At 72.1% G+C, this 56,088-nt stretch carries 54 protein-coding genes (2 of these 54 only partly in view); 38 read left to right on the top strand and 16 right to left on the bottom strand.

Annotation, left to right across the window (positions count from 1 at the left end; all coding sequences use genetic code 11):
* Positions 1–383, bottom strand: the 5' end (the start) of a protein-coding gene (locus ACWDZ7_RS09425) for a diacylglycerol kinase family protein (RefSeq protein WP_451796087.1). 1,057 nt of this gene lie to the left of the window's left edge; the window shows 383 of its 1,440 coding nt (coding positions 1–383); it begins with the start codon at positions 381–383; the stop codon falls past the left edge of the window.
* Between the two features lie 207 nt (positions 384–590).
* On the opposite strand from ACWDZ7_RS09425, the gene ACWDZ7_RS09420 reads away from it, so the two are divergent.
* From ACWDZ7_RS09420 to ACWDZ7_RS09375, 10 genes are all read left to right on the top strand, one after another.
* Positions 591–2,009, top strand: a complete 1,419-nt coding sequence (locus ACWDZ7_RS09420; RefSeq protein WP_451796086.1) for an amidohydrolase family protein — start codon at positions 591–593, stop codon at positions 2,007–2,009.
* A 98-nt stretch (positions 2,010–2,107) separates the two neighbouring features.
* The gene (locus ACWDZ7_RS09415) at positions 2,108–3,577 is read left to right on the top strand and encodes a nucleobase:cation symporter-2 family protein (protein ID WP_451796085.1); all 1,470 of its coding nucleotides are present in this window, start codon (positions 2,108–2,110) and stop codon (positions 3,575–3,577) included.
* Positions 3,578–3,591: 14 nt separating this feature from the next.
* Positions 3,592–4,311: a GntR family transcriptional regulator gene (locus tag ACWDZ7_RS09410; RefSeq protein ID WP_451796084.1), complete on the top strand. Its 720-nt coding sequence runs from the start codon at positions 3,592–3,594 to the stop codon at positions 4,309–4,311.
* A gap of 45 nt (positions 4,312–4,356) precedes the next feature.
* Positions 4,357–6,588 (top strand): molybdopterin cofactor-binding domain-containing protein, encoded by a 2,232-nt coding sequence (locus ACWDZ7_RS09405; RefSeq protein ID WP_451796083.1) that lies wholly within the window; start codon positions 4,357–4,359, stop codon positions 6,586–6,588.
* Between the two features lie 76 nt (positions 6,589–6,664).
* A complete protein-coding gene (locus tag ACWDZ7_RS09400) occupies positions 6,665–7,594 on the top strand; it encodes an amidohydrolase family protein (RefSeq protein WP_451513658.1) in 930 nt (309 codons plus the stop codon).
* A gap of 111 nt (positions 7,595–7,705) precedes the next feature.
* Positions 7,706–8,449, top strand: coding sequence for an aspartate racemase/maleate isomerase family protein (locus ACWDZ7_RS09395; protein ID WP_451796082.1), 744 nt, complete (start codon positions 7,706–7,708; stop codon positions 8,447–8,449).
* Positions 8,436–9,833 carry a UbiD family decarboxylase gene (locus tag ACWDZ7_RS09390; RefSeq protein ID WP_451796081.1) on the top strand — a complete coding sequence of 466 codons (1,398 nt, stop codon included), beginning with the start codon at positions 8,436–8,438 and terminating at the stop codon, positions 9,831–9,833. The genes ACWDZ7_RS09395 and ACWDZ7_RS09390 overlap by 14 nt, the downstream gene beginning before the upstream one ends.
* A 360-nt stretch (positions 9,834–10,193) precedes the next feature.
* Positions 10,194–10,859: a PadR family transcriptional regulator gene (locus ACWDZ7_RS09385; RefSeq protein ID WP_451796080.1), complete on the top strand. Its 666-nt coding sequence runs from the start codon at positions 10,194–10,196 to the stop codon at positions 10,857–10,859.
* A gap of 77 nt (positions 10,860–10,936) precedes the next feature.
* Positions 10,937–11,062, top strand: a complete 126-nt coding sequence (locus ACWDZ7_RS09380; RefSeq protein WP_451796079.1) for a hypothetical protein — start codon at positions 10,937–10,939, stop codon at positions 11,060–11,062.
* Between the two features lie 76 nt (positions 11,063–11,138).
* A complete protein-coding gene (locus tag ACWDZ7_RS09375) occupies positions 11,139–11,822 on the top strand; it encodes a glycerophosphodiester phosphodiesterase (RefSeq protein WP_451796235.1) in 684 nt (227 codons plus the stop codon).
* Here ACWDZ7_RS09375 and ACWDZ7_RS09370 read toward each other — a convergent pair.
* Positions 11,812–12,396: a GNAT family N-acetyltransferase gene (locus ACWDZ7_RS09370; protein ID WP_451796078.1), complete on the bottom strand. Its 585-nt coding sequence runs from the start codon at positions 12,394–12,396 to the stop codon at positions 11,812–11,814. The genes ACWDZ7_RS09375 and ACWDZ7_RS09370 overlap by 11 nt on opposite strands.
* 71 nt (positions 12,397–12,467) lie before the next feature.
* Here ACWDZ7_RS09370 and ACWDZ7_RS09365 point away from each other — a divergent pair, with 71 nt between their 5' ends.
* On the top strand, positions 12,468–12,860 hold the full coding sequence (locus ACWDZ7_RS09365) for a VOC family protein (protein ID WP_451796077.1): 393 nt from the start codon (positions 12,468–12,470) through the stop codon (positions 12,858–12,860).
* A gap of 145 nt (positions 12,861–13,005) precedes the next feature.
* The gene (locus tag ACWDZ7_RS09360) at positions 13,006–14,358 is read left to right on the top strand and encodes an NAD(P)/FAD-dependent oxidoreductase (RefSeq protein WP_451796076.1); all 1,353 of its coding nucleotides are present in this window, start codon (positions 13,006–13,008) and stop codon (positions 14,356–14,358) included.
* A gap of 82 nt (positions 14,359–14,440) precedes the next feature.
* On the opposite strand, the gene ACWDZ7_RS09355 is transcribed toward ACWDZ7_RS09360, so the two are convergent.
* Both ACWDZ7_RS09355 and ACWDZ7_RS09350 read right to left on the bottom strand, forming a co-directional pair.
* The gene (locus tag ACWDZ7_RS09355) at positions 14,441–14,980 is read right to left on the bottom strand and encodes a MarR family winged helix-turn-helix transcriptional regulator (protein ID WP_451796075.1); all 540 of its coding nucleotides are present in this window, start codon (positions 14,978–14,980) and stop codon (positions 14,441–14,443) included.
* Positions 14,977–16,707 (bottom strand): FUSC family protein, encoded by a 1,731-nt coding sequence (locus tag ACWDZ7_RS09350; protein WP_451796074.1) that lies wholly within the window; start codon positions 16,705–16,707, stop codon positions 14,977–14,979. The genes ACWDZ7_RS09355 and ACWDZ7_RS09350 overlap by 4 nt, the downstream gene beginning before the upstream one ends.
* A gap of 169 nt (positions 16,708–16,876) precedes the next feature.
* Here ACWDZ7_RS09350 and ACWDZ7_RS09345 point away from each other — a divergent pair, with 169 nt between their 5' ends.
* Positions 16,877–17,482 (top strand): DUF5134 domain-containing protein, encoded by a 606-nt coding sequence (locus tag ACWDZ7_RS09345; RefSeq protein WP_451796073.1) that lies wholly within the window; start codon positions 16,877–16,879, stop codon positions 17,480–17,482.
* A 51-nt stretch (positions 17,483–17,533) separates the two neighbouring features.
* Here ACWDZ7_RS09345 and ACWDZ7_RS09340 read toward each other — a convergent pair whose 3' ends face one another.
* A complete protein-coding gene (locus ACWDZ7_RS09340; RefSeq protein ID WP_451796072.1) occupies positions 17,534–18,175 on the bottom strand; it encodes an HAD family hydrolase in 642 nt (213 codons plus the stop codon).
* A gap of 174 nt (positions 18,176–18,349) precedes the next feature.
* On the opposite strand from ACWDZ7_RS09340, the gene ACWDZ7_RS09335 reads away from it, so the two are divergent.
* The 4 genes from ACWDZ7_RS09335 to ACWDZ7_RS09320 all read left to right on the top strand — a co-directional run bounded on the left by ACWDZ7_RS09335 (position 18,350) and on the right by ACWDZ7_RS09320 (position 21,621).
* Positions 18,350–19,285: a M56 family metallopeptidase gene (locus ACWDZ7_RS09335; protein WP_451796071.1), complete on the top strand. Its 936-nt coding sequence runs from the start codon at positions 18,350–18,352 to the stop codon at positions 19,283–19,285.
* 70 nt (positions 19,286–19,355) lie between these two features.
* Positions 19,356–20,042: a phosphatase PAP2 family protein gene (locus ACWDZ7_RS09330; RefSeq protein ID WP_451796070.1), complete on the top strand. Its 687-nt coding sequence runs from the start codon at positions 19,356–19,358 to the stop codon at positions 20,040–20,042.
* 33 nt (positions 20,043–20,075) lie between these two features.
* Positions 20,076–20,771, top strand: coding sequence for an HAD family hydrolase (locus ACWDZ7_RS09325; protein ID WP_451796069.1), 696 nt, complete (start codon positions 20,076–20,078; stop codon positions 20,769–20,771).
* Positions 20,772–20,952: 181 nt separating this feature from the next.
* Entirely contained in the window at positions 20,953–21,621 is a 669-nt protein-coding gene (locus ACWDZ7_RS09320; RefSeq protein ID WP_451796068.1) for a TetR/AcrR family transcriptional regulator, read from the top strand.
* Here ACWDZ7_RS09320 and ACWDZ7_RS09315 read toward each other — a convergent pair.
* Positions 21,609–23,120, bottom strand: coding sequence for an LVIVD repeat-containing protein (locus ACWDZ7_RS09315; protein WP_451796067.1), 1,512 nt, complete (start codon positions 23,118–23,120; stop codon positions 21,609–21,611). The genes ACWDZ7_RS09320 and ACWDZ7_RS09315 overlap by 13 nt on opposite strands.
* A 175-nt stretch (positions 23,121–23,295) precedes the next feature.
* Between ACWDZ7_RS09315 and ACWDZ7_RS09310 the strand changes: the two genes are divergently transcribed.
* Both ACWDZ7_RS09310 and ACWDZ7_RS09305 read left to right on the top strand, forming a co-directional pair.
* On the top strand, positions 23,296–23,982 hold the full coding sequence (locus tag ACWDZ7_RS09310) for a DUF305 domain-containing protein (RefSeq protein ID WP_451796066.1): 687 nt from the start codon (positions 23,296–23,298) through the stop codon (positions 23,980–23,982).
* A gap of 123 nt (positions 23,983–24,105) precedes the next feature.
* Entirely contained in the window at positions 24,106–25,467 is a 1,362-nt protein-coding gene (locus tag ACWDZ7_RS09305) for an FAD-dependent oxidoreductase (protein ID WP_451796065.1), read from the top strand.
* Positions 25,468–25,558: 91 nt separating this feature from the next.
* Here the strand turns inward: ACWDZ7_RS09305 and ACWDZ7_RS09300 are convergent, their stop codons facing one another.
* Positions 25,559–25,918, bottom strand: coding sequence for an ArsR/SmtB family transcription factor (locus tag ACWDZ7_RS09300; RefSeq protein ID WP_451796064.1), 360 nt, complete (start codon positions 25,916–25,918; stop codon positions 25,559–25,561).
* Positions 25,919–26,064: 146 nt separating this feature from the next.
* Between ACWDZ7_RS09300 and ACWDZ7_RS09295 the strand changes: the two genes are divergently transcribed.
* Positions 26,065–27,144, top strand: a complete 1,080-nt coding sequence (locus ACWDZ7_RS09295; RefSeq protein ID WP_451796063.1) for an NADH:flavin oxidoreductase/NADH oxidase — start codon at positions 26,065–26,067, stop codon at positions 27,142–27,144.
* A gap of 70 nt (positions 27,145–27,214) precedes the next feature.
* Here the strand turns inward: ACWDZ7_RS09295 and ACWDZ7_RS09290 are convergent, their stop codons facing one another.
* The gene (locus tag ACWDZ7_RS09290) at positions 27,215–27,598 is read right to left on the bottom strand and encodes a VOC family protein (RefSeq protein ID WP_451796062.1); all 384 of its coding nucleotides are present in this window, start codon (positions 27,596–27,598) and stop codon (positions 27,215–27,217) included.
* A 90-nt stretch (positions 27,599–27,688) separates the two neighbouring features.
* Between ACWDZ7_RS09290 and ACWDZ7_RS09285 the strand changes: the two genes are divergently transcribed.
* A complete protein-coding gene (locus tag ACWDZ7_RS09285) occupies positions 27,689–27,916 on the top strand; it encodes a WhiB family transcriptional regulator (protein ID WP_451796061.1) in 228 nt (75 codons plus the stop codon).
* A 44-nt stretch (positions 27,917–27,960) separates the two neighbouring features.
* On the opposite strand, the gene ACWDZ7_RS09280 is transcribed toward ACWDZ7_RS09285, so the two are convergent.
* From ACWDZ7_RS09280 to ACWDZ7_RS09265, 4 genes are all read right to left on the bottom strand, one after another.
* Positions 27,961–28,284 carry a DUF6479 family protein gene (locus ACWDZ7_RS09280; protein ID WP_451796060.1) on the bottom strand — a complete coding sequence of 108 codons (324 nt, stop codon included), beginning with the start codon at positions 28,282–28,284 and terminating at the stop codon, positions 27,961–27,963.
* A 98-nt stretch (positions 28,285–28,382) separates the two neighbouring features.
* Positions 28,383–29,204 (bottom strand): transporter substrate-binding domain-containing protein, encoded by an 822-nt coding sequence (locus ACWDZ7_RS09275; protein ID WP_451796059.1) that lies wholly within the window; start codon positions 29,202–29,204, stop codon positions 28,383–28,385.
* Between the two features lie 97 nt (positions 29,205–29,301).
* The gene (locus ACWDZ7_RS09270; protein WP_451796058.1) at positions 29,302–30,888 is read right to left on the bottom strand and encodes a M81 family metallopeptidase; all 1,587 of its coding nucleotides are present in this window, start codon (positions 30,886–30,888) and stop codon (positions 29,302–29,304) included.
* Positions 30,885–32,075, bottom strand: coding sequence for an ROK family protein (locus tag ACWDZ7_RS09265; RefSeq protein WP_451796057.1), 1,191 nt, complete (start codon positions 32,073–32,075; stop codon positions 30,885–30,887). The genes ACWDZ7_RS09270 and ACWDZ7_RS09265 overlap by 4 nt, the downstream gene beginning before the upstream one ends.
* 207 nt (positions 32,076–32,282) lie before the next feature.
* On the opposite strand from ACWDZ7_RS09265, the gene ACWDZ7_RS09260 reads away from it, so the two are divergent.
* The 9 genes from ACWDZ7_RS09260 to ACWDZ7_RS09220 all read left to right on the top strand — a co-directional run bounded on the left by ACWDZ7_RS09260 (position 32,283) and on the right by ACWDZ7_RS09220 (position 42,954).
* Positions 32,283–34,124 carry a peptide ABC transporter substrate-binding protein gene (locus ACWDZ7_RS09260; RefSeq protein ID WP_451796056.1) on the top strand — a complete coding sequence of 614 codons (1,842 nt, stop codon included), beginning with the start codon at positions 32,283–32,285 and terminating at the stop codon, positions 34,122–34,124.
* Entirely contained in the window at positions 34,121–35,071 is a 951-nt protein-coding gene (locus ACWDZ7_RS09255; protein ID WP_451796055.1) for an ABC transporter permease, read from the top strand. Before ACWDZ7_RS09260 ends, ACWDZ7_RS09255 begins: the two co-directional genes overlap by 4 nt.
* Positions 35,068–35,973 (top strand): ABC transporter permease, encoded by a 906-nt coding sequence (locus tag ACWDZ7_RS09250; RefSeq protein WP_451796054.1) that lies wholly within the window; start codon positions 35,068–35,070, stop codon positions 35,971–35,973. The genes ACWDZ7_RS09255 and ACWDZ7_RS09250 overlap by 4 nt, the downstream gene beginning before the upstream one ends.
* 16 nt (positions 35,974–35,989) lie before the next feature.
* Complete coding sequence (locus ACWDZ7_RS09245; RefSeq protein ID WP_451796053.1) at positions 35,990–38,041, top strand: ABC transporter ATP-binding protein; 2,052 nt, start codon at positions 35,990–35,992, stop codon at positions 38,039–38,041.
* Positions 38,038–38,946, top strand: coding sequence for a homocysteine S-methyltransferase (gene mmuM, locus ACWDZ7_RS09240; RefSeq protein ID WP_451796052.1), 909 nt, complete (start codon positions 38,038–38,040; stop codon positions 38,944–38,946). The genes ACWDZ7_RS09245 and mmuM overlap by 4 nt, the downstream gene beginning before the upstream one ends.
* 104 nt (positions 38,947–39,050) lie before the next feature.
* Positions 39,051–40,136, top strand: coding sequence for a WD40/YVTN/BNR-like repeat-containing protein (locus ACWDZ7_RS09235; RefSeq protein ID WP_451796051.1), 1,086 nt, complete (start codon positions 39,051–39,053; stop codon positions 40,134–40,136).
* A 33-nt stretch (positions 40,137–40,169) separates the two neighbouring features.
* A complete protein-coding gene (locus tag ACWDZ7_RS09230; protein WP_451796050.1) occupies positions 40,170–40,847 on the top strand; it encodes a uracil-DNA glycosylase in 678 nt (225 codons plus the stop codon).
* A complete protein-coding gene (locus ACWDZ7_RS09225) occupies positions 40,844–41,914 on the top strand; it encodes an N-acetylglucosamine kinase (protein ID WP_451796049.1) in 1,071 nt (356 codons plus the stop codon). Before ACWDZ7_RS09230 ends, ACWDZ7_RS09225 begins: the two co-directional genes overlap by 4 nt.
* Before the next feature lie 95 nt (positions 41,915–42,009).
* Positions 42,010–42,954, top strand: coding sequence for a sirohydrochlorin chelatase (locus ACWDZ7_RS09220; RefSeq protein WP_451796048.1), 945 nt, complete (start codon positions 42,010–42,012; stop codon positions 42,952–42,954).
* Between the two features lie 79 nt (positions 42,955–43,033).
* Here the strand turns inward: ACWDZ7_RS09220 and ACWDZ7_RS09215 are convergent, their stop codons facing one another.
* A complete protein-coding gene (locus ACWDZ7_RS09215) occupies positions 43,034–44,071 on the bottom strand; it encodes a lactonase family protein (RefSeq protein WP_451796047.1) in 1,038 nt (345 codons plus the stop codon).
* Between the two features lie 528 nt (positions 44,072–44,599).
* Here ACWDZ7_RS09215 and ACWDZ7_RS09210 point away from each other — a divergent pair.
* Entirely contained in the window at positions 44,600–45,145 is a 546-nt protein-coding gene (locus ACWDZ7_RS09210; protein WP_451796046.1) for a hypothetical protein, read from the top strand.
* A gap of 33 nt (positions 45,146–45,178) precedes the next feature.
* Here the strand turns inward: ACWDZ7_RS09210 and ACWDZ7_RS09205 are convergent, their stop codons facing one another.
* Positions 45,179–45,796, bottom strand: coding sequence for a carboxylesterase family protein (locus tag ACWDZ7_RS09205; protein WP_451796045.1), 618 nt, complete (start codon positions 45,794–45,796; stop codon positions 45,179–45,181).
* 7 nt (positions 45,797–45,803) lie between these two features.
* Entirely contained in the window at positions 45,804–47,303 is a 1,500-nt protein-coding gene (locus ACWDZ7_RS09200) for an FUSC family protein (RefSeq protein ID WP_451796044.1), read from the bottom strand.
* A 266-nt stretch (positions 47,304–47,569) separates the two neighbouring features.
* Between ACWDZ7_RS09200 and ACWDZ7_RS09195 the strand changes: the two genes are divergently transcribed.
* Both ACWDZ7_RS09195 and ACWDZ7_RS09190 read left to right on the top strand, forming a co-directional pair.
* Entirely contained in the window at positions 47,570–48,193 is a 624-nt protein-coding gene (locus tag ACWDZ7_RS09195) for a TetR/AcrR family transcriptional regulator (protein WP_451796043.1), read from the top strand.
* Positions 48,190–49,098 (top strand): alpha/beta fold hydrolase, encoded by a 909-nt coding sequence (locus tag ACWDZ7_RS09190; RefSeq protein ID WP_451796042.1) that lies wholly within the window; start codon positions 48,190–48,192, stop codon positions 49,096–49,098. Before ACWDZ7_RS09195 ends, ACWDZ7_RS09190 begins: the two co-directional genes overlap by 4 nt.
* Here the strand turns inward: ACWDZ7_RS09190 and ACWDZ7_RS09185 are convergent.
* Positions 49,051–50,022 (bottom strand): YVTN family beta-propeller repeat protein, encoded by a 972-nt coding sequence (locus ACWDZ7_RS09185; protein ID WP_451796041.1) that lies wholly within the window; start codon positions 50,020–50,022, stop codon positions 49,051–49,053. The genes ACWDZ7_RS09190 and ACWDZ7_RS09185 overlap by 48 nt on opposite strands.
* Before the next feature lie 412 nt (positions 50,023–50,434).
* Here ACWDZ7_RS09185 and shc point away from each other — a divergent pair, with 412 nt between their 5' ends.
* The 5 genes in view from shc to ACWDZ7_RS09160 are tightly spaced (at most 53 nt apart) and all read left to right on the top strand, a layout consistent with a single transcriptional unit that may run on beyond the window.
* Positions 50,435–52,396, top strand: coding sequence for a squalene--hopene cyclase (shc, locus tag ACWDZ7_RS09180; protein ID WP_451796040.1), 1,962 nt, complete (start codon positions 50,435–50,437; stop codon positions 52,394–52,396).
* Positions 52,386–53,453: a polyprenyl synthetase family protein gene (locus ACWDZ7_RS09175; protein ID WP_451796039.1), complete on the top strand. Its 1,068-nt coding sequence runs from the start codon at positions 52,386–52,388 to the stop codon at positions 53,451–53,453. The genes shc and ACWDZ7_RS09175 overlap by 11 nt, the downstream gene beginning before the upstream one ends.
* 53 nt (positions 53,454–53,506) lie before the next feature.
* Positions 53,507–54,394 carry a UbiA family prenyltransferase gene (locus ACWDZ7_RS09170; protein WP_451796038.1) on the top strand — a complete coding sequence of 296 codons (888 nt, stop codon included), beginning with the start codon at positions 53,507–53,509 and terminating at the stop codon, positions 54,392–54,394.
* 30 nt (positions 54,395–54,424) lie between these two features.
* Complete coding sequence (locus ACWDZ7_RS09165; protein ID WP_451796234.1) at positions 54,425–55,054, top strand: ATP-binding cassette domain-containing protein; 630 nt, start codon at positions 54,425–54,427, stop codon at positions 55,052–55,054.
* Positions 55,051–56,088: the 5' portion of a hypothetical protein gene (locus tag ACWDZ7_RS09160; RefSeq protein WP_451796037.1), read on the top strand. 123 nt of this gene lie beyond the right edge of the window; 1,038 of the gene's 1,161 nt are visible here — the first part of the coding sequence; it begins with the start codon at positions 55,051–55,053; its stop codon lies beyond the right edge, outside the window. The genes ACWDZ7_RS09165 and ACWDZ7_RS09160 overlap by 4 nt, the downstream gene beginning before the upstream one ends.

Here is a 56,088-nt window from a genome sequence, read left to right as displayed (position 1 = left end):
CCGCCGCGGACGCGGGAGTACGCCACCGAAGCCGCCACCGGCGCCAGGGCCGCGCCCCAGCCCGGCGACTCCAGGGCCGCGCCCGCCGCGAAGGCGGCCGCCGAGGCGGCGTGGCCCGAGGGGTAGGGGCCGGTGAGCGGCTCGCGGGGCAGGCGGCGCAGCAAGGGCGCCACGTCCCGCGCCGGGCGCGACTGGCCCACCGCGTGTCTGCCCAGGGCGTTGACGGTGACCGAGGCCAGTGCCAGGGAGGTGACGCCGCGCACGGCCGCGCGCCGTCCCCGCACACCGCCGAACGCCCATATCCCGGCGGCGATCCCGCAGAACAGCAGTCGGTGGTCGGCGCCGGTCAGACGTTGGGCCCGGTGCCTCAGGAGATCTTTCATTCCCCCCGTATACCCCGGTTGCCGCCCGCGAGGCCAGAACGGGCCAGCCAGGCGGTCAGGCCCGGCAGGGTGGTACTCCACCCCGCCTCGCGCCCCCCGCCCCCAGTCATACGTCAAGTCGGTTCCATACGCCGGGGGTTGACACGCCCGATGGCCGGAATACGTTACATGCAATATGGAACATGCCATCGAGCAACCGGGGGTTCCGTGCCGCGGACCAGTGACCGACGACCTCAACCGTGCGATCTCCTGCTGTCGAACGCCCATGTCGTCACCGTCGACGACCGCCGCTCCGTCCACGAACCGGGGTCGGTCGCCGTCGTCGGCGGCCGCGTGGCCGCCGTGGGACCGGCGGCGGAGGTCGACGCGGCCTGGCGGGCGGCCAGGACCGTGGACTGCCGGGGCCGCGCCGTGCTGCCCGGGTTCACCGACGGGCACACCCACCTGTTCCAGTCGCTCGCCCGGGGCCTCGGCGAGGGCCTGCCGATCTGGCCGTGGCTGTGCGAGTTCATGTGGCCGTACTCGATCGCCGTGACCCCCGACGACGCCCGCGTCGCGGCGACGCTCGGCGCGGTGGAGGCGCTGCGCTCCGGCATCACGACCGTCGTCGACAACCACTACGCGCCCACGGACCCCGAGACCGTCCTGGCCGTCGCCGACGCCGTCGAGGCGGCCGGGCTGCGCGGCGTGATCGCCCGCGGCATGCTCGGCGACCGGACGGCCGTGGCGGCGGCCCGCGGCCTGCCCGAGGAACTGTTCCGCTACTCCACCGCCGAGGAACTGGAGCTGACCCGCGCCTGCCTGACGGGGCGTCCGCCGGGGGCGAGGGTGGGCGTGTGGCCCGCCCCGCTGAACCTCAGTTATGTGGACCAGAAGCTGGTCACCGGCTCGGTCGCGCTCGCCGAGGAGTTCGGCACCCGCTGGCACACGCACTGCTGCGAGGGCGCGAAGGACCCGGCGAGCTATCTGGACGCGTACGGCGTGCGTCCCGTCGAGTGGCTCGAACGCGCGGGGCTGCTGGACGGCCGGGCGACGCTCGCCCACGCCGTGTGGCTGGACGACGACGAGATCGCGTGGCTCGGCGACCGCCGGGCGGGGGTCGCCCACAATCCGGCGTCCAACGCCTATCTCGCCTCCGGAGTCATGCGGCTGCGGGCGCTGCGCGAGGCCGGTGCGGTGGTGTCGCTGGGCACGGACGGGCCCGGCGCGGGGCACCGCCAGGACATGTTCGAGGTGATGAAGCAGACCCTGTTCGGTCAGCGCCAGCACACCCTGGACCCGGCGGTGCTGCGGGCCGAGGACGCCCTGGAGCTGGCCACGCGCGAGGGCGGCCGGTACGCCGCCGCCGGCGCGGGCGCCATCCACGTAGGCGCGCCCGCGGATCTCGTCGTGGTCGGCCTCGACCGGCCGCACCTGCGTCCGCTGCACCGCGCCGTGGCGACGCTCGTCTACTCGGCGCGCGGCTCGGACGTCGACATGACGATCGTGGACGGGCGGGTGGTCTTCGAGGACGGGCGCTGTCCGCTGGTCGACGAGGAAGCGCTGCTCGCCGAGGTCCAGGAGCGGGCCGAACGCCTGGTGGAGCGGGCCTCGCTCGCCACGCTGCGCGTCCCTTGGCGGCACTGAGCCCGCCCCGTCCCGTCACCACCGCGGCCTTCGGCCGCCTGACCGCGGCCTCGCACGTGCGCACAAGTCACGCCCCGTAGGGCGGAGGGAGAACGCACATGCCCCACCGGAAAGCGCACCACGACGACGTTCGCACATCCGTGGAGAAGGATCCCGTCGAGGCGGTGCCGTCCGTGTGGCGGCTCGCGGTGTACGGATTGCAGCACGTCCTCGCCTTCTACGCCGGAGCGGTCGTCATGCCGCTGCTCGTGGCCGAGGGCATCGGCCTGTCCGGCGACGACATCGGGCTCCTGGTCAACGCCTCACTCCTGACGTGCGGCATCGCGACCCTGCTCCAGTCCGTGGGGCTGCCGGGTGTCGGCATCCGGCTGCCGGTCGTCCAGGGCACCTCCACGACCGCCGTGCCCTCGCTCGTCTCCATCGGCCTGGCGGCGGGCGGCGCGAAGGCGGGGCTGCCGACGGTGTTCGGGGCGGTGATCGCCGCCGGGCTCGCGCTGTTCGTCATCGCGCCCGTCTTCAGCAGGCTGGTGCGGTTCTTCCCGCCGCTGGTCACGGGCACCATCGTGACGATCGTGGGCATCACCCTGCTCGCGGTGGCCGCCCGTCAGGTGGGCGGCGGCGATCCGGCGGCGCGCTCCTTCGGCTCGCCCTCCCATCTGGGTCTGGCCGCCGTCACACTGGTCGCCATCGTGCTCCTGAACAAGCTGTCGCGGGGGTTCCTCGCCACCGTCGCGGTCCTCGCCGGGCTGGCGATCGGGACGGGGGTCGCCGCGCTCGCGGGGCGTACGGACTTCTCCGGGATCGGGGACTCCGCCTGGCTGGGCGTGGCGGCGCCCCTGCACTACGGCGCGCCGCGCCTCGACGCCGTGGCCGTGCTCTCCGTCTTCCTCGTCATGGTCATCATCGCGGTGGAGTCCATCGGGCAGTTCTTCGCCGTCGGGCGGATCGTGGGCCGGGAGGTGTCGGGCCGCCACGTCACCCGCGCCCTGCGGGCGGACGGCCTGGCGACGGCCGCGGCGGGCGCCCTCAACTCCTTTCCCAGCACGGTGTATTCGCAGAACATCGGCCTGATCCAGCTGACCCGGGTGAAGTCGCGCTGGATCGTCGCCGCGAGCGGCGTGATCATGATGGTGCTCGGTCTGGTGCCGAAGGTGGGCGCCGTGGTGGCGTCGATGCCGACGTCCGTGCTCGGCGGGGCGACGATCGTGCTGTTCTCGACCATCGCCGTGGTCGGCGTGCAGATCCTCGGCCAGGCGGATCTGACCGACCAGCGCAACACCATCCTCGTCGCGGCCAGTGTCGGCGTCGGTTTCCTGCCGACCGCGTTCCCGCAGTTCGCCGAGCAGATGCCGGGGCGGCACCTGCACGCGCTCTTCGAGAGCGGCATCATCCTCGGCACCCTCACGGCGGTGCTGCTCAACCTCTTCTTCCACCATCTGAGGCTGCCGGGACAGCGGAAGCCGGGGCACCAAAGGAGGGACGCACGCTCCATTGACCGGTCGGAACATTACATGCAACATGAAGAACAGGCGGCCGGGTCCGAAATACCCGCCAAGGAAGCGCCATGACAGGGGAGTTGGGGATGTCCACGCAGAGGGCGGTGAATCCGGTGGCGGCGGGGAGCCTGCTGGCGGAGCGCGCGTACGAGGAGCTGAAGGGCGCCGTGCTTGCGGGGCGGCTGCGCCCCGGTGACGCCCTGTCGGTGCCCGCGCTCGCCGTGCAGATGGGCATCAGCCGTAGCCCCGTACGCGAGGCGGTGCAGCGGCTCATCCACGACGGCCTCGCCACGCATGCCGTACACCGGGGAGCGGTCGTCTCCACCGTCGACCTCGAGGACGTACGACAGCTGTACGTCGTACGCGAGGTGATGGAGGGCCTGGCGGCGCGCCTCGCCACGGAGCGCCTGGACGCCGCCACGGTCGCCGAGCTGCGCCGCCTGCTGGAGCGCCACGAGGCCGTCGTGGCCGCGGAGCCCGACGAGCGGGCGCACATCGAGATGGACATGGCCTACCACCGGCTGATCCGCGAGGCGGCGGGCAACGACCATCTGACCGCCGCCCTCGACACGATCCAGGGCAAGGCGCATCTGGCGCTGCACTCGCTGTGGCGCAGCCCCGAGGCCCCCCGGCTCGCGGTGGACGAGCACCGGCGCATCTTCGAGGCGATGGCGGCGGGCGACCCGGACGCCGCGGAGAAGGCGGCCCGCGACCACATCAGGCGGCTGCGGACCCGGCTCTCCCAGGCCGTCACGGTCGAGCGGGTGCCGGACGCGGACCACCGGGCGGTGCGCCCCATCGCGTAGCCGTACGAGCCTGCGAGCCCTACCCCAGAAGGGATGTGACGGATCGTGAGCAGCGCGACCGGCGTACGCCGTGGCGTCGGCGAGAGCGTGAGGCGTCCCGACGGCAGGCTGAAGGTCCGCGGCGACTTCGCCTACGCGTCCGACCTGTGCTGGGACGGCATGGTGTGGGGCGCGACCCTGCGCAGTCCGCACCCCAGCGCCCGCATCCGGCGCCTGGACGCCACCCGTGCGAGGCGGCTGCCGGGCGTGGTGGCGGTGCTCACCCACGAGGACGTGCCGGGGCGGCGGCTGTACGGGATGAAGGTCGCCGACCAGCCTGTGCTCGCCGCCGGCCGGGTGCGCCACCAGGGCGAGCCGGTCGCCCTGGTGGCCGCCGACCACCCCGAGACGGCCCGCCGCGCGCTGCGCCTGATCGAGGTGGAGTACGAGGAGCTGCCCGCCCTCACCGACGCCGAGCAGGCGCTCGCGGGCACCGGCCCGCTGGTCCACCGGCGGCGCGTGGACGGCGGTGCGGGCAACGTCGTACGGCATGTGCGCATCCGGCACGGGGACCTGCCCGCCGCGCGGGGGTCGGCGGACGTGGTGGTTTCGGGCACGTACGAGGTCGGCATGCAGGACCAGGCGTTCCTCGGCCCGGAGGCGGGCCTCGCGATACCGGGCGAGGACGGCGGCGTGGACGTGTACGTGTCCACGCAGTGGCTCCATGACGACCGGCGCCAGATGTGCGCGGCGCTCGGGCTGCCACCGGAGAAGGTGCGGTTGACGCTCTCCGGGGTGGGCGGCGCGTTCGGCGGGCGCGAGGACGTGTCGGTGCAGATCCACGCGGCGCTCCTCGCGCTGCGCACCGGCCGCCCGGTGAAGATGAGCTACCACCGCGAGGAGTCCTTCTTCGGCCACGTGCACCGGCACCCGGCGAAGATGTGGTTCGAGCACGGCGCGACGCGCGAGGGAAAGCTCGTGTTCGTGAAGGCTCGGCTGCTCTTCGACGGCGGCGCCTACACCTCCACGTCGCAGGTCGTCATCGCGAACGGCTCGTACTTCGCGGCGGGCGCCTACGACGTTCCGCACGTCGAGATCGACGGGTACTCCGTCTTCACCAACAACCCTCCCTGTGGGGCGATGCGCGGGTTCGGCGCCGTCCAGTCCTGCTACGGCGTGGAGTCCAACCTCGACAAGCTGGCGCGCGAACTACGCCTGGACCCGGTGGAGTTGCGCATCCGCAACGCCATGACGACGGGGACCGTGCTGCCGACCGGGCAGGCCGTGGACGGCCCCGCGCCCGCGGCCGAACTCCTCGAAAGGCTCCGCGCCCGCCCGCTGCCCGCCGCTCCACAGGGCCCCTTCGGTCTCCCCGGCGGCCTCAACAACACCTCGCGCGGCGAGGGGGTCAAGCGGGGCGTCGGGTACGCGATCGGCGTCAAGGCGATCGGCTTCTCCGGTGGCGTCGACGACCGCTCGGTGGCCCGCGTACGGCTCTCCCTGGTGAACGGCGAGCCCGTCGCCGAGATCCACACGGCGGCGGCCGAGTGCGGCCAGGGCATCGTCACCGTCCAGGCGCAGATCGCCCGCACGGAGCTGGGCGTGGAGCGGGTCGTGGCCCTGCCCGCCGACACGCGGGTCGGCGACGCGGGCTCGGCGTCCGCGTCGCGGATCACCTGGATGAGCGGGGGCGCGGTCCGGGGCGCCTGCGAGGAGCTGCGGGAGCGGCTCGCCCGTCTCGGCGACCGGCCGCTCACCGAACTCCTCGCCGCGCACGGCCCCTTGGCGGCGGAGTACGAGTTCACGCACCGCCGCACGTATCCCGTCGACCCCGAGCGCGGGCAGGGCGACGCGCACATCGCCTTCGCGTTCGCCGCGCACCGGGCGGTCGTCGACGTCGACACCGATCTCGGCCTGGTGAAGGTGGTGGAGCTGGCCACCGCGCAGGATATCGGCAGAGCGATGAATCCCCTGGCCGTGGAGGGCCAGATCGAGGGGGGCAGCGCGCAGGGCCTGGGGCTCGCCCTCATGGAGGAGCTGCACGTGTCGGGCGGGCGGGTACGCAACCCGTCCTTCACCGACTACCTCATCCCCACCATCGCGGACATGCCGTCCGTCCCCGTCGACCTGCTCGAACTGCCGCACCCCGACGCGCCGTACGGCCTGAACGGGGTGGGCGAGCCGCCGGCCCTCTCCTCGACGCCGGCCATCGCCAACGCCCTGCGCGCGGCGACGGGCCTGGCCCTGGCCAGGGTGCCCGTGCGGCCCACCGACTTCCTCGACCCGGAGAGGGGGTGAGGCGGGCCCTGCCCCGGGTCCCCCAACGGTCCACCACAGAGACACGGTCGGTACCAGCCGGGAAGGAAAGAGCACCTTGATCATCGACACCCATATGCACCCCACGAACGTCGTGGACCAGGCGTGGCGGCACGACGGTTCCCCCTTCACGGGCGAGCGCACCATCGAGATGATGGACGGCCCGTACATGATCAACGGCAAGCCGCGCCGGATCGACTACGGCTGCATCATGCCTCCGCCCGGCAACAGCGTCTGGCAGGACGGGATGCGGACCGGCCGCGAGGGCATCCGCGACTACATGGCGTACATCACCGAACTGATCCAGCGGTACCCGGACCGGTTCATCGGGAACTTCATGTACAACCCGCGCTTCGGGCCCGAGAACGGCGCGAAGGAGCTGGAGTTCCACGTCAAGGAGTACGGCTACAAGATGGTCAAGCTCCATGCCAACATGCACGCCTACCGCCCGGACCGGGCCCTCGACTGGCTCCGCCCCGTCCTGCGGGTCTGCGACGAGCTGGGTCTCGTCGTCCTGATCCACACCGGTGACGGGCCCTACTCGATCCCGACGCAGTTCTACCCGATCATCCGGGAGTTCAAGGACGTCAACTTCATCCTGGCGCACTTCGGGGTGCAGACGGGCGGCGTCTACTGCTTCGAGGCGCTGTACATGATCCTCGACTCGCCCAACGTGTACGGGGAGTCGGGCTGGCTGCTCCAGTCGCGGATCGTGGAGTTCGCCCAGCAGATGGAGCGCCACCAGCTGGTGTTCGGCACGGACTCGCCGCCGAACGAACCGGGCATGTGGGCGCGGGAGCTGGAGGTGCTGTGCGGCCCGCCGCCGCAGGGCATGCACCTGTCCGAGGAGGACCTGGAGGGCTACCTCGGCAACAACATGGCCAAGCTGCTCGGCCTGAAGCCCACTCCCCCGCCGCGTGACCAGGAGGAGGCGCGGCTGCGTCTGAAGGACACGTACGCCTCGCTGGACGCGGCGTCGCGGGCGTAACGCGTCGGCTCGTCGCCGCCCTTGGGCTGCCAAGGGCGGCGGCCCGCCTTCCGCTCCGCCCGCGCTCACGGCGACCCCCGCGACCCCCGCGACCAGGAACGGACTCACCCCATGCGGCGCATCGGCCACCTCCTCCCCTCCACCTCACTCGGAGCCGACCGCTGGGCGGTGCGGATCTGTGCGCCCGTCGCGGTGGAGACCGCGCACCCCACGGCCCGCGCCGCACTGCCGGAACAGCTGTGCGGCCCGGCGATCGCCCGCTCCCAGTCAGGGGAACTGGCGTGCGGCGCCGAGCAGTTGGCGCAGGCGGGCGCGGACGCCGTGGTGTGGAACGGCAGCTCGTGCGGTCTGCACGGCCTGGCGCACGCCCGCGCCATCGCCCGCGCGATCGAGGGCACGGCGGGCGTACCGGCCTCCACCGTCACCCTCGGCCAGCTCGGCCTCCTGGCCCGCCACGCCCTGCCCTCCCTGGCCCTGGCCACCGCGGGCTCGCGGGAGACCGCCGGGCGCGTCGCCGACACGTACGTCGCCGCGGGGCTGCGCGTCTCCTCGGTCACCGCGCTCGGCCTCGCGACACCACGGGAGGCGGCGGAGCTGCCGGTGGCGCGGCTGCGGCGGCTGCTGCTCGACGCGGACACCGAGGACGCCCGGTGCCTGGTGGTGGCGGGCACGGAGCTGCCGGTGGCGCCGGTGGCCGCGCTCGTGGAACGGCAGCTCGGCAAGCCGGTGTTCGACGGGGCACGGGTGGCGGTGCACACGGGCCTGGAGCTGCTCGGGCTGCGCGTCGACTCGCCCGGCTGGGGGCGGCTGTTCACCTCCGACGCCCGTACGGGGGTGTGCTGTGACACGCACTGAGGCGGCCCCGCGTACGAGCGGTCAGGATCTGCGGGCGTTCCTGCGCGCCCACGGTCCCGGGCAGGCCGATGACGTCCTGACCGTGGCGGAGGAGATCGAGGGCGAGGACGTGGCCGCGCTGGTCGTGGAGCTGGCCGCGCGGGGCCGCGACGATCTGCTGGTGTGCCCCCGGGTCAAGGGCCTCGGCTCGACGCTGATCACCAATGTCTTCGCCTCGCGGGACCGCCTCGCCCGCCTCCTCGGCACCGACCGCGCGGGCCTGCACCGCGCCTACCAGGTGGCGTCGGCGGACCGCCGCGAACTCCGTGTGGTCGCCGACGGTCCGGTACTGGAGGTGGTGGACGAGGGCGGCGCGATCGACCTCGCCGCCCTGCCGCTCATCCGTCACTTCGCCTCCGACCGGGCCCCGTACATCACCAGCGGCGTCATCACGGCGGAGGCGCCGCGCGACGTGCCGGGCCGCGCGGGCAACCTCAGCTACCACCGCTCCATGGTCGACTCCCGCACCGAACTGGCCACGAGCCTGCACTCGCGCGGTCACCTGTGGCAGCTCCTGCGGCTGGCCGAGGAGCGGCGCCAGGTCCTGCCGGTGGCGATGGTGATCGGCGCGCATCCGCTCTTCCTGCTCGCCGCGTCCGCCCGGGTCGGCCCCGACGTCGACGAACGCGCCATCGCGGGCGGGCTGTTCGGGGCGCCGCTCGACGTCGTGGAGACACCGCGCCGCGGCATCCGGGTGCCCGCCGGGGCGGAGATCGTCCTCGAAGGGTTCATCGACCCGGAGCGGCGGGCGGAGGAAGGTCCGTTCGGGGAGTTCTCCGGCTACTCGTCGGACCGCTCCACGAACAACGTCCTCACCGTGGAGACGGTCCTGCGCCGCCGCGACGCCCTCCTCCTCGACGTGGTCGGCGGCAACAGCGCGGAGCACCTCAACCTCGCCCGGCTGCCCCGCGAGGCGGAGATGGCCGACCAGCTGCGGCGCCGCTTCCCCGAGGTCACCGCCCTGCACTACCCCACGTCCGGCACGCACTTCCACGCGTACGTCGCCCTGCGCCCGGCCCGCTCGGGCCAGGCGCGGCAGATCATGCTGGCGCTGCTCGGCTGGGACCCGTACCTCAAGACGGTCGTCGCGGTCGACGAGGACGTGGACGTCACCCGGGACGCGGACGTGCTGTGGGCCGTGGCCACGCACCTTCAGCCGCACCGCGACGTGTTCGTCGTCGACGGTCTGCCGGGCAGTCCGCTCGACCCGTCGTCGACCACGGACGGCACGACGTCCCGCATGGCCCTGGACGCGACGCGGGGCCCGCACTTCCACGGCGTACGCATCCGTCTGGACCCGGAGCGTCTGGAGACCGCCCGGCGGCTCCTCGACACCGCGCGGTGAAACGGGCTGCCCCGCTACCCCGGCCGCCCCGGCCTCAGTACGCCGACGAGCACCGTCACATGCCCGGTCGCCGTCCATGAGCTCCTGCCGCTACGACGAGCGCGTTGTCGTCATGTCCGCATGGTCCGTCCGGTGGGCGGTGGACGCGCGCGTGACCCGTTCGGGCGAGCAGTTCGCACGGGTGGCGGCCGCACGGCTGCCCGGCGCGGAACAGGTCCTTCCACCGCTGAGCACCGCGGCGGACCACGGGCGGCTCCGGCTCGCATCGGCCGCGGCGCTCGCCGCCGTCGCTGTGCCGGGCGGCGCCTTGCCGGGCGTACCCCTTGCGCCCGGAGCGCGCCGTTCACTTCAATGCGGCGTATGGCAGGCCGTGGAACGACCTCGCAGCGGTACGCAGAGCCTCCCGGCGGCGGGCTGCCGCCGACCGCCTGGGCGGTGCTCGGCCTGCTCTCCTTCCCCGGGGAGCGGACCGGCTACGAACTCAAGAAGTGGGCCGACGCCTCGCTCCGCTTCTTCTACTGGTCGCCCGCCATCAGCCAGATCTACGCCGAACTGCGCCGCCTGGAAGCGCTCGGCTACGCCACCTCGCGCCGCTCCGGCCCCGACGCGCCCCGCACGAAGCGTTCGTACGCGATCACCGAGGAGGGCCGCGCCGCGCTGGCCTCCTGGGCGGGGAGCGGCCAGGACGCCGGGCCGCCCGTCCTGAAGCATCCGCTGCTGCTGCGGGTCTGGCTCGGTCATCTGACGGCGCCGGACCATCTGCGGGCGCTGGTGGCCGAGCACATCGCGCGGACGGGGGGCGAGCTGAAGGAGGTGCGGGACGCGCTGGCGCGGGCGGTCGGGACGGTCGGGGCGGACGGGGCGGCGGCCTGGTCGCACCCCGAGGTCGCCCTGCGCTGGAGCGAGCGGCGCCTGGAGGCGGAGGTGGGGCTGGCCGAGGCGATGCTGGACGACCTCGACCGCCTGGCGGGGGAGCGTCCCGCGCCGCCCGGTCAACCCGTGGGGGACTCGCCCACCCGCGGGTGACGCGGCTCGCCGCGGTGGCCCCGCTGCCGGTAGGACGGGCGGGGTCAGCCGTCCCCGCCGTAGGGAGCAGCGCAGCCGTGAGCACCCGTGCCGTCCTTGTCGCCGCCCTCGTCACCGGACTGGTCCTCGGCATCGTGGGAACCAGATCGGAGGGTTCCGCTCCGCCTCGTCCGGGCGGTGCCTCCGCCGAGGCGGGCCGTTAGGCTGCGACATTGCCGCGTGGCTGCTCCGTCCTCGCCCCGCGGCCACCGAGCCGCCGTCGACGGAAGCGAGTGGACCTTGAACTTCCTCACCATCGGTCATCGCGGGGTCATGGGTGTCGAACCCGAGAACACCCTCCGTTCCTTCATCGCCGCGCAAGCCGCGGGCCTCGATCTCATCGAGCTCGATCTGCATCTGAGCAAGGACGGCGCCCTGGTCGTCATGCACGACGCCGACGTGGCCCGTACGACCGACGGCAAGGGCCCGATCGCCGAGAAGACCCTCGCCGAGCTCCGGGAGCTCGACGCGGGCCGCGGCGAGCGCGTGCCCGTCTTCGAAGAGGTCCTGGACGCCGTGCGGGCGCCGCTGCAGGCCGAGATCAAGGACGTGGCGGCCGCGCGCGCCCTCGCCGAGGTCATGCACCGCCGCGACCTGGTCGCGCGCGTGGAGGTGATCTCCTTCCACGACGAGGCGCTCGCGGAGATCGCGCGCCTGGTCCCGGGCGTGCGCACCGCGCTCGTCGCCAGCCGCTACGGCCGCGACGTCGTGGAGCGCGCCACCGCCGTCGGCGCCACCACCCTCGTCCTCAACATCCGGCGGCTGACGCTGGAGATCGTCGAGCACGCGAGGAAGGCCGGCCTGCGGATCATCGGCTGGGTCGTGAACACGCAGGACGATCTGCGGCTGGTGCGCGCGCTCCAGCTGGACGGCGCCACCACCGACTACCCCGACATCAAGCGGACCGGCCGGTTCACGGCCTGAGGTCCCTGACTCCGAGGTCCACGACCCCGAGGTCCTTCACCAGCAGCTCGAACTCCAGGTCGGCCCGCTGCGGGATGCCGAAGCGCTCGTCGCCGTACGGGAAGGGCGTCATCTTCCCCGTACGGCGGTAGCCGCGCCGCTCGTACCAGGCGATGAGGTCGTCGCGTACGGAGATCACGGTCATGTGCATCTCGCGGGCGCCCCACTCCTCGCGTGCGACGCGCTCCGCCTCGGCGATGATCACCTTGCCGAGGCCCGCGCCCTGCTGGGCCGGGCTCACCGCGAACATCCCGAAGTACGCGTGCTCACCTCGGTGTTCGAGCTGGCAGCAGGCGACGAGCGCGCCGTCCCGCTCGACGGCCAGCAGACGGCTCGCGGGCGACTCTATGACCTCGACGACGCCCCGCGGGTCGGTGCGCTGCCCCTCGAGGATGTCCGCCTCGGTGGTCCACCCGGCGCGGCTCGCGTCCCCGCGGTACGCCGACTCGATGAGCGCGACGAGCGCGCCGACGTCGTCGGATACCGCGTCGCGGAAGGTGAGTTCGCCGGGGAGGGGACGCGGGGCGGTGTCCATCGACTTCGTTCTCCGATCTGGGCGCTGCTTACGGCTCCGCCGAGCCTAACCCGCCGCTAAGGTGCGGCCGCATGGTGCATGTACTGAGCAGCAGGACCCTTCTCCACCCCACCGACCCGGAGCGTTCCCGCGCGTTCTACGGCGAGGCGCTGGGCCTCGCCGTCTACCGCGAGTTCGGCACCGGCCCCGAACGCGGCACGGTCTACTTCCTCGGCGGCGGCTTCCTCGAACTCGCCGGCCGCTCCGACACCCCTCCCTCACCCGGACTCCAGCTGTGGCTCCAGGTCCCGGACGTCCACGCGGCGCACACGGAGCTGACCGAATACGGGGTCGAGGTGGTCAGGCCGCCGGTCAAGGAGCCGTGGGGCCTGATCGAAATGTGGATCAAGGACCCGGACGGCCTCAGGATCGTCCTCGTCGAGGTCCCGCACGATCACCCGATTCGCTACCGGCCGGGGATCTGAAGCGGGTGTGAAGCACATCACACGATTCATCCATCCGGGATGCAGGGGTACAAGGCCACGGGTACGGTCCCGAGAAGATCCAGAAGATCCAGAAACCCGAGAAGATCCAGAAAGACGATCTCCCACAGTGTTGGAGTGACATCACATGGCAGCTCCCCGGATCCTCATCGTCGGCGGCGGCTTCGCCGGCATGGAGTGCGCGCACAAGCTGGAGAAGAAACTCGCGCCCCACGAGGCGGAGCTGCGGCTGATCAGCCCGACGGACCACCAGCTCTACCTGCCCCTTCTGCCGCACGTCGCCTCCGGGGTGCTCACCCCGCAGGCGGTCGCGGTGCCCCTGCGCCGGATGCTGCGCCGCACGGCCATCGTGCCGGGCGGGGCCATCGGCATCGACGCCGAGGCCAAGGCCGTGATCGTACGGAAGATCAGCGGCGAGGAGGTCGTGGAGCGCTACGACCAGCTGGTCCTGACGCCGGGCAGCGTGACGCGGCAGTTCGACATCCCCGGTGTGGACCGGCACGCGGTGGGCGTCAAGACGCTCGCCGAGGCCGCCTGGATCCGCGATCACGTCATCTCCCAGCTGGACCTGGCCGCGGCCACCTCGAACCGCGAGGAGCGCGAGCAGCGGCTGCAGTTCGTCGTGGTCGGCGGTGGCTACGCGGGCGTGGAGACCGCCGCGTACCTCCAGCGTCTGACGTGCGCGGCCGTCAAGCGCTATCCCGGACTGGACGTGTCGCAGATCAAGTGGCACGTGGTGGACGTCGCCCCGAAGCTGATGCCCGAGCTGGGCGAGCGGCTCGGCGACAAGGCCATGGAGATCCTCCAGCGCAGGGGTGTGAGTGTCTCGCTCGGGGTGTCCGTGGCCAAGGCGACCGAGGACACGGTCACGCTCACCGACGACCGCGTGCTGCCGTGCCGCACGCTGATCTGGACCGCGGGCGTCGCGCCCAGCCCGCTCATCGCGACGCTCGGCGCCGAGACCAACCGCGGCCGGCTCGTCGTCCGGCCGGATCTGACGGTGCCGGGCCTGGACGGCGTCTTCGCGCTCGGCGACGCGGCGGCCGTGCCGGACGTCGTCAAGGGCGGCGACGCCATCTGCCCGCCGACCGCGCAGCACGCCATGCGCCAGGGCTGGGCCGCCGCGAAGAACGTCGTATCGGCGCTGCGCGGCCTGCCGCTCGCCGACTACCGGCACAAGGACATGGGCCTGGTCGTGGACCTCGGCGGCATCCAGGCGGTGTCGAAGCCGCTGGGCGTGCAGCTGACGGGGCTGCCCGCCCAGGTGGTGGCGCGCGGCTACCACCTGGGGGCGCTGCGCACGCTGACCGCCCGCTTCCGCACGGCCGCCAACTGGGGGCTCAACGCGGTCGCGGGCAACGACTACGTCCGTACCGGCTTCCAGGCCCAGCGCCCCGCCACGCTCGCGGACTTCGAGAAGACGGACGCGTACCTGTCGCGGGAGGAGATCAGCGCGCGGGTGGCGTCGGCCGCGTCGTGACGGAGGTCACCGCGACCGTTACCGGGACCGTCACCGCGAGGCCCACGAGCATCCCTGCCGGCAGGAGCCGGAGGAGCCCGCCTCAGCCCCGCCGCACCCCGGGCCGCCCCTCCAGTTGGGCCAGCAACTCACCGAGCAGGCCGCTGAGTTGTCCCTGCCCGTCTCCGTCGAGGACGGACAGCACCACCGTCTCGTAGGCGAGCTGTTCCGGCAGGATCGCGTCGACCAGGTCGCGGCCCGCGTCGGTGAGCCGCACGTGCGCGACCCGCCGGTCACGCGCGTCGGCCCGGCGTTCGACCAGTTCCCGCTCCTGGAGCTGCTTGAGCCGCTTGGTGACCGCGGCGCCGGAGGAGAAGGTCTCGCGCGCCAGCTCCCCGGGCGTCAGCTCGTGCCCGGTGCGGCGCAACGCGCCGAGGAGGTCGAACTCGGCACGGGTCAGGCCCGCCCGGCGCAGCGGGGCGTCCTCGGCCTGCTGGAGGAGGGCCGCGCAGCGGTTGATGCGGCCGATCACCTCCATGGGTCCGGTGTCGATGTCGGGGCGCACCGTCTGCCACTGCCGCACCACCGCGGCCACGGTGTCCCCACCGATGCCCGCCGCCACCGGACCGTTCTCTGCTCTCATGCTCGTGCGCCCTCCCAGGCGTCGGCGACCTCTTCACGGGGCCGCGTCCCCTGACCGTTCTCACCGCTCTGCCGTCGGACCGTCGCCGCGAGCGTACGGTGTCCGGCGCGTTCGGCGGCGACCACCCGCTCTTCGGGCAGGGCCCGCTGCCACCATTCGCCGGCGGCCGCGTCGGTGGCGGCGCGCAGGTCGACGAGGGCGGCGGTCAGCCGGCGCCGCGCGGGCGCGACCGGGCCGGGCTCCGTCAGGTCGGCCTCGGCGCGCTCCCTGGCCCGGTCCACGGCCTCGACGGCCCGCTCGATCTGGTCGGCGGCGCGCCGGTTGGTGACGAGGACCGCGGCGGCGACGCCGAGCACGGCGCCGACGAGGGTGTCCACGACGCGGTCGATGATCAGCTCGCCGGGCTGCTGGAACCGTGCGAACTCGGTGACGAGCAGCGCCATCGGCGTCACGCAGACACTGCCCAGCCAGTAGTTGCGGCTGATCAGTGCCTCCGCCCCGAAGGCGAGGGCGAGGCAGCTCACGATCAGCTCGGCGTGGCCGAGGTGGGCGAACGGCGCGATGGCGGCGAAGGCGAGCACGCCGACGAGGTTGCCGACCACGCGCTGCACGCCCCGGTTCCAGGTGAGCGTCACGTTGGCCTGGTAGAGGGAGGCGGCGGTGACCAGGGCCCAGTAGGGGCGGCCGATGCCGAGGGCGAGCGATCCGTATCCGGCGAGCGCGCAGCCCAGGGCGGTGCGCAGCGCGATGGGCAGCAGCGGGGAGCCCGGCGCGAGCCGGCGCCACAGTGACACCTTGGGTTCGGCGAGTTCCGCGGCGACGCCGAGCAGCTCGTCGCGCTCCCCGGGGTGTACGTCGCCGGGGCGCGGGACGGCGCCCGTGCCGCGCAGCCCGGCCGCCCAGGAGCGCAGCGTCGCGGGGTCCGCGGCGGTGGGCGCGGCGAGGGCCTCTTCGGCGCGGACGACGAGACGGGCCAGGGCGCGCCGCGCCTCGGTGGTCGGGGCGCCGGTGGCGAGCAGCGACTGCCAGGCGGCGTGCACGGCACCGGCCGCGGCGGCGCGGGCCCGCTCGGCGGCCGGCCCGGAATCGGCGGCTTCGGCGGCTTGGGCGGCTTCGGCGGACGCGGCGGCGGCGTGCAGGGCGCGCGCGGTGGCCCGGCGCTCGGGGCCGTGCGGCCGCACCAGGGCGGGCGCCATGCCGACGAGCCAGGCCACGGCTCCCCCGACGAGAGTGAGCGCGAGGTGTCCCGGGACCTGCCCGATGCCCTGCGGTGCGAAGAGGGTCGCCGAGCTGATGAAGGTGAAGATCAGATGGCCGGGCGGGCCGATGCGGGTCGCGTCGCACAGCGTCTTCTGCGCGGCGGCGAGGACCGCGCCGACGGCGACGAGGACCGCGGCGGAGCCGGTCAGCGAGGCGGTGACCAGCGAGACGGCCACGCTCGCGAACATCCCGGCGACGACCCAGGCCAGTGCGCGCGCCCTGGCGGCGTACGGGAGGTTGTGGGCGTACAGGGCGCAGAACGATCCGGCCATCGTGTACATCACGAGGTCGAGCCGCCCGATGGCCAGCAGCGTCAGATTCGGTAGCGCGGTGGCCACGACCACGCTGCTCGCGGGCTTGAACCAGATGTCGGACGGCTTGCCCGGGCGCAGCACCCCGGCGAGCGGGAGCCTGCGCGGACGGGTGGGGCGGGGGGACGGGTGCGGGGACGGCGACGTACTGCTCATACCTAAAACCTTAGCAAGTGTTTTACCAGGAAAAGACCTCTGCCCTGACGTGGGCGCGGAGAGGCCGCCTCGCTCCCCTTGTGCGCCCCGTGCACCCCCATGCGCTCGCGTACGGCTCCACGGCCCTGGGCATCGACCCGACGACACCGTCGACAGGGGGAGGTGCGCGGTGCACGGACCGGCGCAGGCCGCCTGGCTGCTCGTCGCGCTGTGCGCGGCGACCGGGGCCTACTGTCTGCTGCGGATGCGCAGCCGGATCGAGGAACAGCGCCGCACCGCGGGCGGCGAGGCGCTCATGGGGTTCGGGATGGCGGTGATGGCCGTGCCCGCCGCGGTGGTCGCGCTGCCGCGCTGGACCTGGCTCGGCTATGCCGCGGTGTTCGGGGCGGCCGCGGTGCACGCGCTCTGGGCGGCGCGCGCCGGCCGCCACCACGTCCACCACCTCATCGGCGCGTTCGCCATGGTGTACATGTCGGTGGCGATGATCACGGCCCCGGGCGCGCACGCGGGCCACGGAGGCGCGGGCGTGCCCCCGCTGACCGGCGCCCTCCTGCTGTACTTCGCCGGATACGTCCTGTGGTCCGGCGCGCGGCTCGCTCCCGCGGAGGCGGTGGGGACGGTGGGGGCGGTGAGGACAGCGGGGACGGTACGGACGGTCGCGGCGGGCGAAGGCGGCGGCTCGGCGGTCCTCGGCTGGGGCGACCGGCCGGAGCTGGCGCTGGCGTGCAGGCTGTCGATGGCGATCGGCATGCTGGCGATGCTGCTGACGCTCTGACCGGCGCGCCGCCAGGACGGCCGCGGGAGGGCCGCGGGAGGGCCGCCCGGTTCAGTGGGCGATCAGCGTGGCCAGCGGCGTGAGGCAGTCGATCTGCCAGTCCGCCGCGTCGGCCACGGCCGGGTCCTCCGCCCACAGGTGGCCCCACGGCCCGCGCCGGATGTGCGCGGCGCGCAGGCCCGCCTGCTTCGCCGGGAAGACGTCGTGGGCGGGGTGGTCGCCGACGTAGAGCGTCTCGTGGGGCCCGGCCTGGGCCACTTCGAGCACCCGCGTGAAGAAGGCGGGGTCCGGCTTGGCCACGCCCCAGTCGCCCGAGGTGACGACGAGGTCGGCGGGCAGGTCGAGGTCGCGCAGGAGTTCGGCGGCGCGCGAGGTCGCGTTGCCCGCGATGATGACGCGGACCCCGAGCTTGCGGAGACCGCCGAGGGCGGGCCGCACATCCGGATACAGGTCGCTCTCGGCGAGATGCTCGCCCCGGCCCGCCGCCTCGCGCGCGTGGTGGGCCGAGGCGATGTCCATGTCCGGGCTGATGAGCCGCAGGGCCTCCAGGCCGTCCCCGCCCTGCGCGACGACGGCGCCGACGAGCGCGGACAGGGTGTGCCGCGGAACCTTCAGCCAGTCCGCCCAGGAGGCCCAGTAGCGGTCGTCTTTGGTGAGGGTCTCCCCCACGTCGAACACGATGGTCTCGATCATCGTCCGACACTACGGCGTCCCACCGCCCGTACGGCGGTCGCCACTCGGCGGTGACACAGAGCGATCCGATCACGGCGCATTTCGTACGCGACGTGCCCACATCGGCCGTGGCGTCCGTCACTTGCGGAGGCGGCCCATACCCCTCGGTAGCCCGGCCCTCATAGGCTGGGCGGCATGATGGTCCCCGTCGCGCTGTTGCTGCTGGGCGCCCTGACTGCCCTCGTCGCCCCACGGATGCTCGCCCGCGCCGACTGGCCGGAGCGCGAACCGGTGGTCGCGCTCTGGGTCTGGCAGTGCGTGGTGGCGGGTGTCCTGCTCTGCTGCGCGCTCTCGATGACGCTGAGCGCGGCCGCCGCCTGGCAGGCCGTGCGCGGCCATGTCTTCGCGCCGGCGCCGAACGCCGTGGTCGAGGCGTACGCCCTCCAGGCGCCCGGCCCCTGGGCGGCGGCCACCGCCGTGGTGCTGGCCTGCGGCGGCGTGTGGACCGCGGCGATGCTGACCCGGGAGATCGCCCTGGCGCGGACCCGGCGGGCCGGACGGCGGGCCGAACTCCTCGTACGCGCCCCGCTGTTGCCCGGCGAGGAGCCGGGCGCCGACCGTCTCGTCGTCCTGGAGGGCGAGCGCCCGGACGCCTGGTGGCTGCCGGGCCAGGCGCCCCAACTGGTCGTGACCACCGCCGCGTTGCGCCGCCTGAAGGGCCGACAGCTCGATGCCGTGCTCGCGCACGAGCAGGGCCACGCGCAGGCCCGGCACGACTGGCTGCTGCACTGCTCGGGCGCGCTGGCCGCGGGGTTCCCGCAGGTACGGGTGTTCGCGGCGTTCCGCGACCAGATGCACCGCCTGGTGGAGCTGGCCGCAGACGACGTGGCGTCGCGCCGCTTCGGCCGGCTGACGGTCGCGCTCGCCCTGGTCGAACTGAACGAGGACCGCGGCGTCTTCGGCCCCTGCCCGACACCGCAGGCGCACGTCCCGCAGCGCGTCCACCGACTGCTCTGTGCCCGCCCGCGCCTCACCGCCGCCCGCAGACTCCGCCTGACGGCGACGGCGGCGCTCGTGCCGGTGGTCCCCGTCCTGGTCACGTTCGTACCCGGTCTGCGGGCCCTGGGCTAGGCCGCGGGCACGGCCCGGCGGTCGTGCACCGGGATGGCCCCCACCCCACCCCGTCGGCGAGGATCTCCCCATGCACCCCGCTCCACTGGACTCCCCGCCCCGTCCGCCCGCCCACCGGGCGGCGCTCGCCGCCGCGCTGTTCTGCGTGCCGTCCGTCCTGCTGCTGCTCCTGGTGGAGCTGGAGTGGAGTCCGCTGATGTCGCTCGACGGCGACATCGCGCGCACCGCGCACCGCTGGGCGGTGGCCGACCCGGACGTCACGCAGGTGAGCCGGATCCTCACCGACTGGGTGTGGGACCCATGGACGATGCGCGCGCTGTGCGCGGTGACGGTGGTCTGGCTCGCGGTGCGCGGCGCGCGGTGGCTCGCGCTCTGGCTCGCGGGGACGTGCCTGGTGGCCTCCGTCGTGCAGCAGTCGCTCAAGGCGGCGGTGGACCGCCCACGGCCGGTGTGGCCGGACCCGGTGGACTCCGCGCACTACGCGGCGTTCCCCTCGGGCCACGCGATGACGGCGGCCGTCGTCTGCGGGCTGCTCCTGTGGCTGCTGCGCCTGCACGGGCCGGGCCCCGCGCTGTGGCGCGCCGCCGTGGCCCTCACCGTGCTCTCCGTGGCCGGGGTGGGTGTGACCCGTGTCTGGCTCGGCGTCCACTGGCCCACGGACGTCGTCGGCGGCTGGCTGCTCGGCGGCCTGACGGTGGCACTGGCCGTCGCGACGTACGCGTACGGGCCGGGCCGGCGTGACCTGGGGGGCACTTGACCGCTCGTCGGCCGCTCCCGGAGGATCCTGCTCATGACGATCAAGGGCGTGCTCTTCGACTTCTCCGGGACCCTGTTCCGCATCGAGCCGACCGATGCCTGGCTGCGCGCCGTGGCCGTCGGGCTCGGAGTGCCGCTCACCGAAGGGGAGTTGGCGCGGAAGGCGGCGGACCTGGAGCGGGCGGGGGCGTTGCCGGGCGGGGCCTGCCCGGTGGCGGTGCCCGAGCACCTCGCCGAGCTGTGGGCGAACCGCGACCGGAGCGCCGAGCAGCACCGCGCCGCGTACACGGGGGCCGCCCGGGAGGTGCCGCTGCCCGATCCGCGGCTGTACGACGCGTTGTACGAGCGGCACATGGCACCGGAGGCGTGGCGTCCGTACGGGGACGCGCAGGAGGTACTCGCTGGGCTGCGCGAGCGGGGCGTCAAGGTCGCGGTGGTCAGCAACATCGGGTGGGATCTGCGGCCCGTCTTCCGCGCGCATGGGCTCGACCCGTACATCGACGCGTACGTGCTGTCGTACGAGCACGCCATCCAGAAGCCCGACACGCGCCTGTTCGCGGTGGCGTGCGACGCGCTGGGCGTCGATCCCCGCGACGCCCTGATGGTCGGCGACGACCGGCGGGCCGACGGCGGCGCGGCGGATCTGGGCTGCGAGCTGCACTTCGTCGACCATCTGCCGGCCGAGCGGCGCCCCGAGGCCCTGCGGCCGGTGCTCGGCCTGATCGGGTGACGCTGTGAACGGTCAGCCGTCGTCCGGCACGGCCCGAGCCGAACCACCTGTGAGCAGGCAACACTCCCCCGCGGTGTTGCCTGCCCAAGGCCGGTCCGGCCGGTGCGGAACCTCATGAAGGCCCCGTTACGGCACGCGCTGAGTATATTGGCTCAGAGCCAGTCAACGCAGGAGTTACAGAATGTCCCCGCGTAGCCCATCGGTCAATGAAGAGCTGCGCAGGCGTTCCCGCGAGCGGCTGCTGCAGGCCACGGTGGAGCTGGTCGGCGAGCGGGGCTACGAGGCCACGAAGCTCGGCGACATCGCCGACCGGGCGGGCGCGGCCCGCGGCCTGGTGTCGTACTACTTCCCCGGAAAGCGCCAGCTCCTGCAGTCCGCCGTGCACCGTCTGATGCACCGCACCCTGGAGGACGCCCTGGAGCGGGAGCCGGGCACGGAGGACGGTGAGGAGCGCCTGGCGCGGGCCATCGACGCGATCCTGGGCCTGGCCCGCGACGAACCGCTGCTCATGCGCACGCACATGGCGGGGATCCTTCAGGCGGAGGGCTTCGTGCAGTGCCCCGAGCAGCAGCGCCTGGCCGAGCTGCTGCGCGACACCGTCGTGCGGTACGGGTCGGGTGACGTGGGCAAGGACTATCCGCTGCTGCGCGCACTCCTGATGGGGGCGGTGTTCGCCCTGCTCATTCCGGGTGCGCCGATGCCGCTCACGACGCTGCGGGCCGAGCTGTTCGAGCGGTACGGCCTGGACTGGAAGCTCGGTGTCCCGCCGAGCGGCACGCCGCCCGACGGGACACCGTCGACGCTGTCGTTCCGTGCGCCTCGGGCGCCTTGGTCGCCTCAGTCGAAGTAGTCGAAGTAGTCGGGCTGCGTCTGGACGTTGAGTTCGCTCATCCGGACCCACTGCGCCGGCTGGGTCCGCTTGTCGTTGATCTTCAGGACGTCGAGGCCCTTGGCGATGTCGTTGGAGTAGACCCGGCCGTTGTAGTAGTACGCCGACCACGAACCGGCCGTCGTGAGCTTGTCGGTGGTGTGCGGGCCGCGCTCGAAGTACCCGATCTCCTTGGGCCTGGTCGAGTCGGTGAAGTCCCAGACGGAGACGCCGCCCTGGTACCAGGCCTGGACCATGAGGTCCTTGCCCTTGACGGGGATCAGCGAGCCGTTGTGGGCCACGCAGTTCTCGGTGGTGGCCTGGTGGCGCGGGATCTTGAAGTAGCTCTTGAAGACGAGCTTGCGCTTGTCGCCCTTGCCCTTGATGTCGTAGATGCCGTTGGCACCGCGCTTGGGCCCGGTGGCCTCGTCGCAGGTGGCGCCGGAGCCGCCGCCCAGCTCGTCGGTGAAGACGACCTTGTCGGCCTTCTGGCTGAAGGTCGCCGAGTGCCAGAACGCGAAGTTCTCGTTGTCCTGCACCTGATCGATGACCCTCGGCTTATCCGGGTCCTCGATGGAGAAGAGGATGCCGTCGCCCATGCACGCGCCCGCGGCGAGATCCTCGGAGGGCAGCACGGTGAGGTCGTGGCAGCCGGTGGTCTTGGAGACGCCCGGGTTGGTGGGACCGCCCGGGTTGCCGCCCCCGTCGGGGCCCTCACCGGGGAAGAACACGGGGAAGTCGATGACCGCCGCCTTCTGCGGGGCCTTGCGCGGCACCTTGATGATCGAGATCCCGTCGTGCGGCGGCCGGCAGTCGGGGAACGACGCGCTCGGCGAGTACGAGGAGACGTACACGTAGACGTCGCGCCGCTCCGGCACCAGCGTGTGCGTGTGGGAGCCGCAGGCGGTCTCGACGGCCGAGACGTACCTGGGGTTCGCCTTGTCGCTGATGTCGAAGATCTTCATGCCCTCCCAGGAGGACTTCTCCGTCGCGGGCTGCGAGGTGCTGTTGCAGGAGTTGTCGCTGCGCGAGGAGTCGGTGGACAGGAAGAGCAGGTTCCCCGAGACGGAGATGTCGTTCTGCCCGCCCGGGCACAGGACCTGCGAGACTGTCCGGGGCTGCTCCGGCCTGCTGATGTCGAAGATGCGGAAGCCGTCGTAGTTGCCCGCGAACGCGTACTTCCCCTGGAAGGCGATGTCCGTGTTCGTGCCGGGCAGCGCGTCCTTGGGGATGTTGGCCACGTGCTCGATGTTGGCCGAGTGGACCACCTCGCCCGGCGCGGGGATCTCGCCGCGCTCGATGGCCTCGCGCGCCTTCGCGGCGTCGCTCTTGGAGACGCTCTTCGGGGCGGCGGGAGAGTCACCGGGGTCGGGCGTGGCTCCCGCGGGCGCCGCGGTGAGCAGCGCGGCGAGGAGTCCGGCCGCCGCGGCGCCGACTCCCAGGCGTCTGCGTCGAGTTCGGGATTCTTTCAACAGGGTCACTGCGTCCTCCCTTGTCGCCGTTCACAGTCGAACGGTTCACGGACACCCGCAGTATCGTGCTCATCATGCACAGATCAACAGAGGGCGACGTACTCGTCACGAAAGTCTTCGGTCACGGATACGCGCCTTCGTGCTAGTACGCAGCCCAACCCGCCCGTGTGCCAAGGAGGTCGCTGTGCCGCTCAACCGCCGTACGTCCGCCGTCACCGCGCTCGTCACCACCGCCGTTCTCGCACTCGGGGGCTGTGACTCCGGCGCGGGCGGGGGCTCGAAGTCCGGCGCCGGTCGCGAGGCGTCGCCGGGCCCCTCGGTGATCGCCCCCGGCAGACCGGGCGAGACCGCGGAGACGATGTCGGCGAAGGAGGCGGCCGGGAGGAGAGTCGACGACGACACCCCGAACTCGGCGGACTTCACCTACACGCAGATGATGATCACGCACCACGGCCAGGCGCTGACGATGACCGGACTCGCCCCGAAGCGCGCCGGGTCGGGGAAGGTCAAGCGGCTCGCCTCCCGCATCAGCGCCGCGCAGGCACCGGAGATCGGCGCCATGAAGCGCTGGCTGAAGAGCCACGGCGGCCCGCGCGAGGACGCCGGACACGGGACCGCGCAGGGGAACGGGCACGACCACGCGACGATGCCCGGAATGGCCACGGACGCGCAGCTCAAGCAGTTGCGCGCCGCGAAGGGCAAGGCGTTCGACCAGCTCTTCCTGAAGCTGATGATCACGCACCACAGCGGGGCGGTCACGATGGCCACGGACGTGCTGGCCGAGGGCAACAACATCCAGGTCGAGGAGATGGCGAACGACGTCGTGGCGCAGCAGTCGAGCGAGATCAGCCGGATGCGGGAGATGGACTGAGCCGCGCGAGCGACGGAAGGCGGGCGACGGACGGCGGGCGCCACGGCACACGCTCCTGACAGCGGGCACCACGAGTGCGATCCTGAAACCGTCCCGGGGTCGCCTCGCGGAGGGAGCACCACCGTGCTGCAGGTCGCCGTCGTCGGTTCGGGCCCCAGCGGGGTGTACGCCGCGCAGTCCCTGGTCCAGCAGGAGCGGGTGCCGGGGGTGCGGGTCGATGTCCTCGACCGGCTCCCCTGCCCCTACGGCCTCGTGCGCTACGGCGTCGCGCCGGACCACGAGAAGATCAAGTCCCTGCAGAACAATCTGCGCACGGTCCTGGAACACGACCGCGTGCGCTTTCTCGGCGCCGTCGAGATCGGTCCGGGTGCTCTGCCTCCGGAGCGGCTGCTCGGCCTGTACCACGCGGTGGTCTACTGCGTCGGCGCGGCGGCGGACCGCAGGCTCGGGGTGCCCGGCGAGGACCTGCCCGGCAGCCACTCGGCGACCGAGTTCGTCTCCTGGTACAGCGCGCATCCGGATGTCCTGACGGACGGTTTCCAGCAGGACGGTTTCGTACGCGGCGTGGAGTCGGCCGTCGTCATCGGCGTGGGGAACGTCGCGGTGGACGTCGCCCGCATCCTGGCCCGCGGGGTCACCGAGCTGCTGCCCACCGACATGCCGGACGCGGCGCTCGGCGTCCTCGCGGGGAGCCGGGTGCGTGAGGTGCACATGGTCGGGCGGCGCGGGCCGTCCCAGGCCCGGTTCACCACCAAGGAGCTGCGGGAACTCGGCTCGCTCCCGGACACGGAAATCCTCGTCGATCCTCAGGAGCTGGCGCTGGACCCCGCGTACGCCGACCCGTCGGGGCTGCCCGCCGCGAGCCGACGCAACGTCGAGGTGCTGCGCGGCTGGGCCGAGCGTCCCGCGCGGGGACTGCCCCGGAGGATCCGGCTGCGCTTCTTCCTGCGGCCGGTGGCCCTGACGGCCGGGGCCGCGGGCCGCGTCGGCGGGGCACGGTTCGAGCGGACACTGCCGGACGGCCGGGGCGGGGTGACCGGTTCGGGGCGGTACGAGGACATCCCGGCGCAGCTGGTCCTGCGCTCGGTCGGCTACCGCGGGGTGCCGCTCGAAGGTCTGCCGTTCGACGCCGACCGGGGCACGGTGCCGCACGCCGCGGGGCGGGTGCTGCGCGACGGGGCGCCGTCACCGGGAGAGTACGTGGCCGGGTGGATCAAGCGCGGCCCGACCGGTGTCATCGGCACGAACCGCCCGTGCGCCAAGGAGACGGTGCAGTCGCTGCTCGACGATGCCCCCGACCTCGTACGGAAGGACGTTCCGGAGGATCCGCTGACGGGGCTGCGCGCGGCGGGCCTGCGCCCTGTGGAGTGGCCGGGGTGGCTGGCCATCGAGCGGGCGGAGGCGGAGCTGGGGCGGTCGCTCGGGCGGGGCGTGGTGAAGATCCCTGACTGGACGGGGCTGCGGCGGGCGGCGCAGGGGCGGTAGCCCACTATGGACGGCGCAGGGTCAGTAGCCCACTAGGCCCGGCCGGCGCGAAGCCCGCCGCTCGGGGGCCGGGTCGGCGTCGGCGGCCGGGTCAGCCGTCGGTGCCGAGCCGGTCGACCTGGAGGGCGGCCGCGGCGAGGACGCTGTCGAGCAGACCGGGGAAGAGCGCGTCCAGGTCGTCGCGGCGCAGCACGCTCAGCTTGGCCGTGCCGCGGTAGATCTGCCGGATCACGCCGCTCTCACGCAGCACCCGGAAGTGGTGCGTGCTCGTCGACTTGGTGACGGGCAGGGCGAAGTACGAGCAGGACAGCTCGGCCCCCTCCTCCCGGGCGAGATCCCGGACCACCCGCATCCGCATGGGGTCGGCGAGAGCGTGCAGCACCGCTTCGAGCCGGATGTCCTCGGGCTCGGGGTGGGCCAGCGTCCTGCTGCTCGCTGCGGCGGTCGTCATGACGGCTCCACTTCGTCCGGTGTTCCCTGGCGCCAGTGCCGGTGTTCCCTTGGGTCATTGTACGAGACTCATCGTAGTTTGACATTCACCGTACTACGAGGTCTATCGTACGAGCAGTACACCAGCCGCAAGGAATGGAGTCCGCCGTGAGCGCCCTGTTCGAGCCGTACACCCTGCGATCGCTGACGATCCCGAACCGGGTCTGGATGCCCCCGATGTGCCAGTACTCGGCGCTGCCGGAGGGCCCCCAGGCGGGTGTTCCGCAGGACTGGCACTTCGCGCACTACGCGGCACGTGCCGCCGGCGGCACCGGCCTGATCATCGTCGAGGCCACCGCCGTCAGCCCCGAGGGCCGCATCAGCCCGTACGACCTGGGCATCTGGAACGACACACAGGTAGAGGCGTTCCGCCGGACGACGGCGTTCCTCAAGAGCCAGGGCACCGTCCCCGGCATCCAGATCGGGCACGCCGGGCGCAAGGCGTCCACCGGCCGTCCCTGGAAGGGCGGCGCCCCGGTGGGCGCGGAGGAGTACGGCTGGCAGCCCGTCGGGCCCAGCCCCGTCGCCTTCGACGAGCGCCATCCCGTGCCGACGGAGCTGACCGTCGAGGAGATCCGCGAGATCGTCGCGCGGTTCGCCGACGCCGCGCGGCGCTCGCTGGACGCGGGCTTCGAGGTCGCCGAGATCCACGGCGCGCACGGCTACCTGGTCGGCGAGTTCCTCTCCCCGCACAGCAACAAGCGCACCGACGCGTACGGCGGTTCGTACGAGAACCGCACGCGTTTCGCGCTCGAAGTGGTCGACGCCGTACGGGCCGTGTGGCCCGCGGACAAGCCGCTGTTCTTCCGCATCTCCGCCACCGACTGGCTGGAAGAGGCGGGCTGGACGGCCGACGACACCGTCCGCTTCGCCACCGCGCTCAAGGAGCACGGCGTCGACCTGCTCGACGTGTCCACGGGCGGCAACGCCGCCGGCGTCCGCATCCCGGTCGCCCCCGGCTACCAAGTGCCGTTCGCCGCACGGGTGAAGGCCGAGACGGAGCTGGCGGTCGCCGCGGTCGGCCTCATCACCGAGGTGGCGCAGGCCGAGAAGATCATCGCCAATGGTGAGGCGGACGCGGTCCTGTTGGGCCGGGAACTGCTGCGCGACCCGTCGTGGGCGCGGCGCGCGGGACGCGAACTCGGCGCCGAGGTGCACGTGCCGGACCAGTACCACCGGTCGGTCTGAGCAGGAGCAGCACACCACAGGTCCGCCGCCCGGTGCACTCGCTTCACTTACTTCACTCGCTTCACTCACTTCACTCTGGAATGGCCGCCATCGTGAAGGAGTGACCGGCCGGGTCCGCGTACGTGCGCGTGTCGCGCGGACCGCTGTTGTTCTTCGTGTCCACCGGGCGCGCCCCGAGGCCGACCGCCTCGCGCTCCGCCTCGTCCATGTCGTACCGGGCCACCATGATCCGCAGGTGTGCCTGCTGCGAGTCCTCGGGGCGGGGCCAGCTCGGCGGGATGTAGTCGCGCTCCCTGTGCACGGCGAGGCAGACCCCGTTCTCGTTGGTGACCTCTACGTAGTCGGGGTCCTTGCTCAACTGGACCTCCGCGCCGAGCAGTCCGGCGTAGAACTCGGCCAGCTGCTCCGGCTCCGAACAGTCCAGTACGAGAACGGTGTTCTTGTGAACGGTCATGGCGTCCGGGTCCCCCGCGCCCATGCCGCCAAACGGGGCGTGCGGCGTTTCCGCCCACCGGCCAGGGGCACCCGCGCGACCATGGAGTGGATGCACAGGGCCGCCTGCGCCGATGAGGACCCCGACCTGTTCTTTCCCATCGGCACTACAGGACCCGCGATAAGAGATCTCGACGCCGCCAAGCAGATCTGCGCCCGCTGCCCGGTGAGCGGGGAGTGCCTGGCCTGGGCACTCAGCACGGGGCAGGCGTCCGGCGTATGGGGCGGCACCTGCGAGGAGGAGCGTGCGGCGCTGAACAGGAGAACGCCGCACCCCTGAACGGTTCGGGACCCCTGAACGGTTCGGGCGGGCCTGCGCCTTCGTCAACGCGGCCGACGCTCACCGCGCTTGGACGCGACATTGCCCGAGCCCTTCAGACGGTGCGGGGTCAACCTGCCCTGCCCCCTGGGGACTTCGTCCGGCTCCCGCACCTCCTCGACGTGCCCGACCGGGCCGCCGGGGGGCGGTTGCGGCTGGTCCTGGGGGCGGGGCGGCACCTGCTCCCTGTCGCGGACCCGGACCCCGAACCACACGGCCCAGACCAGCAGGGCGGCGATGGCCACTCCCGCCAGGAACGGCAGGAGTCCGCCCAGCGGCGCCGAGGCGGCGAGGTGTTCCACACTGAGGTCGGTCTTGAGGCCAGTCATGGGCGCCGAGTACCCGCGACCCGGCGGCGGACACCGGCTCGCTCACCGCATCCGGCTCGGTCCATCACCGCATCGGCTCGGTCACCGCATCGGCTCAGTCACTTCATCCACTCGGCCTCGTACGCCGCGTACGTCCCGTCATGCGTCGCGAGGTGCACGAACTGGTCGACGTACTCCTTGAACTCCTCGTCCCCGCGCGGCATCGCGTACGCCTTCTCCGAGAAGGTGAAGGGCCTGTCGGGGTGGAGCGAGCAGAGTTCGGGGTGGATCTTCGACTGGTAGAGCGTCTCGCTCGCGTCCGTCATCATCACGTCCGCCCGGCCGTCGATGATCTCCTGGAAGATGGTCGTGTTCTCCGGATGGAGTGCGATCGTCGCCCGCTTGATGTTCGCTCGCGCGAACTCCTCGTTCGTCCCGCCGGGGTTGACGATGACCTTCGTGCCCGGCTTGTCGATGTCCGTCAGCGCGCCCGCGCCGAACCGGTCCTTGTCCGCGCAGCGCACGATCGGCGTCTTGCCGTCCTCGCGGGTGGGCTCGCTGAAGTAGACCTGGCGGGCGCGCGGCAGCGTGATCGAGACGCCGCCCACGCCGATGTCGCAGCGGCGCGCGGCGACGTCCTTGGTGAGGTCCGCCCAGGTCGTCGCCACGAACTTCGGCTCAGCTTCCAGGCTCTTCGCGAGGTCGCGCGCCATCTTGATGTCCACGCCGCTGTATGTCCTGTCGGCCGGGTCCCGCTTCGTGAAGGGGGCGTAGTCGCCGGTCGTGCAGACCTTCAGTACGCCCTTGTTCGGCACGGAGTCCAGGAGGCTGCCCCGGTGGCGGTCCGGGCGCGCGCCCGCGCCCGCGTCGGGCGAGGCGGGCGCGGCGGCGGTGACGGCCAGCAGACAGACGAGGGCGGACAGGGTGGCGGCACGCTTCACGGGGGGGGCTCCTCTGCGCTACGGACGGCTCGACGGGATCACCTTCGACCAGGCTCGATCACCTTCGCAGACCGGTTCCCGCGGGTGAACCCCCTTCTCACGGAGCGAGCGGGGCCAGCCGGACCGGGGTCAGGTCCGGCGCCCCGCCGGCGTACGCGTCCTCGTACGCGTCCTCGTCGAACGGGTACAGCGGCCGTTCCACCCGGTGGTGCCCCAGGCGCGGCAGGTCCTGGTCGACGCCGCCCGGCGTGAGGGCGAGCAGCCAGTCCGCCGCCATGTCGTACAGCTCCGGCTCCAGATAGCCGATCTTCACGGCCACGATGTCGTACGTACGAGGGTCGATGCCGAGGCCGCCATTGCGCGGGCCCATGAAGTCGGCCAGGGTGTGGAACGGCTTGCGGCGCTCGACGAGGATCACGGTGAGGCCACCGGTGCGCACGGCCGCCATGTCGGCCCCGCGGTCGTAGGCACCGCCCTCGGCGCGGTCCTTGCGGTCGGCGGCGCGCTGCAACGCGACGACGGTACCGGTCAGTTCGTACGGCCCGCCGTGGTCGGCGTCGACCTTGCCGCCGACGCTCAGCGTCACCTCCGCGCCCACGCCCGCCTCGAAGCAGTGGGCGACGGCGACCGGGTCGGTGATGCCGGGGTGGACCGCGGTGACCTCGCCGGAGCGGATCGCGTCGTGGTCGAGGAGCTTGCCCAGCATGTACGCGAGGTCGCCCGCGCCGCCCGCCGTCGGGTTGTCGCCCGAGTCACTGATCAGGAAGGGGCGCTTGTCCGAGGCCGCGGCCCGCTCGACGCACTCCTCGGCGCTGCCCGTCGGGCCGACGAAGACGAAGTCGCGGCGCGCGTCCCAGTAGCGGCGGGCGAGCTTCTCGGCCTCGGCTGCGGCGAGTTCGGCGTCGTCGCCGGTGACGACGACGGCGGCCTTGCAGCGCGGCTCGTCGGCCCAGGCGTAGCCGACCCACAGCGCGGCGTCGAGGATGCCGGGCAGCTTCTCGATGTCGGCGAGCGAGGCGTAGAGGGACTTGGCGGGCTCCAGGCGGGTGCTGGTCTTCTCGCCGGGCAGCAGCACCGGGACCTGTACCCAGGCGCGGTGCGGCCGGGTGCCGTCGAGCAGGCACCGTACGAGGTTGCGGGCCGCACGCTCGCGGGTCTCCCATGCGTCCTCGTGCGGGGCGAGGCGGTGGGCGGTGAGCAGGTCGACCGGCTCGGCGAAGCGGCGTGAGACGTTGCCGTGCGGGTCCATGGCGGTGGAGATCATCGGGCGGCCGGTGCCGTCCGGGGTGCCGATGGAGTCGAGGGCGGCGCGCACCGCTTCGGTGAGGTCGGCCTCGGCGTCGCTCAGGCCGGTGACGCTCATCGCGCCGTGGATGTCGTACACAAGGCCGTCGAGCGGCCCCGCTTCCCTTATGCGCGTGACCAGTTCGTCCTTGAGCGTCAGATACGACTCCGCTTCCACCGGTCCGCCGGGCAGCGAGGTGGCGTGCAGCAGCGGCACCCATTCGACGGTGGCGGCGAGGTCGGAGTCGGGGCGCGTCCACGTGTAGCGGTCGAGGAGGTCCTGGCCGCGTGTCTGACGGAAGTCGTCCGTGGTGGAGCGGTGCGGGCAGAACGTGGAGGACTCGATGCCGATGCCGCCGATACCGATGCGCAGGCGGCGGCGGTGCGCGGTGGGGGTCATGCGGGTGCGCTCTCTTCCTGGGGTGCGGGGGCGGCCGCGGTGGTGGGGAGGTGGTGGCGCAGGGCGGTGAGGCCGGCGCCGAGGAGGCCCGCGTCGACGCCCGTGACGGTGGTGGTGATCTCCAGATCGGCCGTCGCGAGGGGCAGGCAGCGCTCGTAGAGCACGCCGCGCACGGCGGCGACCAGGGGTTCGGCGGTCGCGAGGACGCCGCCGAGCGCCACGGCCTGCGGGTTGAAGAAGTTGACGACGACGGACAGGACCGTGCCGATGTGCCGTCCGGCGGTGCGGACGAGGGTGGTGGCCTGCGGGTCGCCGTCCGCGACGAGGCGCAGCAGGTCGCTGGTGTCGGTGACCTCGACGCCCTGGAGGCCGAGTTCGCGGATGAGGGCCGCGCCGCTGGCCACGGTCTCCAGGCAGCCGATGTTGCCGCAGCTGCACGGGCGGTCGCCGGCGGCGTCGACGCGGACGTGGCTGATGTCACCCGCGCTGCCGTTGGCGCCGTCGTGCGGGCGTCCGGCGGAGATGATGCCGCTGCCGATGCCGCGCCCGGCCTTGACGACGACGAGGTGGTCAAGGCCGGGCCGTGCGACGCGGTGTTCGCCGACGGCCATCATCGTGGCGTCGTTGTCGACGGTGACGGGGATGCCGAGCCGCTCGGCGAGGACGTCCCGCAGCGGGTGGCGGTGCCAGCCGGGCATGCGGGACGGACTCAGGACGCGGCCCGTGGCGGGCTGCACGGGCCCGGGGAACGCGACCCCGAACGCGCACACCGTACGGCCCTCTCCGTGCTGGCGGGCGACGAGGCGGTCGACCTGGCCGCAGAGCCAGTCGACCGCGGACTCGGGGCCCGCGGTGATGTCGTGCGGCAGGTCGACGGCGTCCCGCACCGTGCCGCCGAGGTCGACCACGCCGAGCCGCGCGTGGTGGCTGCCGAGGTCCGCGGCGACCGCGACAGCGCCGTGCGCGGCGACCCGCAGCAGCCTCGGCCTGCGGCCGCCGCGCGAGGCGCCCTCGCCGGACTCGCTGAGGAGCCCGGCGTCGACCAGTTCCTGTACCCGCAGGGAGACCGTCGAGGGGGCGAGGCCCAGTTCACGTACGAGGTCGGCCCGGGAGGTGGCCGCCCCCGAGGAGACCAGGTGGACGATGTGCCGCGCCGACCCTGGTTCGCCGAGTGGTGTTCCGGCCATACCGCCCCCAGTTACTTCGATGTCTTCGTTCGAGAACGACATGAACAATAGGTCGGGGCAGAGGAAGTTGGCCAGCTCTGCCGACTTTCCGGACCCTTGCCGAACCAAGCTATTGACTTGTTTTTCGGCTGCGGCCTAGCGTTCGGGCGCCGCCCCGTCGTTCTCCGGCACGGGGGCCGGCCCCGCACCCCTTGGAGGCCCATCGCCATGCGCTCACTCAGGTCCGCGGCGGCAGCCCTGCTCGTCCTCGCGGTGGCCCTCACCGGCTGCGTCCGCGAGGGCGGCCGCATCGACATGGGCCCCACCGGCGGCACTCCCGTCGAGGGCGGCACGGCGACCATGGCGCTCCCGCCGGCCGCCACGCCCAACTGGATCTTCCCGATCGGCGCGCCCGGCTACGGCGCCTCGTACAACTACGGGATCAACTCCCTGCTGTTCATGCCGGTGTACGACGCCGTGCAGGACAAGGCGGAGGGCGAGCTGACCACGCACGGCCCCGGCACGCTGGGCCTGGCGCCGACGTACAGCGACGGCAACAAGACGGTGACGGTGCCGCTGCGCGAGGGCGTGCGGTGGTCCGACGGGAAGCCGGTCACCACGCGCGATCTGGAGTTCTGGTTCCGCCTGGTCAAGGCCAACAAGGCGGAGTGGGGCAGCTACTCGGTCGGCACGATGCCGGACAACGTCAAGCGGTTCGAGACGCTCGACGACCACACGGTGCGGCTGCACCTGACACGCGCGTACAACCCGGACTGGTTCACCGCCAACCAGCTCACTCTGTTGCGGGCCCTCCCCCAGCACGCCTGGGACGCCAGGACCGACGGCGGGAGGATCGGCGACTGGGACCGCACGACGGAGGGGGCCAGAGCGGTCTTCGCGCGGCTGACCCGGCATGCGAAGAGCCTCGGCTCGTACGGCACCGACCCGCTGTGGAAGACCGTCAACGGCCCGTGGAAGCTGGCGGACTGGCGCGACAGCGGGCAGGTCACGATCGTGCCGAACGAGAAGTTCACCGGCCCGAAGTCGGAGCGCCCGCACCTGGACAAGGTGGTCTTCAAGCCGTTCACGACGGCCGACTCCGAGTACAACGTGCTGCGTTCGGGCGGTGTCGACTACGGCTACATCCCTCCCTCGGTGATGGCCCAGAAGGAGAGGTTCGAGGGCAAGGGCTACCGCGTCGATCCGTGGGAGGGCTGGGCGGCGACGTACATCGTCTACAACTTCAACTCCACGCGCGGCGGCCCGCTGATGAGCCGGCTCTACATCCGCCGGGCCATGCAGCACCTCGTCGACCAGAAGGCGATGAGCGACGTCATCTGGCAGGGCGGCGCGACACCGACGCTCGGCCCGGTGCCGGTGACGCCGAAGAGCCAGTACCTGTCCAGGGCGATGGAGAGGAACCGGTATCCGTACGACGTGGAGAAGGCCCGCCGCCTGCTCACCGCGCACGGCTGGCGGACCAAGGACGGCACGGCCCGCTGCGTACGCCCCGGGACGGGCGCGAACCAGTGCGGCAAGGGCATCGAGAAGGACGCCCCGCTGGAGCTGACCCTGCTCTCCCAGTCCGGCTCGACCGAGACGACGAACATGATGCAGGAGCTGAAGTCCTCGCTGTCCAAGGCCGGGATCGACCTGACCATACGTCAGCAGCCGCTGAACTCGGTTCTCGGGAACTCCATCCCGTGCGAGGCGAAGGACCCCGGCTGCGACTGGGACATGTCCTTCTTCGGGACGGCCGGCAGCTGGTACTACCCGCTCAACCCCAGCGGCGAACAGCTCTTCTCGACGGGCGCCTCCGCCAACTTCGGCAACTACAGCGACGAGAAGGCCGACCGCGTCATCCGGGCCGTGCAGTACTCCCCCGACATGAAGGCCGTACACGAGTACGGCGAGTACCTCGCCGAGCAGCTGCCCGTGATGTGGATGCCCAACCCGGCGTACCAGGTCTCCGTGATCCGCAACGACCTGCGCGGCGTCTCGCAGAACCCGACCGTCACCTTCGCGCCCCAGCACTGGTACTACGTCAAGAAGAAGGGAGCCGAGAAGTGACCGGCTTTCTGGTCAAGCGCTTCCTCCAGGCGGTCGTCGTCCTCTTCCTGGTGTCGGTCATCGTCTTCGTGCTCCTGCACCTCCTGCCGGGCGGCCCCGCGCGCGCCATCCTCGGCCCCAAAGGCACCCCGCAGCAGATCGAGCACTTCAACCACCAGCAGGGGTACGACCGTTCAATGCCGACGCAGTACGCGATGTACCTGAAGCGGCTCCTCACGGGCGACCTCGGCGAGTCATTCAAACTCAACTCGCCCGTCCTCGACCTGCTGAAGCAGCGCCTGCCCAAGACGCTGCTCCTCACCGTCCTGTCCACCGCGCTCGCGGTCGTCATCGCGGTCCCGCTCGGCCTGCTGCAGGCCGTACGGCGCGGCAAGGCGTCGGACTACGCGCTGACGGGCCTCGCCTTCCTGTTGTACGCGACGCCGGTGTTCTTCCTCGGCCTCATCATGATCATCCTGTTCGCGCAGGTCATACCGGTCCTCCCGGCGGAGGCACCACAGGGCGAGACGGTCGGCGAACTCCTCGGCGACTTCAGCGGCCTTGTCCTGCCGGTCGTCACCATGGCCTTCGGCATCATCGCCATGTTCAGCCGCTACATGCGCTCGGCGGTCCTGGACAATCTCACCGAGGAGTACGTCCGTACCGCCATGGCCAAGGGCCAGTCGAGCCGCCGGATCATGGTCAGGCACGTCCTGCGCAACGCCCTCATCCCGCTCGCGACGCTCCTCGGCCTCTACCTGCCGACGCTCTTCAGCGGCGCCCTCGTCGTCGAGTCGATGTTCAACTACCCCGGCATGGGCCTGCTGTTCTGGAACGCGGCACAGGGCTCCGACTTCCCCGTCCTGCTCGGTGTGACGCTCGTCGTCGGCGTCGCCACCGTCGTCGGCTCCCTGCTCACCGACATCCTCTACGCCGTCCTCGACCCCCGGATACGGAGCGTGGCATGAGCACCACGGTCGCCCCTGTCACCGCCCCCGGCCACGAGGAGGCGGCGCGGGCCACGCCCTCGCTGGCCCGCCGCACCCTACGGGTCTTCACCGGCAACGGACTCGCCCTCACGGGCGTGGTCGTACTCGCCCTGCTGCTGGCGTTCAGCTACCTCGGCCCGCTCCTGCACCCCACCGAGCAGATCCACACCGACCTGTCCCGGGCCAACCTACCGCCCGGCAGCCCCGGCCACCTCCTCGGCACCACCGACCTCGGCTACGACATGATCGGCCGCCTGATGGTGGCCGGTCGGACATCTCTCGAAATCGGTCTGGCGGCCGGGCTGTTGGCCACCCTCTTCGGCACCGTCTACGGCGCGATCGCCGGATACTTCGGCGGCTGGGTCGACTCCACGATGATGCGCGTGACCGACGCGGCGCTCGCCATCCCGGCGATGTTCCTGCTCGTCGTGGTCGCCGCGATCATCACGCCCAGCAAGGGCGTCCTCATCATGATCATCGCGGCGGTCGCCTGGCTCTCCCCCGCCCGCCTGGTACGCGGCGAGGCGCTGTCGCTGCGCGACCGCGAGTACGTCCAGGCCATGCGGATGATGGGCGGCAGCGGCACCCGGGCCGTCCTCAAGCACATCGTGCCGAACGCCATCGGCACGGTCATCGTCAACTGCACGTTCCAGATCGCCGACGCGATCCTCTACGTCAGCTACCTCGCCTTCCTCGGCCTGAGCATTCCACCGCCCTCGGCCGACTGGGGCTCGATGCTGTCCTCCGGCATCACCTACACCCAGAACGGCTACTGGTGGCTGATCTTCCCGCCGGGCATCGCGATCGTGCTGGTCGTCGCCGCCTTCAACTTCATCGGCGACGGGCTGCGGGACGCGTTCGAAGTGCGGCTGCGGAAGTAAGGGAGTACCGGAAAAGATGACCGAGCCTCTGCTCGCCCTCGACGACCTGCGCGTCGGCATCGCCTCGCGCGAACGCACCGTCCACGCCCTCGACGGCGTCTCCCTGACCCTCGCCCCCGGTGAGGCCCTGGGCATCGTCGGCGAGTCCGGCTGCGGCAAGACGATGACCGCGCTCAGCGTCCTCGGCCTGCTGCCGCCCGGCGGCAGGATCACCGGCGGACGCGTCCTCTTCGACGGCCAGGACCTCGCCACCGCTTCCGCGCCCGCCCTCCAGGACGTACGGGGGAACGCCATCGGCATGGTCTTCCAGGACCCGCTCACCTCCCTCAACCCGACGATGACGATCGGCGCGCAGGTGGCGGAGCCGCTGCTCCTGCACCGGCCCGGCATCGGCAGGAAGGAGGCGCGGGCGCGCGCCCAGGAGATGCTGCGCCTGGTCGGCATGGGACAGCCCGCCGAGCGCATGAGGGCCTACCCGCACCAGCTGTCCGGCGGCATGCGCCAGCGCGTGGCGATCGCCATGGCCCTGGTCTGCGAGCCGAAGCTGCTCATCGCGGACGAGCCGACCACGGCCCTGGACGTGACGACGCAGGCCCAGATCCTGGAACTCGTCGACGACCTGCGCTCCCGCCTCGGCATGGCGATGATCCTCGTCACCCACGACCTGGGCGTCATCGCCGACCGCGTGGACCGGGTCGCGGTGATGTACGCGGGCAAGGTCGCCGAGGAGTCCGGCGTACGCGATCTCTTCACGCGCCCGCGCCACCGCTACACCGAGGCCCTGTTCGCCGCGCTGCCCGAACGGGCGGCCGGTACCGGCAGCGAACTGCACACCATCCCGGGCCTGCCGCCGAACCTCGCGGCACGCCCCACCGGCTGCCGCTTCGCGCCGCGCTGCGTCTTCGCCACGGACGAGTGCCGCGCCGAGGAGCCGCCGCTCGTGGACGACGAGGTGCGGGGCGCGGAGCACCGGTTCGCGTGCTTCCACCCGGTGCCCGCCCCGGAAGAGGCCGCGTCCGAGGCGGAAGTGGTGATCCCGGCGCCCGTCCCGCCGGCCGCCGCGCCCGGCGGCGTACTCCTCGAACTGGACGCGCTCGTCAAGGAATTCCCTCTGAAGGGCGGACCGTTCTCTCGCGGTCGCGGCACGGTCAGCGCGGTCGGCGGGGTGTCGCTCACGGTCCGCAAGGGCGAGACGTTCGGCTTGGTCGGCGAGTCCGGCTGCGGCAAGACCACGCTCGGGCGGATCGTCGCGGGCCTGGAGGAGCCGACCGGCGGGGCGGTGCGGTTCGAGGGCGTCGATCCGACGCGGATGTCCCGGGGAGAGCGGCGCGCGCACCGGCGGCGCGTCCAGCTGATGTTCCAGGACTCCACCGCCGCGATGGACCCCCGGATGCGGGTCGGCGAGATCCTGCGCGAACCCCTGGTCATCCAGGGCGTCGGCAGCCGCGCCGAACAGGAGGAACTGGTCGCCGAGCTGCTCGACGCCGTCGGCCTGCCGCGCGGCGCCGTGCACCGCTACCCGCACGAGTTCTCCGGTGGACAGCGCCAGCGCCTCGGCCTGGCACGGGCGTTGACGCTCTCCCCCGATCTGGTGGTCGCCGACGAGCCGGTCTCCGCGCTTGACGTGTCGGTGCAGGCGCAGATCCTGAACCTGATGCGGAGGCTCCAGCGCGAGCGGGGCCTGACCTATCTGTTCATCTCGCACGACCTGGCCGTCGTACGGCACCTGGCGGACACGGTCGGCGTGATGTACCTCGGCAAACTGGTGGAGTCGGGGCCTGCCGAGGAGGTGTACGAGCGTCCCCTGCACCCCTATACGCGCGGCCTGCTCGACACGGTGAACCTGCCCGACCCCGAGGCCGCGTCCGGCATGCGGCACACGCCCCTGAAGGGCGAGACCCCCTCGGCGGCGAAGCCCCCGTCGGGCTGCCGCTTCCGCACCCGCTGCCCCCTCGCGCAGGACGTGTGCGCCACGACCGAACCGCCGGTGAGCACGCCGAACGGGGAGGGACACCAAGTGGCCTGCCACTTCCCCCTGGCCTCACCTCGGCTAGCGTCGGCGGTGTGAAACTCGCCGATGTCCTCGCCCGTCGCCCGGTCGTGCTCGACGGCGGGCTCTCCAGCCAGTTGGAGGCCGCCGGGCACGACCTGAGCGACGCCCTGTGGTCGGCGCGGCTGCTCGCCGACGATCCCGGGGCGATCGAAGCCGCCCACCACGCGTACTACGAGGCGGGCGCCGAGGTCGCCATCACCGCCAGCTATCAGGCGACGTACGAAGGGTTCGCGCGGCACGGCATCGACGCACGCCGCACCGCCGAACTGCTCCGCCTCGGCGTGGAGTTGGCGCGGCGTGCCGGTGCAGGGCTCGGCCGCGAGGTGTGGGTGGCCGCGTCGGCGGGGCCGTACGGCGCGATGCTCGCCGACGGCTCCGAGTACCGGGGGCGGTACGGGCTCACCGTGGACGAGCTTGAGCGCTTCCACCGGCCCCGCCTGGAGACCCTCGCCGCGGCGGAACCGGACGTACTCGCCCTGGAGACGGTCCCCGACACCGACGAGGCGCGGGCGCTGCTGCGTGCGGTGCGCGGCCTCGGAGTGCCCGCCTGGCTGTCGTACAGCGTCGCGGGCGATCGCACGCGCGCGGGCCAGCCCCTCGATGAGGCCTTCGCGCTCGCCGCCGACGTGGAGGAGGTGATCGCGGTCGGTGTGAACTGCTGCGATCCGCGCGACGCCGACGCGGCGGTCGCGCTGGCCGCGCGCGTCACCGGCAAGCCCGTGGTCGTCTATCCGAACAGCGGGGAGACGTGGGATGCCGGGGACCGGGCCTGGCGCGGTCCCGCTCGGTTCGCGGCCGGTCAGGTGGCCGGCTGGCGGGCGGCGGGGGCGCGGCTGGTGGGCGGGTGCTGCCGGGTGGGCCCCGCGGCGATCTCGGAGGTGGCGCGGGAGCTGTCGTCGCAGGGGCGGTCGATGGGGTGAGTACGCAGCGTTGACCTGTGACAACGCCACGCTGGAGGGTGATTGTCAGTGGTGGGGTGCAGACTGACGGATACCTGAGACAACGACGTCCGGAGGTGGCCGTCATGGCCGATGTACTTCTGACCGTAGGGACCCGCAAGGGCCTGTTCATCGGCCGCAGGCGCGGCGGCGCCTGGGAGTTCGACGACAGCCCGTACTTCAACGCGCAAGCGGTGTACTCCGTCGCGATCGACACCCGGGGCCCGACACCACGGCTGCTGGTCGGCGGCGACAGCGCGCATTGGGGCCCGTCCGTCTTCCACTCCGACGACCTGGGGCAGAAATGGACGGAGCCCGCGAAGGCCGCCGTTAAGTTCCCCAAGGACACCGGGGCGTCGCTGGAGCGGGTGTGGCAGCTGCATCCGTCGGCCGCGGAGCCGGACGTGGTGTACGCGGGCACGGAACCAGCCGCGCTGTACCGCTCCGAGGACCGCGGCGAGAGTTTCGCGCTCGTCCGTCCGCTCTGGGAGCACCCCACGCGTTCCAAGTGGGTGCCGGGCGGTGGCGGTGAGGGCCTGCACACCGTCCTGACCGACGCGCGCGACGCCCGCGCGGTGACGGTCGCGGTGTCCACTGCGGGGGTGTTCCGCACGCTCGACGGCGGGGAGAGCTGGGCCCCGTCGAACAAGGGCGTCTCCGCGGTGTTCCTGCCGGAACCCAACCCTGAGTTCGGGCAGTGTGTGCACAAGGTCGCGCGGGACGCGGCCGACCCCGACCGGCTGTATCTGCAGAACCACTGGGGTGTGTACCGCAGCGACGACGCGGGCGCGCACTGGACGGACATCGGCGGCGGCCTGCCGTCCGACTTCGGCTTCGCCGCGGTCGCCCATCCGCACCGAGGCGGCACGGCGTACGTCTTCCCGATCACCGCGGACAGCGACCGGGTGCCCGCCGACCGCCGCTGCCGCGTCTACCGCACGGCGGACGCGGGCGGGAGTTGGGAGCCGCTGAGCGCGGGCCTGCCGCAGGAGGACCACTACGGGACGGTGCTGAGGGACGCCATGTGCAGCGACGGCAACGACCCGGCGGGCATCTACTTCGGCAATCGCAACGGCGAGGTGTACGCCTCGGCGGACGACGGCGACAGTTGGCGGCTGCTCGCCTCGCACCTGCCGGACGTACTGTGCGTGCGGGCCGCGGCCATCGGTTGATCGACGCCACCGGTACGGCAGTAGGGTGACGGCGTGGCACCACGACCCTTGCATGAGATCGTCGAACCCGGCTGGGCCAAGGCCCTGGAGCCGGTGGCCGAACGGATCGCCGGGATGGGGGACTTCCTGCGCGCGGAGATCGCCGCGGGACGCACCTACCTCCCGGCGGGAGCGAACGTACTGCGCGCGTTCCAGCAGCCCTTCGACGACGTCCGCGTCCTGATCGTCGGCCAGGACCCCTATCCCACGCCCGGACACGCGGTGGGGCTGTCGTTCTCGGTCGCGCCCGAGGTGCGGCCGCTGCCCGGCAGCCTCATCAACATCTACCGCGAGATGACCGACGACCTGGGCCTGCCCCCGCCGTCGAGCGGCGACCTCACGCCGTGGACACGGCAGGGCGTCCTGCTCCTCAACAGGGCGCTCACCACGGCCCCGCGCAAGCCGGCCGCGCACCGCGGCAAGGGCTGGGAGGAGGTCACCGAGCAGGCGATACGGGCGCTGGCCGCGCGGGGCAAGCCGCTGGTGTCGGTCCTGTGGGGGCGTGACGCGCGCAATCTGCGCCCGCTGCTCGGGCAGTTGCCGTCGGTGGAGTCCTCGCACCCCTCCCCCATGTCGGCGGACCGCGGTTTCTTCGGCTCGCGTCCTTTCAGCCGGGTCAACGACCTGCTGGTCCAGCAGGGGGCGCAGCCGGTGGACTGGCGGCTTCCGTGACGGACCCGGCGTCCGTGGCGGACACGGCGTCCGTGGCGGACACGGCGTCCTTGATGGACACGGCGTATGTACTGGGTGTCGATTCGGGGGGCTCCGGACTGCGGGCGGCCCTGGCGGTGCCGGACGGCGCGCACCGTCCCGGCCGGGTGCGTTCGACGGAGCCGGTGCCTTCGATGGAGCCCGTGTGTTCGACCGAGCCGGTGCGCACCGGCGCCCGGGGCATCGACGCCGCGCACTTCATGGAGCAACTCCTGCCGATGGCGAGGGCGTTGCTGGAGCGGGCGGGCGGCGGGCGGATCACGGCCGTCGCCGTGGGCGCCGCGGGGATGGCGACTCTCGGCGACGACCTGCGCGCCGAGCTGCCGTCCGCGCTCGAAGGCGCCCTGGGCGTACGGCGTCTGGCACTCGCCGCGGACGCCGTGACCGCGTACGCGGGGGCGCTGGGCGATCGTCCCGGAGCGGTCGTCGCCGCGGGCACCGGCATGATCGCGCTCGGCACCGACCTGACGGTCTGGCGCCGCGCCGACGGCTGGGGCCATCTGCTCGGGGACTGCGGCGGCGGTGCCTGGATCGGCCGGGCGGGACTCGAAGCGGCGATGCGGGCACACGACGGCAGACGGGGCGGTTCGACGGCGCTCCTCGCACGGGCGGAAACACTGTTCGGCCCCCTGGAGGAGCTGCCGGGCCGGCTCTATCCCCGTGCCGACCGGCCCGCTGTCCTCGCCTCCTTCGCGCCCGAGGTGGCCGGCTGTGCGGCGGACGACGCCGTGGCGGGCGGCATCCTGCGGGACGCGGCCCGCCACATCGCCGATGCCGCCGCGGCCGTCTGCCCGCGGTCGGAGGCGAGCGAAGTCGCGCTGACCGGCGGCCTGTTCAACATGGGCGAGCCGCTGCTCGCCCCGCTGCGCGAGGAACTGGCCCTACAACTGCCGCACGCCCGGCGGGTCCCCGCGACCGGCGACCCGCTCGACGGCGCCCTGCGCGTAGCGGTCGATGTCGCCCGTGACCAGCTGCGACTGCCGCGCGACGCGCGGATGCTCTCCGTCCACGGAAAGGGCGACAGTTGACCTCTACGTAACTCATCAGACAAAAACGTACTTATACCGCCCAGCTGCACCCTCCCCGAACGGCGGAGACCCGCAAGCCAGTAGCATGCGGGCGCATGAGCTCCCCCACTGGGCCCGCATCCGGCCTGCCCGTACGAATGCCGCGCCCCCGTCAGCCGGGCCGGCACCGCCGTCCGGAGCCCGTCGCGGCTCCTGAGGGCGCGCCCGCACTCGTCCTCGCCGTGCCGGGCGCCCCCAGCACCACCACGCGCGGCCTCGCCGAGGAAGTCGTGAGCATCGCCCGCTCCGAGCTGCCCGGCCTCGACGCCAGAATCGGTTACGTCGACGGTGTGGAGGACGCCACCGTCACGTCCTTCCCCGAGTTCCCCTCGCTGCCGTCCGTGCTCGCGCACGCGAGCGCCGAGCGTGCCGCCCGCTTCGAGCGGGCGCGTGCCGCCGGTGCCGAGGTCAGCGAGCCCGAGGGGCCCGTCGCGGTGGTCGTGCCGCTGCTGGCGGGTCCTGACAGCGCGCTGATGGGCCGCATCCGGCAGGCCGTCGTGGACAGCGGTACCGTCGCCGAGCTGACGGATGTGCTCGGCCCCCACCCGCTCCTCGCCGAGGCGCTGCACGTACGGCTTTCGGAGGCCGGGCTCGCCCGCGCCGACCGCGCCCGTCTGTTCACCGTGGCCACCGCGGCGGACGGCATCGTCCTGGCCACGGTCGGTGGCGAGGAGGCCGTACAGGCCGCCGGGATCACCGGCATGCTCCTCGCCGCGCGCCTCGCGGTGCCGGTGATGGCGGCCGCGCTCGACGAGGAGGGCTCCGTCGCGGCGATCGCCGAGCAGCTGCGCGGCTCGGGCTCGGCCCAGCTGGCGCTCGCGCCGTACCTGATCGGCCCCGAGCTCGACGCGAGCCTGCTGGACGCGGCCGCGAAGGAGGCGGGCTGCTCGGTCGCCGAGCCGCTCGGCCCGTACCCGGCGATCGGCAAGCTGGCGCTGTCCAAGTACACGACGGCGCTCGGCATCACGCCGCAGCAGCCTTCGGGGATGCCGGTGCACTGAGTACGTACGTCGATGGGCCCGCCCCGTGTGTGGGGGCGGGCCCATTCGCGTACGCACGTAAAGGGTGGGCGGGCCGGCCTCAGCCGAAGATCACGCAGGAGGCGGCGGGTGCCTCGACCGAGCCGGCCTTCCGTGGGATGCCCGTGCCGTGGTCGATCGTGAACCAGGTGACGTCCCCGGAGCGCTCGTTGGCGGCGTACAGATGCCGCCCGGAGGGGTGGATGGCCAGGTCGCGCGGCCAGTGGCCGCCGCACGGGACCGTCGCCGCGAGCCGTGGCGCCTCGCCCGCCTCGTCGAGCGCGAGGACCGAGATGACGTCCGCGCCGCGCGTGGCGGTCCACAGGAACCGCCCGTCGGGCGCGACGACGACCTCCGAGGGGTAGACGTCGCCGTCCGGGACGTCGACGAGGACGGAGACCTCGCCGATCGGCTTGAGGGTGCCTTCGTCGGCGTCCCAGGAGCAGACGGTGAGCGTGGGGGCGAGTTCGTTGAGGACGTACGCGCGGTCGCCGCGCGGGTGGAAGACGAGGTGCCGCGGTCCCGAGCCCGGACGCAGCGCCACTTCGCGGTGGAGCGTCAGTCCGGCGTCGCCGAGCGCGCAGACGCGTACGGAGTCCGTGCCGAGGTCGACGCTGACCGCCCAGCGGCCGCTCGGGTCCGCGAGGACCTGGTGGGCGTGCGGGCCCTGCTGGCGCTGTGGGTGCGGTCCGGAGCCCGTGTGCCGGAGTTCGCCCGCCGGGGCGGCGAGGCCGCCGTCGTCGCGCAGCGGGACGGCGGTGACACTGCCCGAGCGGTAGTTGGCGGTGAGCACGTGGCCGTCGTGGAGGGCGAGGTGCGTGGGCGCCGAGCCGACGGGCACGGGCCGGCCGATGAGTTCCGGCTCGTCCCCTCCGAGGCGGTACGCGGCGAGGGCGCCGTCCGATGTCTCGCTCACGGCGTAGAGGGTGTCGCCGGTCGGCGAGAGTGCGAGGTAGGACGGATCGGCGACCGCGTCCGTGGCGCTGAGGACGGTCAGCGCCCCGGTGTCCTCGTCGACGGCCGCGGTGAGGACACCGAGGCCCCCGGCGGCGGTGAAGGATCCGATGTATGCCCGTCCGGCGTGGTTGCCGTCGCCCACTGCTGTCCCCTCTCGGCCGGAGCGGCGCGTCCCTGGCGCCGCTCGTGCGGCCGACGCTAGCAGTCGGTCTAGACCAAATGGCGGCGGAGGCCGTCGGGTCGGCACGTGCCGGACCGTTCGGGCGGGTGGGTGAGTCGCCGGTTCGAGGTGCCGCCCCGACCGCTGAAGCCGGTCGGCCCCCTCCTGGGCTGTGCCACAGGTCACGCCGGTGCCGGACGGGGGCCCGGAACCACCACATGTGGTTCATCGTTCATCTAGGTGTGGCCGCGGAGGGCCACCCTCGACGACCCCGGCTGGTCCCCCCGTCCAGCCGGGGTCTTCTCATGTCCGGCACGTGGCGCGGACCGAGTTCGGGCGCAGGAGACGCACCACGATATTTCGGTCGGGAGCACAACCAGCGGGCCACCTCGGGAGTCATGATCATCAGGGGCGCAGGCCCTCGCTCCGTTCGCCATGCGCGGCCGGTGCGGGCCGCGTCTCCGCCATGTCTCTCACGGGTATGTCACCCCAGCACGAACAGGAACACGCATGTCGCGCAAGACGCTGGCCGTCTCCGGTCTGCTCGCCGCCGCTCTCACCGCCGCCTTGGCCCCCACCGCACAGGCGGCCTCGCCGACCATCACGCGCGCCGAGTACGACAAGGTCAAGCTGGGGGCGAGCATCTCCAAGATGCACTCCGTCGCCGGCCGCGGCGCCTGCAAGCTCACGTCGAGCAGCGGCGGCTCCGGCTACTCGAGCAAGGTCTACGAGTGCAAGGGCAACAAGCGGTACAGCTCCGCGACGTTCTCCTTCGGCAACGGCAAGCTCGCCGTGAAGTCGCAGGGCGGCCTCGACGGCAAGCAGTCCAACGGCAAGATGACGAAGGCGAAGTACAAGAAGATCACCAAGGGCAAGACCACCGCCCAGATGCACAGCATCGCGGGCAAGGGTGTGTGCGTGCGCGTCGCCGACGCCGAGACGACCGGTGCGAAGTCCGCCAGCTACTCGTGCGAGCAGTCCCGCACCTACGGCAGCGCCTCGTTCATCCTCACCAACGGCAAGGTGGTCAACCGGGCGCAGTACGGCCTGCGCTGACCGAGGTCGTCCATGTCCGGCCCTCGCGCCGGGTCAGGTCCATGCCTGTCGTTCCTGGCCGCGAGGGTCGTCGATCCGGGTCCAGTCGGTGTCGACACGCATGGTGGCCCGGCGCTCGGGGCCGTACGGGTGCCAGCCGGGATCGCCCGGCGCGGCGAACCGGGTCCATGTCTCGTGTACGCGGGGGGGGGCGAGACCGGCGGGTGGCCTGTCGGGACCGAGCAGGGCATGGGCGCCGTGCAACCGGGGCAGCCGCGTGAGATCGCAGACGAAGGTCAGCTCCATCGCGTGGGCGGCGCCCATTTCTCCGTCCAGGGCGTGGGAGCACCACGCGGACTCGTAGCGGTAGGTGGCGGCCCGGGACCGGTCGGCGTGTGCGTCGGCCGGGGCCCGGCTGCCCGCGCCGAGCGGGGCTTCGCCCATGATGGCGGACCGCAGCTCGCCGAAGGCCGCCCTCGGGCGGGACCCGCGGTACGTGTCCACGAGCCGGACCGGATCGGGGTGCGCACGTGTCGCGACGGCGTCGACGTCCGCACTGGTCGAGGTGGCGTACGCGTCCACCGGGGCCAGATAGAGGTTCGCCTCCTCGAACACGGTCCGGTTGCCGCGGCCCGGTGCGACGGCGCCCTGAGGGCCGGCGGACGAGTCCACCCCACGGTCAGGCGGGAGCCACCGGGCCTCGCAGGGGCTCTGCCAGGGCCTTCAGCGCGTGCTCCAGGCCATGCAGATGGGTCAGGGCCAGTTCGGCACCGGAATGCTGGGATACGGCAGGGGGCACGTCGATCTCGCGCCGCGTCACGTCGGGCATGGTCAGCGCCTGTACCGCTGCCTCCACCCGCCAGCACGCGGCGGCGAGCCTGGCGTCGTGGGAGGCATCGGGGTCCGCGGCGACCGACGCCAGGCCGCGCACGTCTCGCGCGCAATGGTCAAGCAGCTCCAGCACCCGGCGGGCACGCGCCTTGCGGGCACGCAGCGGGGCGAAGGGATGCACCAGTGGGGCCAGCGAGAGCCGTACCCGGCTCAGCAGCACTTCCAGTTCGGCGACATACCGGGCGGGGTCCGCGGTCGGGGAGCCGGCCAGGCGGGCCGCGGCTTCGGAAGTGCAGGCGTGGACGCAGTGCAGCGCGCGCTGGATCCACGCGTCGGTGGTGGCATGCGTGGTCACCGGCAGTACGAAGAGCACAGCGAGTGCCGCGCCGAGCGCCCCCACACCCGTCTCCGCGACACGCAGTGCGAGCAGAGCCGGATCGAGCACCCCGAGCAAGCCGTAGAGCAGCCCCGCCATCAGCGTCACCGCCAGCATCATCCACGTATAGGACACCGCCGCCGTGTAGAAGATGCCGAACACGCAGACCGCCACGAGCACAGCGGTGGGAGCAGCCGCTCCGTCCAGTGGGACAGCGATGATCAGGCCGATGGCGATGCCGACCACGGTGCCCAGGACCCGGCGAAAGCCCCGCACCAGGGTCTCCCCGCGCGACGCGGTGTTCACGAAGATCCACCACACCGCGCCAACGGCCCAGTACCAGCGCTCGTGCGACACCAGTTGCCCCACCACCAGCGCGAACGTGCCACCTGCCATCCCCTGGACCGCTTGGCGCGTGGTCACCCGGGCAAGACCTGCGCCGCCCGGAGCCACCACCGGTACAGCAGCCGGCGGCAGCCGCCTTTCGTAACACCACAAGCCGAACCGCACCGCTGAGGACGCGGCCAGCGAGAGCGCCACCGCCGTGCAGAGCTCCGGCAGCTGGTCCGGCACCGCGTGCAGGAACTGTGCGGCGAAGAACATCATGAACGCGAATATCCCCAGCGCGTGACCTCGCGGCCCCCACCGGCGGGCGTACATCCCCGCTCCGAGGATGGCGACAAAGGCCGCGTCCCGCACCCACGGGAAGTCGTGCAAGAGAGCGGCGAGAGCGAGCACCGGGAAACCGGCCACCGGCAACAGGGCCGTAGTGACCGCCTGCCTCCGCACCGACGCGTCGGCCACCGTGAACAGGGCGAGCAGGGCGGCGAGCCCCCCGGTGATCGCTGCGGACAACGAGTGTGTGACCAGGACCGACACCGTCACGGCAAGACCGACACCGAGGACACCCCGCCCGGCGCTGCGCAACCGCAGCCGCCCGGGGTCCGGAGCCACGAACACCCTCTTGAGCACAGCTTTCCGCCCCTCTCGGCGACCAGACACAGAGAAGGCGCCACGGAGTCCGCAGCGCCATCGACACTCCCATCACACCATCTAGTCTCCACTCTGCTCAACCGAGGTGCGTCTGGGTGCGCCAATGGTCCAGTCTGTGCGCCTTGCGCAGCGTCAGGGGCGGACCAACGGGCCATGCTGCGGCACGGCCCGTCGGCACTTGCCCTTCCCTGGAGCACCCTCTAAATTTGTATTGCTCTCTAAGTATTCGGGAAGGGTGTGCGCGTATGCAGACGTCCGAAGGGGGGCTGCGTGAGCAGCACAAGGCCAGGCGGCGGATCCGGATCCTCGACGCGACGCGTGAACTCCTCCGGGACAGCCCGGAGTCGGTGATCAGTACCGAGCGGATCGCCGAGCGAGCGCGAGTCGCCCCCGCCACCGTGTACAACCTGATCGGACCGCGCGAAAAGATCTGGGAGGCGCTCGCCGCCGGGTTCATGGACGAACTGGAGCGCCGCCTGGTGGTGCTGGGAGCCGACGACCCGCGCGAGGTCGTCCGGTCGACCGTGCGTCTGTTCGTGGACGACCCGGTCGTATCGCGTCGCATGGTCCGTGAGTGGGAGGAGAGCGGCCTCGTGCTCGACCGCAGTCCGCTCACGCAACTCCGCCAGGCGGTGGCCGGGACGCAGAGACAGGGCCTTCTGCGCGCCGACATCGACACTGACGCGTTGGCCGCCATGGTCGGCACCGCGTGCGTGGGCGCGCTGCATCAGTGGGTCGCCGCCCTGATCGACGACGACCGGTTCCTCGCGCGTGCCCTGTTCGCACTGGACGTCGCGCTCGCCGCGGCGGCCGCGGATCCCCACCGCGACCGACTGCTGGCGCCGCTGCGGGCCCGAGGCTCGGTATGACGGCCGGCGCGCTGTCGCGGCCCCGAAGCTTCGTCGGCCGTGGCGGGATCCGGCTCGCGGCGGACGTGTGGGGCAAGGAGTCCTCGCCGCCGCTGGTCCTGCTGCACGGCGGCGGCCAGACACGGCACGCCTGGGACCGGTCCGGCCCTCGGCTGGCCGCCCGGGGGTGGCAGGTCATCGCTCCGGACCTGCGCGGGCACGGCACCAGCCAATGGTCCCCCGACGGCGGCTACGACCTCGACCTGTTCGCCGGGGACGTCCGGGCCCTGGTCACCGAACTCGGCGAGCCACCGCTGCTCGTGGGAGCCTCGCTCGGCGGCCTGAGTGCGCTGCTCGCCGCCGGAGAGGCACCCGGGGCGACGGTTCGCGCGCTGGTCCTGGTCGATGTCGCCCATCGCCCCGACCCCCGCGGGGCGCGCCGCGTCGTAGAGTTCATGCGCCGCCGACCGGACGGATTCGCCGACGTCGAGGAAGCAGCCGCGGCGGTCGCGGCCCACCTGCCGCATCGCACGCGGCCGTACGACCCCGAGAGGCTGCGGAACAACCTGCGACGCCACGGCGACCGGTGGGTCTGGCACTGGGACCCCCGTCTTGTGGACGGCTTCGAGGACCGAATGGACCCGCCCGGCATGGCGGAACGTCTCCTCGACGCCGCCCGCCGCACCGACGTGCCGATCCTGCTCGTCCGCGGCGGGCTCAGCGACGTCGTACGCGAGGACATCGCCGAGGAGTTCTGCGACAGCGTTCCCCACGCGCGGTACGTCGATGTGCTCGACGCGGGGCACATGGTGGCCGGCGACCGGAACGAACCCTTCATCGACGCGCTCATCCCGTTTCTGAAGGGCTTCGAGTCCATGTCACCTGGGGGTGATGGCGACGCCCTCGGGGTGCTGCCCGGTCGGTAGCGTGACTCGTGTTCTCGCCGCCACGGGATCGATCACGGAAACGGTGTCGGACTCCTCATTGGTGACCCAGACCCGGCTGCCGCCCGGACTGACCGCCACGCCCTGCGGCTTTTTGCCCACGGGGACACGGCTGACGGCACGGCCGGTCGAGGTGTCGATGACCAGGAGCACGTCGGCCGCCGAATCGGCCGCGTACAGACGCTGCCCGTCGGGACTGACGGCGAGGCCCACCGGGGCCTTCCCGATCACCCAGGTGGACAGCGGTTTGCCGGTGGCGGGGTCGATGACCGAGATGCTGCCGGAACCCGTATTGGCGACGTAGACCCTTTCCCCGCCCCTGGTGCTGGTGATTCCGCTGGGGAAATCACCCACAGGAATTCTGGCTTTCGCCTGGTTCGTCTCGGACAGCACGGTGACGTCGTTGGTGCCGCTGTTGGTGACGTACGCGGTCCCGTTGGGAAGGGTGGTGATGCTGTGCGGTAGCTCACCGACCCGGGTCGTCGCGACGACCTTGCGCGAAGCGGTGTCGATGACCGACACCGTGTCGCCGCCCCAGTTGGCGGCGAGTACCCGCTTCCCGTCCCGGCTGGAGACGGCCGCGAACGGGTACGACCCGACCGGCACACTCGCCACGACCTTGTGCCCGGCGGTCTCGATGAAGGAGACCGTGTCGGAAAGGCCGTTGGCCACGTACACATGGGAGCCGTCCGGTGCCGCTCCCACCCCGGTCGGGCCGTTGCCCGTCGGCGTGGTGGCGACGGGCCTCTCCAGCCGGACGTCGTAGGAGGAGACGGTCCCGGGGCCGCCGCTGTTCGCCACGTACGCCACGATGCGCATCGGATAGTCCCGGGCCGCCGCCCCTTTCTTCGCCGGTGCCGGGAGCACAGGTGGCTCGGGAGCGGCGGCGGCGGACGTGCACACCATGACCGCGAGCGCCAGACCGAGGGTCAGGCGCGGACGCGGACGCCGACGACGTGAAAGCCCGCCGGCGGACTCACGACCCCTGGGTGACCGGCCCGGAGCGAAAGAAACCGGCATCAAATCTCCTTTACGGCTGCCGCACCGGCAGCCCTGCATGAACAAGACGTATACCCAAACGCCCTTAAGGCGTTTTGTGCACGGCTTCGAAGAAAAGTCGTTTGTTCACAGAGCGAAAGAGCGAAAATCGGGCCGCGCTCGCGCTGTTCCACGTCCGACCGCCCGGGCGGCGACGGCGCACCCCAGGGTCGGGGAAGTGTCCCCGAGCGCCCCGCACCCCACTCGTACGGAGGATGTGCGGGCCGGGAAAGAAGCGGAAGGCTCGATATCGTCCCCGCCCGATCATCCAGGAGGGCCAATGGCGATCTCGACTGACGGTGCGCCGCACGAGGAATGCCCGGACATCAAAGAGGAAACGGTTCGGCGAGTGATGGTGCGGGCCGCAAATCATTTGCTGACCCGGCAGCATGCCGAGGGGTGGTGGAAAGGTTTTTTCAAGACGGACGTGAGTTATGACGCCCATGACCTTTTCCTGCGCTACTTGCTGGGTGTGCCGGACGAGCGTTTGGCCACGGCGAGTGGCCGATGGATCCGTTCGCAGCAGGGCGCGGACGGTTCCTGGCCCCTCGCCTTCGAAGGCGAGGGCCATCTGGGGACCACGATTCAGGCGTATGTGGCCCTGCGGCTCGCCGGGGACAGTCCGGACGAGGGGCACATGCTCCGGTGTGCGGCCTGGGTACGCGAACAGGGCGGTGTTGCCGCCGGCCAGCTGACCGCGCGTATCTGGCTCGCCATGTTCGGCTGGTGGGAGTGGGACGACCTGCCCGAAGTCCCACCGGAGATCATCGCCCTGCCCAAGTGGGCACCCCTGAACATCTACTCCTTCAGCGCCATCATGCGTCCGGTGCTCGTCGCTCTCAGCGTCATCAGCGCGCACCGGCCCGTGCGGCCGGCTCCCTTCCGCATCGACGAGCTCTTCGCTGCGTCCGGCGACGCTTGCGTACGTACGCCGACGCCCGCACCGACCAGCGGCCGGGAGAAGGTCTTCCACCATCTGAACGCCGCTGTGCGTACGTGCGGCAAGGCCATCCCGCGGCCGGCACGCAAGACCGCGGCCAACGCTTGCGTTCGCTGGCTTCTGAAGCGTCAAGAGGCGGACGGCAGTTGGGGAGCCTGCACTCCGATGACCACATGGGTGGTCCTCGCCCTGCACGTGCACGGCTGCCCCCCGGACCATCCGGTGCTCAAGGCCGCCTGGAGCTTCCTGGAGGGCTGCGTCACATGGCCCGAGAGCGACGTGCGGGCGCTGCAGACCGTCCACAGCCCCGTATGGGACACCTGCCTGTCGACCACCGCGTTGCTGGACGCCGGGCTGGCCGCCGACCACCCGGCGCTGCTGAAGGCCGCCGACTGGCTGCTCACCAGGCAGACGGACCGGCCTGGTGACTGGGCCGTACGGCGGCCCCGGCCGGCTCCCGGCGGCTGGTCCTTCCAGTTCCACAACCAGACCTACCCCGACGCCGACGACACCTCCGAGACGGTCCTCGCGTTGCACCGTGTCAGTCCCCCCGACCGGACGCGCGTCGACGCGGCGGTGAGCAGGGCGGCGCGGTGGTGCCTCGGCATGCAGAGCCGCGACGGCGGATGGGCGGCCTTCGACGCGGACAACACCAGCGCCCTCCCCGGTAAGGTCCCGTTCTTCGACTTCGGCGAGTTCTGCACCGATCCGCCAACGGCCGACGTCACCGCCCACGTGGTGGAGATGCTGGCCGCCCTCGGGATGGAGCGCGACACCCCTACCCGCCGTGCCGTCCAGTGGCTGCTCGATCAGCAGGAGGCGAGCGGTGCCTGGTACGGGCGCTGGGGAGTGAACCTCATCTACGGCACCGGTTGTGTCGTTCCCGCCCTCGTCGCCGCCGGAGTCCCTTGCGGCCATGCTGCCGTCCGGCGCGCCGTCACCTGGCTGACGTCGGTCCAGAACCCGGACGGCGGCTGGGGCGAGAGCTGGCACTCGTACGACCACCCGGCCAGCAGCGGCCGTGGTCCGTCCACCCCTTCACAGACGGCCTGGGCCCTGCTCGCGCTCCTCGCGGCCGGAGAGCACGACGGCGCCACCGTCCGGTCCGGAGTGCGCTGGCTGACCGAACGCCAGACGGAGCACGGCACCTGGGAGGAGCCGCACTTCACCGGCACGCTCATTCCGGGGGCCGTGGCCGTGCACTACGAGTACTACGGGCACGTCTTCCCCTTGATGGCGCTGGGCCGATACGTCCTGCGCACAGGCCACTCGGGCGCGGGGACGTCTTGTCATGAAGGCTGAAACGATGGCGGTCCAGTCCGACTTCTTCGCGCCGCGTACCGCGATAGACAGCCTTCTGTCCGAGTTCCTGACGGAGAAGGCACGGAACGCTCCTGTGCCCCACCAGTCGGTGCTCACCCTCATGCTGCGCGACTTCATCTCCGGCGGGAAGAGGATCCGTCCCCTGCTGTGCGTGACCGGATGGATCTCGGGCGGGGGACAAGGCGATTCCGCGCGGGCCGTCAGGCTGGCCGCCTCCATCGAACTGGCGCACACCTGCGCACTCATCCACGACGACATCATGGACGCGTCCGACAGCCGCCGCGGGCGTCCCACCGTCCACCGGGCGCTGGCCGACCGGCACCACGCACCGTGGACGGCGCGGCAGTACGGGGTCGGTGGCGCGATTCTCCTGGGCGACCTCGCGCTCGTCTGGTCCGACGAGTTGCTGCACACCACGCCCATGCCCGACGCCCACCGGACCGCGGTACTGCGCTGCGTCGACCGCGCACGGAGCGAGCTGATAGCCGGTCAGCACCTGGACCTGCTGACCACCGGCGACCTCCACACCAGCGTCGAGACGCTGATGAGCGTCATCCGCTACAAGACCGCCAAGTACACCATCGAACGCCCCTTGCAGGTCGGAGCGGCCCTCGCCGGTGCCGGGCGGAAGGTCATGCGCGCCTGCACCGCCTACGGGGTCCCCCTCGGTGAGGCGTTCCAGCTCCGGGACGACGTGCTCGGCGTGTTCGGGGACCCTGACCGGACGGGCAAATCCCGGCTGGACGATCTGCGCGAGGGCAAGTGCACCAGCCTGGTCGTCCACGCCCTGCGCGCCGGCGGCCCGGCCCAGGTGAGCCGACTGCGTCAACTGATCGGCGACCCCGATCTCGGGGAGCGGGAAGCCGCGGAGATCCGCGGCCTGCTCACCGACACCGGAGCTCGGGCGGCGGTCGAGCGAATGATCCAGGACAGACACCACCAGGCCCTGGACTCCCTGGCCACGGCACCGTTCCCGCCCGGCGCCACCCGCACGCTGAAGAACGTCGCGGAGGCGGTCGTACACCGCGCGGTCTGAAGCCCGTCCTGCCGACCACGGAGCATGGGGGACCCATTGCCATGATCACGACCATGACCGCGCCCACGGCGACGGTTCTGCGGAGCGCCTGGTGCGAGCTCCGCCTCAGCTGGCTCTTCATCAGCGCCGACCGCTGGACCACCATCTTCCCCGCGACCTGCTTCGTCACCGCGGCCGTCGTCCACGCCCGGCTGTCCCCGCCCGCGGCCGCGATCACCCTGGCCTCGGGCGCCCTGTACTTCTGGCTGTTCGTCTACGAACACACCCTGGCCAACCAGATCGTCGGCGTCGAAGAGGACCGCGTCAACAAGCCCTTCCGGCCGCTGGTCACCGGCCGGTGCAGCCTCCGGGGTGCGCGGCTGCGGCTGGTCGCCGTCCGGATCCTCTTCCCCCTGTACGGGTACTGGCTCGGTGTCCTGGAGTGGGCCCTGATGTGGCAGATCCTCTCCCTGCTCCAGCACGAGTACGGCTGGTGCCGGCACTGGCTCGGCAGGAATGTCTACGCCGGAGTCGGCGTCATCGCCCAGCTGGCGGCCGCCTGGGAAATGGTCACCGCGATGACGCCCGACGCCTGGCGCTGGATCATCACCCTCGCGGTCACCGTGACCCTCCTCATGTCCGTCCAGGACCTCCACGACATCACCGGCGACCGCGCTGTCCACCGCTGCACCATGCCCCTGGTCTTCGGGGAGACACGCACCCGCGTCTTCCTGTGCGCCGGCTTCGCCATCGGTCCCGCAGCCATCCACCACTTCCTCATGGCGCCCGCGGGACCGCACTGGTGGATCATCGCCACGGATGTGCTCCTGGGCGGTTGGAGCCTTCTGCTCTCCGTCCGCGTGGTGATGTGGCGTGGCCGGGAAGCGGACCGGCGCAGCTACCGCCTGGTGGAGCAGTGGTACACCCTCGCCCTCGCCGCTTCCATCTACACGCTCCGCTGACCGGGAGGGCTCGACGTGCCCGCACAGGCCATGCAGCATGCGCAGCGACAGTCAGTGCTGCGGATCACCGGCGTATGGAAGGCGTACGGCCGCAGACAGATCCTGCGCGGCGCCGACCTCGACGTTCCGCCCGGTGCCCTGATCGGCGTCGTCGGCGAGAACGGCGCGGGCAAGAGCACACTGCTTCGGGTCGCCATGGGGCATCTGGCGCCCGACCGGGGCACGGTCGTACGTATCGGCAGGGCGGGGTACTGCCCGCAGCAGGCCGTGCTGAACGACTCGTTCACCGTCCTGCAGCACCTCCGGCTCTTCCAGGTGGCCCACCGGCTGCCGAGCCTCACGCGCGCGTACGAGTTGATGGACGTCCTGGCGTTCGCCGACTGCGAGCAGCGGCGGGCCGGGGAGCTGAGCGGAGGAACGCGGCAGAAGCTGAACCTTCTGCTCGCCCTCATGCACGACCCGCGGCTCCTGGTGCTCGACGAGCCGTACCAGGGGTTCGACTGGGAGACCCATCAGCGTTTCTGGTCCCTCGCCGCTCAGCTGCGCGGCCGGGGCGACTCGATCGTCGTGGTCTCGCATCTGCTGCACGACATGGACCACTTCGACGTGGTCGGCCATCTGCGCGACGGCCGCCTCGACCTGGAGGTGCCCACCCGATGACCTCGCACCGGGCCGCCGCGTTCAGCCGGATGTTGCGCTGCACTCTCCTCGGTCATCTGCGCAGCCGTATGGCGCTGGTCCTGGCGGTCGCTTTCCTTCCCGGCTGGATCGTCGTGGCGCGCCTGTGCGCGTCGGACCGGGCCGCGCGTTTCTCCCCGGACTCCGTGCGGGCGGTCGTCCACGCCCCGGCGAATCAGGTCGGCCAAGTGGTCAACGCCCTCGCCGCCGTCACCCTGGTCACCGGCTTCTCATCGTTCATGGAGACCTTCAAAGCCCGGGAGATGGACCGCCGACTCGTGCTGGCCGGCTACCCGCGGTTCCCGATGCTGCTGGCCAAGGTCGCCGCCGTCGCCGTCAGCGCCACTCTCGTCGCCGTGTACACCACGGCCGTGCTCCACAGCTCACTGCCGGTGCGTCAGTTGGGCCCGCTGGCCCTTGCCGTTCTCGGCGCCGGCCTCGTGTACGGCGGCATCGGCCTCCTGCTCGGCACGCTGGTCCGTGGCGAGCTGGAGGGCTTCTTCCTCGTCATCATGCTCAGCCTGGTCGACAGCGGACTGCAGAACCCGGTTCTCAATGTCATCGAGCTCACCGGCCTGAGCGCGCTCCCTCTGTACGGTGCGTGCCAGTCCGCGCTGGCCGCGGCGTTCACGTCCTTCACCTCCTGGCCCCACCAGCTCCTCTCGTTGGCCTGGGCCGCCGTGACGAGTGCGCTGGCCCTCCTCGCCTTCCATGCGCGTACCCGCTCCCACTGCCGGGTCGCCGCAGAGGGCCTGATCCCTTCAGGTTGCCGACCGGAATCGCGTGAGCGAGCTTGGTGGAAGTGGAGTGGGGGGCTCCGGAGGGTGCGCCCGCTCCCAGCCGTTCGATTCTCAGGAGGAATGATGGCCAACGCCAAGCAGGATCCGAACCAGCACGAAGGCCCCGCGGACGGCGGCGCGGCGGGCACTCCCGGCGTCCACGACGGCGGCGCGGACGGAGGCGCGGACGGCGGAGCCGAGGGCCCCGCGGACGGTGGCGCGGCGGGCACTCCCGGC

It is taken from the genome of Streptomyces sp. NPDC003032 (assembly GCF_053591415.1).
This window is presented reverse-complemented; position numbering and strand designations above follow the sequence as displayed.

What these genes read in the sequence shown, in the direction of transcription:
- ACWDZ7_RS09415 (WP_451796085.1), top strand. Translation starts at nt 2,108, where the DNA reads ATGCCCCACCGGAAAGCGCACCACGACGACGTTCGCACATCCGTGGAG.
- ACWDZ7_RS09410 (WP_451796084.1), top strand. Translation starts at nt 3,592, where the DNA reads ATGTCCACGCAGAGGGCGGTGAATCCGGTGGCGGCGGGGAGCCTGCTG.
- ACWDZ7_RS09395 (WP_451796082.1), top strand. Translation starts at nt 7,706, where the DNA reads ATGCGGCGCATCGGCCACCTCCTCCCCTCCACCTCACTCGGAGCCGAC.
- ACWDZ7_RS09385 (WP_451796080.1), top strand. Translation starts at nt 10,194, where the DNA reads ATGGCAGGCCGTGGAACGACCTCGCAGCGGTACGCAGAGCCTCCCGGC.
- ACWDZ7_RS09370 (WP_451796078.1), bottom strand. Translation starts at nt 12,396, where the DNA reads ATGGACACCGCCCCGCGTCCCCTCCCCGGCGAACTCACCTTCCGCGAC.
- ACWDZ7_RS09365 (WP_451796077.1), top strand. Translation starts at nt 12,468, where the DNA reads ATGGTGCATGTACTGAGCAGCAGGACCCTTCTCCACCCCACCGACCCG.
- ACWDZ7_RS09360 (WP_451796076.1), top strand. Translation starts at nt 13,006, where the DNA reads ATGGCAGCTCCCCGGATCCTCATCGTCGGCGGCGGCTTCGCCGGCATG.
- ACWDZ7_RS09355 (WP_451796075.1), bottom strand. Translation starts at nt 14,980, where the DNA reads ATGAGAGCAGAGAACGGTCCGGTGGCGGCGGGCATCGGTGGGGACACC.
- ACWDZ7_RS09350 (WP_451796074.1), bottom strand. Translation starts at nt 16,707, where the DNA reads ATGAGCAGTACGTCGCCGTCCCCGCACCCGTCCCCCCGCCCCACCCGT.
- ACWDZ7_RS09340 (WP_451796072.1), bottom strand. Translation starts at nt 18,175, where the DNA reads ATGATCGAGACCATCGTGTTCGACGTGGGGGAGACCCTCACCAAAGAC.
- ACWDZ7_RS09335 (WP_451796071.1), top strand. Translation starts at nt 18,350, where the DNA reads ATGATGGTCCCCGTCGCGCTGTTGCTGCTGGGCGCCCTGACTGCCCTC.
- ACWDZ7_RS09330 (WP_451796070.1), top strand. Translation starts at nt 19,356, where the DNA reads ATGCACCCCGCTCCACTGGACTCCCCGCCCCGTCCGCCCGCCCACCGG.
- ACWDZ7_RS09325 (WP_451796069.1), top strand. Translation starts at nt 20,076, where the DNA reads ATGACGATCAAGGGCGTGCTCTTCGACTTCTCCGGGACCCTGTTCCGC.
- ACWDZ7_RS09320 (WP_451796068.1), top strand. Translation starts at nt 20,953, where the DNA reads ATGTCCCCGCGTAGCCCATCGGTCAATGAAGAGCTGCGCAGGCGTTCC.
- ACWDZ7_RS09300 (WP_451796064.1), bottom strand. Translation starts at nt 25,918, where the DNA reads ATGACGACCGCCGCAGCGAGCAGCAGGACGCTGGCCCACCCCGAGCCC.
- ACWDZ7_RS09290 (WP_451796062.1), bottom strand. Translation starts at nt 27,598, where the DNA reads ATGACCGTTCACAAGAACACCGTTCTCGTACTGGACTGTTCGGAGCCG.
- ACWDZ7_RS09285 (WP_451796061.1), top strand. Translation starts at nt 27,689, where the DNA reads ATGCACAGGGCCGCCTGCGCCGATGAGGACCCCGACCTGTTCTTTCCC.
- ACWDZ7_RS09280 (WP_451796060.1), bottom strand. Translation starts at nt 28,284, where the DNA reads ATGACTGGCCTCAAGACCGACCTCAGTGTGGAACACCTCGCCGCCTCG.
- ACWDZ7_RS09270 (WP_451796058.1), bottom strand. Translation starts at nt 30,888, where the DNA reads ATGACCCCCACCGCGCACCGCCGCCGCCTGCGCATCGGTATCGGCGGC.
- ACWDZ7_RS09265 (WP_451796057.1), bottom strand. Translation starts at nt 32,075, where the DNA reads ATGGCCGGAACACCACTCGGCGAACCAGGGTCGGCGCGGCACATCGTC.
- ACWDZ7_RS09260 (WP_451796056.1), top strand. Translation starts at nt 32,283, where the DNA reads ATGCGCTCACTCAGGTCCGCGGCGGCAGCCCTGCTCGTCCTCGCGGTG.
- ACWDZ7_RS09250 (WP_451796054.1), top strand. Translation starts at nt 35,068, where the DNA reads ATGAGCACCACGGTCGCCCCTGTCACCGCCCCCGGCCACGAGGAGGCG.
- ACWDZ7_RS09245 (WP_451796053.1), top strand. Translation starts at nt 35,990, where the DNA reads ATGACCGAGCCTCTGCTCGCCCTCGACGACCTGCGCGTCGGCATCGCC.
- ACWDZ7_RS09235 (WP_451796051.1), top strand. Translation starts at nt 39,051, where the DNA reads ATGGCCGATGTACTTCTGACCGTAGGGACCCGCAAGGGCCTGTTCATC.
- ACWDZ7_RS09220 (WP_451796048.1), top strand. Translation starts at nt 42,010, where the DNA reads ATGAGCTCCCCCACTGGGCCCGCATCCGGCCTGCCCGTACGAATGCCG.
- ACWDZ7_RS09210 (WP_451796046.1), top strand. Translation starts at nt 44,600, where the DNA reads ATGTCGCGCAAGACGCTGGCCGTCTCCGGTCTGCTCGCCGCCGCTCTC.
- ACWDZ7_RS09195 (WP_451796043.1), top strand. Translation starts at nt 47,570, where the DNA reads ATGCAGACGTCCGAAGGGGGGCTGCGTGAGCAGCACAAGGCCAGGCGG.
- ACWDZ7_RS09190 (WP_451796042.1), top strand. Translation starts at nt 48,190, where the DNA reads ATGACGGCCGGCGCGCTGTCGCGGCCCCGAAGCTTCGTCGGCCGTGGC.
- ACWDZ7_RS09185 (WP_451796041.1), bottom strand. Translation starts at nt 50,022, where the DNA reads ATGGTGTGCACGTCCGCCGCCGCCGCTCCCGAGCCACCTGTGCTCCCG.
- shc (WP_451796040.1), top strand. Translation starts at nt 50,435, where the DNA reads ATGGCGATCTCGACTGACGGTGCGCCGCACGAGGAATGCCCGGACATC.
- ACWDZ7_RS09175 (WP_451796039.1), top strand. Translation starts at nt 52,386, where the DNA reads ATGAAGGCTGAAACGATGGCGGTCCAGTCCGACTTCTTCGCGCCGCGT.
- ACWDZ7_RS09170 (WP_451796038.1), top strand. Translation starts at nt 53,507, where the DNA reads ATGACCGCGCCCACGGCGACGGTTCTGCGGAGCGCCTGGTGCGAGCTC.
- ACWDZ7_RS09165 (WP_451796234.1), top strand. Translation starts at nt 54,425, where the DNA reads ATGCAGCATGCGCAGCGACAGTCAGTGCTGCGGATCACCGGCGTATGG.